This is a genomic window from Mycobacterium sp. E1214 (genome assembly GCF_001666755.1).
Classification (GTDB): Bacteria; Actinomycetota; Actinomycetes; order Mycobacteriales; family Mycobacteriaceae; genus Mycobacterium.
The window spans coordinates 57,672-110,474 of sequence record NZ_LZJC01000039.1 but is presented as its reverse complement, the minus strand read 5'-3'; the positions used below and the strand labels follow the sequence as shown (position 1 = coordinate 110,474).

Genomic DNA, 52,803 nt, shown 5'->3' with positions numbered 1-52,803 from the left:
TGGCCTGGTCGGTGGTGGCGTCCGGGGTCGTGGTGTTCGGCGGCGCCGGGAACGGCTCGAGCGCCGAGGCCAACGCCGAGGCGCCCGCGTAGCCATACATCGCCGCCGCGTCCTGAGCCCACATCTCGGCGTACTGCGCCTCGGTGGCCGCGATCGCCGCGGAATTCTGCCCGAAGAAGTTCGTCGCGATCAGCGTCGCCAGGAGGACCCGGTTCGCCGCAATCACCGGCGGCGGCACCGTCATCGCGAACGCCGCCTCATAGGCCGCCGCCGCCGCCCGACCCTGACTCGCGGTGTCCTCGGCCATCGCCGCCATCACCGACAACCACGACACGTACGGCGTCACCGCCTTGAGCATCGACGCCGACGCCGGCCCCACCCACGGACCGCTGCTCAACTCCGTCACCACCGACGAATAAGCACTCGCCGCGGTGCCCACCTCCGCGGCAATCTCGTCCCACGCGGCGGCCGCAGCCATCATCGGCCCCGAACCCGGACCCGCATACATGAGACCGGAATTGATTTCGGGCGGTCTCGCTCCGAAGTCAAACACCGTGTCCTCCTCAGTCAACCGAGACCACTGGCAATCTCGGCGGTCGCATAGGAATCAGTTGTGGCCGTGGTCACGGCTTTGTAAACGACGCCACCCTGCGGCTGTTGAGTCAGGGGGGATGGCGGCCCGGATCATCGCGTCCCGCAACCTCATCGGCCGGTCGCACAGACGCCCGCCGCTCGAGCCCTCGTATCCGCAAATGCGCTGTGCTACCGCGCTTTTCGGACATCCGGTCAGGAACGACATGCACCCTCTGCCTCGGCTGGAACCCCCGTTGTCAGCAACCGAGCGACAGCTCGCCTTCTCGGTAAACTGTCGCTCGGCACTGAGATTAGTTCGTTATGAGGCGAACACCGACCAGCGATGCCAACTGTTCATTCCAGGCCAGCGACTGTTCACTCCCAGTCAGCCAAAGTTCATCCGCGGCAAGGCATTGTTTACCCGCAGTTTGCTTGCGACTCGTTACCCGCGCGCGTCAGTCCTCGTCGAGGACCAATGCCATCTCGGGGCAGGATGCCACGCCCTCGCGGGTCAGCTCCTCGTCACCGGGCCGCACATCGTGGTCTTCCAGGAGGGAGTAGCCCGACTCGTCGATCGGGAACAGGTCTGGGTCGACGGCGTAGCACTGCGCGTGCCCGACACACTTCGACTTCTCCAGACGAACCCTCACGAGGTGCCTCCCTGGGCGGCCCGGCGCCGTAGCCGCCGTGGCAGTTGACGGATCGATACCCAGATTAGTGGGTCGGTAAAGTGTAGAAGATGGTCGCCGACCGGCACCGACGGCCGAAAACCATCGACTAGCTCGGGTCACCGAGCGCGTGTTCCCTTGCCGTGCATGCGATATTGAAGGCCGTGGTGGCCCGACGTTCACGCGCCGTCCCGGGGGGACAGCTCACACAACCGAAGAGAAGACGACCGGAGATATGAGCGCATGAGCGACCAGCCAGGGGCGTTCCACCTGCCGCGGCTTGATTTCGAGAAATTGCCGCTGGCCGAGGACCGGGGTGTGGGCTGGAAGGCGCTGCGTGACGCGGGGCCGGTCGTGTTCATGAACGGCCACTACTACATCACGCGGCGCGAGGACGTGCTGAGCGCGCTGCGTAACCCGAAGGTGTTTTCGTCGACCGTGCTGCAGCCGCCCGGGCACCCATTGCCCGTGCTGCCGTTGGCCTTTGACCCACCGCAACACACCCGCTACCGCAGGGCGCTGCAACCGTTCTTCAGCCCGCACGCCCTGAGCAAGTCGCGCCCGGTGCTGGAGCGGCATGCGGCGGAGATGATCGGGGCGTTCGCCGACCGCGGCGAATGCGAAGTGATGGCGGACTTCGCGCGGCTGTACCCGTTCCAGGTGTTCATGGACCTCTACGGCCTGCCGATGGAGGACCGCGACCGCCTGATCGCCGCCAAGGACGCCGTCATCTCCGACAAGCCCTTCCTGAGCCAGGCCGACATGGAGCAGGGTCGCATGCTCCTGGAGTACCTGGCCACGGTGATTCAGGAGCGCCGGCAAAACCCTGGGTCGGACATGCTGTCGCAGGTCATGGCCAGCGACGGCGAGCTCAGCGACCTGGAACTGCTGGGCATGAGTCACCTGTTGATCCTGGCCGGCCTCGACACCGTGACGGCGGCCATCGGGTTCTCCCTGTATGAATTGGCCCGCCGGCCCGGGCTGCGGCGCGAGTTGCGCGACAACCCAAGGCAGATCCGGGTTTTCATCGAGGAGATCGTTCGCCTGGAACCCTCGGCGCCGGTGGCCCCGCGCATCACGACGCAGTACGTCAACGTCGGCGGAATGACGCTGCCGCCGGGCACCCACGTGCGGCTGTGCATGGCCGCCGTCAACCGGGACGACAGCGACTCGATGTCCACTAACGAGCTGGTGATGGACGGAAAGGTGCACCGGCACTGGGGATTCGGCGGTGGACCGCACCGCTGCCTGGGATCTCACTTGGCGCGCATCGAGCTGACGGTGATCGTGGCCGAATGGCTGCGGCAGCTGCCGGACTTCGAACTGCCCGACGACTACACGCCCGAGATCAAGTTCCCGTCCAAGAGTTTCGCGCTGAAAAGCCTACCGCTGCACTGGAACTGAGCGAGGCTCAGCCCAGTGCAGCGGTAGGGACGCTATTTGCGGATTTCGGTGGCCGCGACCTGGACGAAGATGCCGGTGTCCTCGGCCATCAGCAGGCCTCGGCCGCGGGGCAGCGGACCGCCCTTCATCTTGCCGCGGATGAAGCCCTCGTCGGGGTCGGCGTCCATGACCAGCAGCGGCGCGTTCGCCTGGGCCAGGGCCCGCAGCATCGGGTCGCTGCCCGCCGACGACCAACCACCGAACGTCCGCGTGACGATGACGTGCAGCCCGACGTCCGCGGCCCTGGTGACCCATGGCGCGGCCTTGTGCAGCGGCGAATCGAAACCGGCCGGCAGCTGCTGGATGTCGTCGACGATCACGAAGATCTCCGGGCCGCTCCACCAGTTGCGCGACAGCAGCTCCGTCGCGGACAAGCCGGGCGGGGGTTCGCGGCCGGCCAGCACCGCGGCCAGCTCCCCCATCATCGCCTGCACGCCGTCGAGGTTGTAGGCGAACTTCTCGACGTAGTCCGAGCCCAGCGTGGTCAGCAGCTGGCGACGGGGGTCCACCAACCACACCTGCGCCGACGGCTGTCCTACCGGGGGCGGCGGCGCGCTGCTGGCGCCTGGCGCGTACAGCCGGCCGATCTCCGACATGATCGTCGCCAGCGTGGTGGTGCGCCCACATTCGCGGCGGCCCGTCACCATCAGGTGCGCGTTCTCCGCGAAGTTGAGGTACACGGGCGACAGGTCCAATTCCGAGATGGCCCAGACGATCCCACCGGCACCGACCCCTTGGCGGGCGTCGCCGGCGGCGAGCTCGCGGAGCTGGTCCACGCTGAACGTCGCCGGGAGACGACGCACCGGCGGGGCCTGCCCGCTGGCGAGCCGGCTGACGGCCTCGCCGACGCTGCTCGACTCGAAGTTGTTGTCGGGCGTGCTGCCCAGCGCCGGGCGGGCGATCAGGGTGTGCAGACCGGCCTGCGGGTCGGAGTCCAGGCGCACGTAGTTGACGGCGACCATGCCGCGGCCCGGCTTGACCGGAACCTCCTTGGCGAAGCGGGAACGCACCAGCTTCGCGTCCTCCACCGCGGCCAGCCGCAGCTCCACCCGGGAGCCGAAGCCGCTGCGCACCGGCGGCCGCAGCTCGGATTCGCGGTCGGCGGTGACGATGACGTGCACGCCGAACGACGGGCCCTGGTTGATGATCACGTTCACCTGGTCGATGAGGACCTCGTTCTCCTCGGCCAGGGCGCGGTAGTTGTCGACCACCAGGTAGACGTCGCCGAACCCGTCGTTGGGCACGGGGCCGGGCTCGCCGCCGAACTTGCGGCGCCGGAACACCTCCATCGAGGCGATCCCGTACTCGAGGAACGTGCTCTTGCGCTGGCGCACCAGCGCCAACAGCTCGGCCACTGTGCGGCGCACCCCGTACGGGTCGGTCGGGCCGGCCACCTCACCGACGTGCGGAAGGCGGGCGACGGTCGTCAGCGCGGTGCTGCTGTACGCCAAGCAGTAGAACTGCACCTGCTGGGGGGTGTGGGTCAGCGCCGCCGAACAGATCAGCGTCTGCAGGGCCGTCGTCTTGCCCGACCCACCGGCGCCCAGGATCAGGACGTTGGCGCCCGGCCCGGAGGTGTCCACGGTCCACGGCGGCTGGTCGTGCTTGAACGGGCGGTCGATGATTCCGATGGGGAACACCAGGTTCTGCGCCTTGCCGTAATCCTCCTGCCACGAGTGGCCGAGGAAGCGGTTGACCAGATCGTCGATGGCGACGGGCGTGTTCAGCGGCGGCTGCCAGAGCCGGTACGGCTCGAAGTCGATCTTGCGCAGCTGGTCGATGATCACGGTGCCGACCTTCGGCGTCCGGACCCCTTCGGCGTCGTCCTCCTCGGCCGCCTCGATCGGCAGCGCGTCACCGTTGGTCGGGATGGCCGGCGGGATGTCGGGACCCCCGACGCTCACCTCGAGCGGCGTGAACGAGTTGGTGAACAGCTGCGGGCGCACGTAGTCGATGGTGTGCACCAGCGTCGGCGCCACCTCGCCGTCGTCGGTGATGCCGCGCGGGAAGTAGTCCCGCCACAGGAACTCGGCCTGGAACCGGACGATGTCCTCGAGGCTCCGGCGGAAGTACCCCAGGCCCGCCTTGGCGGGCAGGTTCACGGCGTTGGGCACGCCGGCCGCCTGCGCGGCGCCCGCGGTCCGCGCCTTGAGGACCAGCCGGTAACCCATGTTCTCCATGAGCTTCTCGGCGCGGCTCTCGATGGTCTGCGACGCCATCATCAGGTGGATCCAGTAGGCGCGGCCCTGCCGGCCGATCGAGTCGAGGACGTCGACCGCCGTCGGCATGATGCGGAACCACTCGTAGAACTCGTCGATGACGACCACCAGCATCGGCAACGGCGGCATGTCCTGCCCGCGCGCCCGCATGCGGGACCGCACCGAGTTGTACTCCTTGGCGTCGTCGACGCCGGCGCTGTCGCAGATCGCCTTGCGGCGCGCGATCTCGCCCCACAGGGCGTCCAGGAAGCGCTCCATCAGGGCCTGGTCCTCTTCCAGGTCGGTGATGATGCGCGAGACGTGCGGCACCCCGGCGAACGGCTTGACCGCCGACCCACCCTTGAGGTCGGCCAGCACGAACTGCAGGTCCTGCGGCGGGTGGCTGAGCATCAGCGATTCGATCACCGTCCGCACCAGGGTTGACTTACCCGAACCGGTGGTTCCGGACATGACGCCGTGCGGGCCGTCGCCGCCCTCGTCCAGCGACTTCATGTCGAGGAACAGCAGCTCGCCGTTGTCCGAGCGCACCCCGAACGGCGCCCGCAGCCGCGAGCGGCCCATCGCGTCGGTGCGGGCGCCCCAGAGCGCCTCGAAGTCGATGTTGCCCGGGTCGTCGATGCCGTAGTAGGCCATGATGTCGCGGGCGCCGATGTGCGCGACCCGCTGGCCGATCTCCTCGTAGGCCTCGGCGAGGCGCCACCGCGCCAGCTTCTGCGCGAACTCCTCGGCCTCGACCGCGCTGATGTGGTCGGTGAGCGCGAAGAACCACGGCTTCTCGTCGATGACCATCCAGGTGTCGCGGTCGCGGGGCAGCGCCTCGATGACGCCCGACTTGTCGAAGCGCAGCGTCCGCTCGGGGATGTTGGTCCAGATCGACGAGCCGGTCAGGTCGAAGAACGTGACCCCGTCGACGCCCTCGGAGCTGATCACGTACTCCCACTGCGGGTCGACGGCGTCGGCGATGATGACGGTGTGCGGGGTCGGGGTCTGCGCCGACGAGCTGGCGTGCCGCGGCGTGAAGGAACCGCGGCCGGCGAACAGTTCGGCCTGCTCCGCGGCGAACTCGCGCACGGCGCTGTACACCATGCGGGCGTTGCCGGCGGCGTCCTGGCGCCGCGGGTCGCCGAAGTGCGGCAACCACTTCACCCAGTCCCACTCGTCGAGGTCCGAGCTCACCACGATCATCCGCACGTGGTCGGGCCCGTGGGAGAAGGCCAGTTGGCAGACGATGGACCGCATCAGGCCCAGCACCTGCTCGCGCTCCCCGGCGAGCGCGTACCACGGCTCGACCAGCAGCGAGATCATCTTCGGCAGGTTGTAGACGACGCTCTGGTAGCGACCGAACTCCTGCAGCGCCTTACCGGTCACCGGCTCCAGCTCGATGTCGGTGGGCATGTTCTGGGGCTCACCCCAGGTCACCTCGGGGCGGGTCATGCCGACGCCCACGCGCACGACGCCGAAGTTGAGGTCCTTGCCGTCGGGCTTGCGCTCCCACATCCGCGACGACCCCACCGCCGCGGACAGCGTGGTCGGCGCCGGGTGGAACCACCGGTAGTTGGCGTCCATGCTGTCGGCCGACTCGTGCGCCGTCTCGCGCAGCATGTCCAGCATCAGCATGAACTGGGCCCGCATCGAGTCCAGCTTGGGGCGGCTCATCTGCTGCTGCCCGCCGAACCGGCCGCCGAACATCATCATCGCGACGCCGCCGATCATGAAGATCGGGAAGATGGCGCCGGCGCCGCCGAACACGTGCGAGCCGCTGGCGAACGTCATGCCGACCATGCCGATCAGCAGGCCGACCACCAGGACGCCGACCACCACCAGCCACCAGGGCTTGCCCTCCGGCGGCGGGATGCTCAGCGGTGTCGGGAGGACAATGTTTTCCGGCTTGATGACCGGGGGCTTCTCCGGCGTGGGCCGGGCGAATCCACGTTTCACTTAGGTACCGCCAACTCTGCAGGGGACATATCCATCGGAAGGGTGTCGTGCTCCACCAGCGCATCGGCGCGCGACAAGGTCGGTCCTTGCGGGAGCAGCCGCAGCGCCACCCAGGGCGCCAGGCCGGGTTTGCTCTTCAAGCCGAGCGCCTCGCGCACGTCGCGGGTGTCGTCGACGCCGAAGCGGGCGCCGGCGTCGGTGAGCCACCACAGGGACTCGGTCGTCTTGGCGCCGGGGTCGTTGCCGGTGACGGCCACGAAGTTGGCGTAGTCGGGACCGAAGAACACCTGGTCGGCCTCGCGGCCGGTGGTGTCGGCCTTGACCAGCGACACCACCTTGTTCATGTCCTTCGCGGCGACCGGGATGGTCGCGCCGGAGATCACCTGGACGCGGGCCCGGTTCTCCCCGGAGGTTTTCTGCCACCACCAGCAGGTCGCCGGGTTCTCGCGGATGTCCATCACGTTCAGCGGCGCGTCCGGGTAGGACGACAGGTCCAGCTTGTTGACCACCGGCATCTTGGCCAAGGCGGACGGTTCCACCGTCACCGGCTTGGTGTTGCCGGGGCCGGCGTTCTGCAGGATCTGGGCGACCAGCGGGGGCAGTGTCTGCACACCGTCGGCCAGCACCAGCGAATACTGTTGCGGACCGCTGATCTGCGGGGTGACGATCACGGTGCCGATCGGGCCCGGCGCGTTCGGGAACGACGCGCCGCTGCCCGCGTTCTGGATCTGCGGCACGGTGAGCTCCGGGCCCACCGGCAGCGCGTCGAACAGGGCGCGGCTCATCGGCTTGGCCTGGCCGACCTGCTCGGGGGTCAGGCCGAGGGGCAGCAGCACGGACCGGTTGGTCGCGTCGATGCGCGAGCGGCGTCCCTCGCGGATCACCCACGCGTCCCCGCCGTAATTCAGCACCACCGCGTCGGAGCCGTTGAGCACCTTGCGGTGGTTGCTCAGGTCGGGGTTTCCGTCGATGACGGTGACCGTCGCCGCGGACGGCGTCCCGGCGCCGGCGGTGGCCCCGGCAACCGTGTCGCACACCAGCCACGAGGACGTCCCCGGGCTGGTGGGGTGGAAGCTCGACGGCGCCCCGGGAATCCCCACCAGCGGGCCGCGCGGCAGGGTGGCGATCTGGTTGGACTTGACCAGGTGCGGGTTGTCCGCGCGGCCGGTGATCAGGCGGGCGGAGGCCAGGTTCAGCGCGGGGTACAGCCGGTCACCCACCCGTACGTACAGCGCACCGGAATCCCGGTCGGCGATGATCGGCGAGTCGCCGACCTGGCCGGCCGGGCTGAGGAACGAGTACAGCAGTGCGCCCAGGCAGATCACCAGGGCGGCGGACACCGACGCCACGACCGCCAGGTTCTGCCGACGGCCGGGCTCGACCTCCATGCGCACGCGCCACCGGGTCAGGGCCATCGCGGTACGGCGAGCGAGGAACTGGTAGCCGGTCACCTGGGTGCGCGTCGACAAACCCAGGCCGTAGCCCGACCCGCGCTGCCCGCGACTTTCTTCCGCCACTTAATTCACCATCCGGTCTGCTGATGCGCCTGGATATCTCCATTGCGCGAGATTTCTCCGACAACCGTAAGGCACCGGTAGAGACCTCGCCACGCGGCGACGGAGCGCATTCACTTCTCGTTTGCTTGACGTCAATCCGGCTGCCCGCGCCGCACACGTGGGCGCGAGGCCGCGTGGCGGGCCGAGATCACTCCCGGCCCTTGCCCGTGAGAATGTTTCCTCCCCTTCAGGCATCGTAATGGCGGATCGCCGTCCCGTCCTGTCAAGCGCTCGCATTCGGGAACCCACTCATAGAGAAGTAAGGCGCGGAAGGCGCCGTGCGCGCGTCCGGGTCGCCGATCGGCCGACCCGGGCACCAAGATGTCTGCCATGGATGTCTCCGATGGCCGTCTCCCGTGACGGAGCTCGCGCCCTCACTGGTCGAGTTGGCCGGCAGGTACGGCGTAGCGGCGGAGTATGAGGACTGGACCGGCACCCACCGGCCGGTGCCCGCGGCCACGCTGATCGCCGTGTTGGCGGCGCTGGGCGTGGCGGCCGGCAGCGAACAGGAGCGCAACGCCGCCTTGACCGCGCAACTGCGGGCCTACTGGGGCCGCCCGCTGCCGCCGACCATCGTCGGGCGCACCGGGGAACGGGTCCGGTTCTGGGTGCACGTCACCCACGGCGACGCCGCCGAGGTGTGGCTGGAGCTCGAGGACGGCACCCGCCGCGGCGACGTACAACAGGTCGACAACTTCACGCCGCCGTTCGACCTGGACGGTCGCTGGGTCGGCGAAGCCAGTTTCGTGCTGCCCCACGACCTGCCGCTGGGGTATCACCGGGTGCAGCTGCGTTCGGGCGGGACGCAGAGCAGCGCCGCGCTGATCGTCACGCCCGGCTGGCTCGGGCTGCCCGAACGGATGGGCGCCCGACGGGCGTGGGGGCTGGCCACTCAGCTGTACAGCGTGCGCTCCCGGCAGTCGTGGGGCGTCGGAGACCTGACCGATCTGACCGATCTCGCGGTCTGGTCCGCCGCACGCCACGGCGCGGACTATCTGCTGGTGAACCCGCTGCACGCCGCGGCGCCCACCAAACCCATGGAGCCCTCGCCGTACCTGCCGACGTCGCGGCGCTTCGTCAACCCGATTTATCTTCACGTCGAGGCGATCCCGGAGCTGGCGGACCTACCCAAGCGCAGCCGGGTGCGCCGGTTGCGCGACGACGTCCAGCGGCGCGCCGGCCGCGTCGACACCATTGACCGCGACGGCTGCTGGGCCGCCAAGCGGGTCGCGCTGAAGCTGCTGCACGCGGTGCCGCGCTCGGCGGGCCGCGAGCTGGCCTACGCGGCGTTCCGGGACCGGGAGGGTGCCGCGCTCGACGACTTCGCTGCCTACTGCGCACTGGCCGAGAAGTACGGCGCCGACTGGCACGCCTGGCCCGAGTCGCTGCGGCATCCCGAAGCGCCAGGCGTCGCGAAGTTCGTCGCCAAGCATGCGACCGACGTGGATTTTCACCGGTGGCTGCAGTGGCAACTGGACGAGCAACTCGCGGCCGCGCAGTCGCAGGCGATTCGCGCCGGGATGGCGCTCGGCGTCATGCACGACCTCGCCGTCGGCGTGCACCCCGACGGCGCCGACGCCTGGGCGCTGCAGGACGTGCTGGCGCTGGGCGTCACCGCGGGCGCGCCCCCCGACGAGTTCAACCAGCTGGGCCAGGACTGGTCGCAGCCGCCGTGGCGGCCCGACCGGCTGGAGGCGCAGGAATACCGGCCGTTCCGCGCGTTGATCCGCGCGGCGCTGCGCCACGCCGGCGGCGTGCGGATCGACCACATCATCGGCCTGTTCCGGCTGTGGTGGATCCCGGGCGGCGCGCCGCCCACGCAGGGCACCTACGTCCGCTACGACCACGAGGCGATGATCGGCATCGTCGCCCTGGAGGCCCACCGGGCCGACGCGGTCGTGGTCGGCGAGGACCTCGGCACCGTCGAGCCGTGGGTCCGCGACTACCTGCTGCTGCGCGGATTGCTGGGCACCTCGATTCTGTGGTTCGAGCTGGACCGCGACGACCCGACTGCCGGCGGGACCCCGCTGCGCGCCGAGCGCTGGCGCGAGTACTGCCTGTCCTCGGTGACCACCCACGACCTGCCGCCGACCGCGGGTTACCTGGCGGGCGAGCACGTGCGGCTGCGCGATGCCCTCGGGTTGCTCACCCGCCCGGTCGCCGAGGAGATGGCGGCCGATCGCGCGGAGCTGGCGGCCTGGCTGGCCGAACTGCGCCGCGTGGGGGCGCTGGCGGACGGGGTGAGCGACCCCGAGTCGGTCATCCTGGCGCTCTACCGCTACCTGGGCCGGACCCCCTCGCGGCTGCTGGGGGTGGCGCTGACCGACGCCGTCGGCGACTGCCGCACCCAGAACCAGCCCGGCACCGTCGACGAGTACCCCAACTGGCGGGTCCCGCTCACCGGTCCGGACGGCAGGCCGCTGCTCCTGGAGGAGGTGTTCTCCGATCCCCGGGCCGCGGCGCTGGCGGAGGCGGTGCGCGAGGCGATCACGCCGGCGCCGGCCGGGGCCCCGCCGGCCGGCCTGTAGCTTTCAGGCCATGAAGGTCTCGGTCGTGGCCCCGGTCGCCGACGGCGTCACCGCCGATCCCGAGTGGATGGTGGCCTTCGCCCAGCACCTCGAAGGGTGCGGGTTCGAGTCGATCGTCGCCGTCGAGCACACCGTGCTGGTCACCCGCTACGAGAGCGTGTACCCGTACGACAGTTCCGGACGCGTGGGGCTGGCACCCGACTGCCCCATCCCGGATCCGCTCGACCTGCTGGCGTTTCTGGCCGCCCACACCCGCACGCTCGGGCTGGCCACCGGAGTGCTGGTGCTGCCCAATCACCACCCGGTGCCGCTGGCCAAGCGGGTCGCTACCGTCGACGCGCTCTCGGGCGGGCGGTTGCGCCTGTGCGTCGGTGTCGGTTGGCTCAAGGAGGAGCTGGCCGCCTGTGGCGTGGACTTCGCCAGCCGGGGCCGGCGCGCCGACGAACAGCTGGCGGTGCTACGGGCGCTGTGGGCCGACCGGCCGCAAGGTGTCTCGTTTCGCGGCGAGTTCTTCAGGTTCGACGACGTCACGTGCTCTCCGAAACCGGTTGCCCGCGAGCGGCTCCCGATCCACATCGGTGGGCACAGCCCGGCGGCCGCGCGCCGCGCGGGGCGCCTCGGCGACGGGTTCCAGCCCCTCGGGGTCGCCGGCGCGGAGCTCGCGTCGCTGATCGCGCTGATGCGCGACGAGGCGGCCGCGGCCGGACGCGACCCCGAGGCGCTGGAGGTGTCGCTGGGGCACCTGGTCACCAAGATCGACGCCGAGCGGGCGGCCGCGCTGTTCGACCAGGGCGCCGACCGCCTGGTCCTGGCGATGCCGCCGGCCGCCGAGATCGAGCGGGCCAAGGACATGGTGTCGGCGTGTGCCCAGCGGTTGTCGCTGGGATCGTCGTGACTCCGCCCGCCCTGCCATGACGCTGGCCGCCGAGGACCGGGTGGCGCTGCACGACCTCGTGCACCGCTACGCGGCCAATGTCGACGATCGCCAATTCGAGTCCGTGGCCGCCCTTTTCACGGCGACGGCCGAGCTGACGGTGCCGGACCCGCCGGCGCATCTGACGCCGATCAGGTCGCATCGCGGCCGCGACGCGATCACCGCGGCCGTGTCGGCGGTGGCGGCGGTCACCCGCACCGAGCACGCGATCGTCGGGGAGGTGTACGACGCCGCCGCTCGTCCGGGCGCCGCGCGGGGCCGCGTGGCGTGCGTCGCGCATCACTGGAGTCAGCGCGGCGACGAAATCACCGACGTGGTGTGGCACCTGCGCTACGACGACCGGTACGAGCGCACCGACGGCGGTTGGCGAATCGCGAGGCGCGCGTTGACCATTCACGCCATCGAGACCCGGCCGGCGCGCCGGCTGCTGCCACCCGGTTAGCGCGGAGCCGGCCCGCGTCCACTGTGCGAAGTCGTTTGTTCGGGCGAGCGGACGGGTAGGCCCTCAGAGACGCACGAAACAGAAGTGACAGCAGAGGAGAAGCCGATGAGGCCACATCCTGTCGACAGGGGCCGGAACGCCGGGCGGTCGACCGACGAGTCGACGCACGACGCGCAGCGCAGCGCCGGGTTGACGCCCGGCTTGATCGTCGTGGCAGGCGCGCTACTGGCGTTCGTGGTGTGCGTAGCGACCTTCGCCCTGGGCCAACCCGGCGCGGGCGTGGCCGCCGCCATCGTCGCGATGCTGGCCTTCGGGGCCGGCTTGTCGTGGCTTTCCATGGACCGCCGCCGCGACCGCGACGCCGAGCGGGCGTGGCTACCCGCCCATCCCGCCCGCTGACTACTGCGGCGCGGACTGCAGCGTCGCGAGATTGTTCACCGACTTCTGCACGTCCGAGCGCAACACCTTGGCCACCAGACCGCCGATCGGCCCGCTGAGGAGGCCTCCCCGGAGGTCGGCCGTCAGGTGAAAGGTGGTGCCAGGCTTGTTGTCGGTGACGTCCATCGCCACCCCCAGCTTGATCCCCCCGCGGCCCCGGCCCTGCAGCTCAATCGCTTTCGGCTCGTCGTAGCGGGTCACCGTCCAGTGGATGACGTTGCGGAATCCCTTGACCTTGACGCACGACGAGACGGCGGTGCCCTCCTCGATCGTGGACGGTACGGGCCCGCGCCAGCCGGCGAATATCGTCATCCACTCGTCGAATCGGCCCAGGTCGGAGGCCAACTTCCACGCCGCCTCCGGCGTCACCTCCGACGACACCGAAACATCTACTCGTGCCAAAGTCGTGCCCGCCCCTTCTCCACCAGTGCTGCTCGAACGAACCGTGGGGATACCCGGACGAAGCCGCGGCTATGCGTGTGACGCCGGTGACCCGCGACGCTCAGGGCCACGCTTCCTGCAGTTGCTGGGCCACGTCGATGATCTGCGCGGCCTGCGACTGCGGCGCGTCGATCTCGGCGGCGACGTACTGGGCGATGAACCGGCGGATCTCGCCGTCGACGCCCGCGAGGATCCGTAGCACCTCGCCGCGGAAGGATTTCGACGACACGTTGACGGTGATGTCGGAGGGGCGCGGCTTCGCCACGTCGACGATGAGCAGCAGCGGTTCGGCGGCTCGGGCGGTGGCGCGCAGGGCGATGTCCCCGGAGACGACGAAGCGCTGCTTGTCGAGCCTGAGGTCCAGCAACAGGTCGATCGACAACGGGATGTGGATGAGGAAGGTGATGGTGTCACCCAGCCGCCGGGTGACCTGCGGTTCCTGGATCTTGACGTTCGCGCTGACCTTGGCGATGCCGCCCGGCCCCTGCGCGATCGGTTCCATGGCGAATTCGTTGCCGGCGATGTCGGCAAAGGCGGCCGCGACACGCTCCGGAGTGACGGCGACCTCGAAAAAGCGGCGCCCGAACTCCTCGTAGCTGACATAGTCGTGATTCGTCATAGGCTTACACCGTCTCACGTCGCCTGTCGGATCGGTCGCTGATCTGCCCGCGTCGCAGGAAATGACCGCGTGATGTGCCCGGCGCCGGCGCCGCTGTGAACCACGCCACAAGCGTGGGTCTTCGATTCGATGTACCCGGCCCCGTTTTGGGAGGCTTGCCGGTGGAGGTGTCGAGATCTGATGAGCGCCCAGGAAACTACTGTGCGGCGCCGGGCCGCAACCCCGGCGGCGGTGCTGGGCTGGCTCGGCGGCGGGCCTGAGGCCGAGCCGGGTGGTCACCGGGAGCGCTCCGCGCACGCCGTCGCGGGTGCCGTCGTCCTGCTCGGTGCGGTGTGGGCAGGCGTGGTGGCCGGGCTGGTGGGAGCCACCGCCCTGGCCGGGACGGCCGGGTGGTCGGTCCCGGCTATCGCCGTGCTCGCCGGGCTGCTGGTGGGAGCGGTCGCCCGCGGCACCCTGGTCGGGGGCCACCGGAGCCGGACGACCACCGCGCCCCGCGCGGCCGCGGCCGCGGCGCTCGGCGTCGTCGTGGGCGAATTCGCCTTGCTCGCGCTGCTTTCCGGCGCCATCGATCGCCGGATCGACGAACGGGCCGCGCGCGAGGGCGACGCCACGCCCGCGGTCATGCAGGCCGCGGCGGCGCTGCAACGCGATCGGGATGCCCGCCGCGCGCTCGACGCGGACGTCGACGCGGCACGTGAGCGCCAAGACCAGGCGCTGGTGACCGCCCGTTGCGAATACCACCCGTCGCCGTCGTGCCCGCAGACCCGGATCACCGGGATCCCCGGAGCGGGCCCCGAGACGCGCACCGCCAACGACTTGTTGGCCGACGCCCAGCGGCAACTCGACGCCGCGCTCACCGCGCGGGACGCCCGCGCACCGCAGCTGGACGCCGAGCTCGCTCGCGCGCAGCGAGAGCTGGACGAAGCGCGTCGGCGGGCCGTCGCGAAGCCGGGACTCGGCGCGCGCTGGCTCGCCCTGAACGACGTGACGCTGGCCGGCCCGGGTCCGTTGACCTTACGCGTCGCCGTCGACGCAAGCTGCGTCCTGCTCTACGCCTTGCCGATGATCGTGGCCTCGTGGCGGGGCGAGACCACCCGGGAACGCCGCGCGACCGCCCTGCTGCGGCGCGACCGCGCCGAACTCGAGGCCGATACCGCGATCGCGATCAAGCGGGCCGAGGTTCGCCGCGAAGCCGAAATACTGTGGGCCGAGCATCAACTCACCCAGGCCCGGCTCGCCATCGAGGCCCAGCTCGAAATCGACCGCGAACACCAGCGGCGCCGGGTGGCCGATGCGCTGGAGCCGCGGGCGTCGGCGCAGCGGATCGTCGAGCCCACCGACGACGACGTCTACCTGCCGATCGCCGCCGCAGCGGAGGCCGCGAGCCGGGCGGTCGCCCCGCCGCCGGCGGAACCGGCTCCGGTCACCATGGATGCGCCCCTGCCGGCGCCGCAGCACCTACCGGCGGTGCCGTCACCGGCGAACGAGGTCGAGCAGCACACGCCACGCGTGACACCGCTGATCCCGTCGATCCCCGACGTGACCAAGGTGGCGGCGCGGTGGCTGCGCCCGCTGGTCCCGCCGCTGGTGACGCGGGTCGTCGACAGCACGACGCACCCGTGGCGCACCGCCCGGCACGTGGTCGAGGACGTCCTCGAGGAGACCGAGGAGATCACGTTCGCGCTCAGACGGACCCGCAAGGTCCGGGTCAGTTCCGACCTGACGTCCTCCGACGCCGCTCACCCGCCGGCCGGCGAGGCGCCCGCCGACGCACCACCGACCACGCCTACCCGGGTCGCGAGCGCACGCGCAGGTGGGCCCTCGCTGCGTGGCCGGGCAGGCGGCAATGCCGCCCTGGAATCGGACGACCGTCGTGCCGTGTCGCGGCGACCGGGACCGCCGGAGATCGAACCGCCCGGCGACCCAAGGGCGCCAAGGTCATTGCCGCCCGCGGACTAGCGGCATTTCCTACCGGAAAGGGCATTCCCTACCGGAAAAGGCTGATGGCGTAGCCGGTGTTCGGCCGAGAGGCCGCCCGCTGCCGGCGCCGGCACAGGACTCCCCTGGCGCGGGTCGGCCACTGCACGACCAGCCCGAACACCCGGGCGGGCGGCCGGGGCGGCGCGGCGCAGGACGCGAGCGGAGGGAAGTTGGTGACGGCCGGGTTACCCCTCGAAAGCTCGGCCGTCCCAACGTCTCGGTGGCCGCTCAGCAAGTCAGAGCGACCGGCTCGAACAGCGGCCCCCACTCGTGCCGCGCCGCGGACTGCGCATCGACGAAACTGGGGGTCTTCTCGCCGTCACCGGCGAGGTGCACCAGCGCCCACGCCATCGCGAACACCGGCACCTTGTGCCGAACCGCCGCGCTGTGCAATTCCTCCATGGCGGCGTCCGACGGGCACCGCCGCAGGCCGATCAGGATTCCCCGCGCCGTGTCGAGGATGCGCCCCGAGTGTGGGCCACATGAGGTCTGGGCTGGCACCCACGTCGTCGTCATGATTTGTCGTACCTCCTGGGGCGTCTCGTCGACCGTCACTCGCGCAACGGCAGAGGAGTTTGTGCACTGCGCATCGTCGCGGCTGCAATCCTCAAAAGCGCCCCGTGCCATGATTTGTCGAGCGGCGGCGTTGTGCCAGCCCACCGCCGGATTCGATATGTGCCTGTGATCGTTTCGGAATCACCGACGGCGCGAACTGTTTCGGCGCGGGAGTTTGCCACACGCCTTCGGACACGCCGCTTTTCGCGCTTCGGTGCAAGCCCGCCTAAGACGTATCCCCGCGATCGCGGAAGGGAACGCCTTGCGCCCGAGCGCTGGCGCTCCCCCGCCCTCGCGACCACGCCGCCAACGCGGCGCAAGGACGCGGGCCGGGGCTCGCACCGCGGCCGTTCACCCGACCGATCAGCATGCGTCCGCAGCCGCAAGCGTGGTTAACGAAAGCCGCTGCGCCACAGACTGTTCCGGCCGACGCTACGCGCGGCCCATTGTGACGACCGCGGCGCATACCATGCAGGTCCGCACCACAGTTACCGTCCGGCGCAGGAAATTCCCCGATTCGCGCACGTTTTGGCCGGCGCGCGCGGCATCCGGCTCCTCACCTTGACAGCCCCTCGGCCGTGGGTAAGTTGGTCGCATAGTTGTCAATACAACCCTTCAGCGAGTCATGAGCTTAGAACAAGGAACGGGGCCGCCGCCTTTGCCGGCGGCGGGCACCTACGACGTCGAGTGCAGCGACACCCGGCGCGCACCAACCGATCCCGCCGGATATTGGGCCGATCACGTGTGCGCCAATCACGGCTCCCTGCATTTCCGATTCTCGAACCCGCCCGCCTTCGCGGCCCGCACGGTGGTGCAGCAGAGCGCCGACTACCGCGTCGTCGACTTCTGGTCCGACGGGCTGCACTACTCCAAGACCGCGGCCCACGTGCGCGCCGACGGCGACCTGGGCAACATCTTCTTCATCGGCAGGCGCGGTGTGCTCGACTTCGAGCAGGACGGCGAACGCGTCCGCGTTCAGCCCGGCCAGGGAGTCCTGATCAGCAAATCCCGGGCCCTGCACATGCATCACCGGTGGTGGGCGCGCGGCTGGACCTTCGACGTGGCCGACGCGCGCGCGCCCGAGAGCATGCGGCGCGGTCCGGTGGTCCTGAATCTGGACCAGGGGCTCGGCGCCGTGGTCCGCACGATGATCTCGACCGTGAGCGCGCAGCACCGGAGCATGGATCACTACGCGTTCGCGCGCTCATGCACCACCATCAGCGAGCTGTTATATGCGTTCATGCTCGACCGCGGCGCCGTCCCGGACACTCTGACCTCCGTCGAGCGGGCGGTGCGCGATTACGTCGCCGGCCACGGTTGCGAGTCCGATGTGACGCCGACCAGCATCGCGCGGTCGCTGGGTTGGTCGGTCCGGCAGATCCAGGTGGCGTTGCAGCGGGCGGGCACCACCACCAGCGAGCTGATCCGCACGACGCGCGTCACCCGCGCCGCCGAACTGCTCGGTCAGTCGGATCCGAACAGCACCATCACCGACATCGCGTTTGCGAGCGGTTTCCGTTCGATGACGACGTTTGAGGTCGCCTTCAAACGCCACTACGGGGTGACGCCGCGGGAGGCCCGAGCGCTCGCGCGCGAGGGCGTCGACTTCCGCGGGCCGGCCTAGAGGATCGCCCTGCGCTCCTTCGCCTTTGCGATGTCGTCCCAGTCGACACCAAGCTCCAGCAAGATCTCCTCGGTGTGCTGCCCGTGCTCCGGCGCCCGCGCGGGAGCCGGCGGGGTTTCGTCGAACTGAACCGGCGCGGCGACCAGCCGGTACGGCTCGCCGCGGTCGTCGACGTTGGTCACCACGTGGCCATTGGGCTCGACCTGCGGGTCGTTGAGCGTCTCCCGCGGCGTCGCCAGGGCACCCCAGACGCCCGGCTCGTCGGCGAGCACCCGCTGCCAGTGCGCGAGTTCGTGGCGGGCGAACGCCGTCGACAGCAATTCCGTCGCAGCCGCCGCGTTGGCGATCAGGTTGCTGGACGGCACAAACATCGGTGGCGAGCTCCGCCAGGCCCATGCGTGCGCAGAACCCCGCCCAGACCTAGTCGGGCCGCTAGAACACCAGTTGGATCCACCGGCCGTCGCTGGTCCGGTACCGGTTGACGAGCGGGTTGATGGCCAAACCGGGTGGGGCGCCCGGAATGCCGTCGATGTCAAAGAAGTCCGCGGCGCAGGCACCCTTCACCAGTCCATTCCTTGCTATTTTAGATATTCTAGCTAGTCTTGGACACAGCGAGACCCCGGCCAGCGCAAACTTTGCATGGAAGAGATGCGATGGAGCCGACCGTTATTCCGATCGCGCGGCCCGCCGCGGCGGCCGCGTGCGGCACCGCGACGCGGGACGCCCAGCACCCGCCGCCGTGCCGCGACGCCGCCTCCGGGGAAGGGAATACCCTTGTCCCACAGCCACCCTCATCCACTGGCGAAGGCAGTCGGCGATGGGCAGGGTAGCCGGCAAGGTCGCCGTGATCAGCGGAGCCGCGCGAGGCCAGGGCCGTTCACACGCGCGGACGCTGGCCGCCGAGGGTGCGGACATCATCGCGGTGGATATCTGCGCGGACATCGAGACCAACGAGTATCCCCTGGCGCGGCCGGACGACCTCGAGGAGACTGCGCGGCTCGTCGAGAAGGAGGGGCAGCGCGCGGTCACGGCGGTCGCCGACGTGCGCGACCGGGTCGCCCTGGCGGCGGCCATTGACGCGGGGGTGGCCGAACTGGGCCACCTGGACGTCGTGGTCGCGAACGCCGGCATCTGCCCGTTGACCGCGGGCCTGCCGCCGCAGGCCTTCGCCGACGCCGTGGACGTGGACCTGCTCGGCGTGCTCAACCTCGTGCACGCCAGCCTGAAGCACCTGCAGGCCGGCGCGTCGATCGTCGTGATCGGATCCAACGCGGCGTTCATGTCCTCGATGAACACCGGCGGCATCGACGGCGGCCCCGGCGGCGCCGGCTACGCATTCGCGAAACTGGCTGCGGCACATTATGTGAACGATTTCGCGCTGGCCCTCGCGCGGTTCTCCATCCGGATGAATGCGGTGCACCCGACCAACGTGAACACCGACATGCTGCACAGCCCACCGATGTACCGCGCCTTCCGGCCGGACCTGACGGACCCGACCCGCGAGGACGCCGAGCCGATCTTTCCCCTCGTGCAGGCGATGCCCGTGCCGTACGTCGAACCCGAAGACATCAGCGAGGCGGTGCTGTTCCTGGCCTCGGACGCCGCCCGCTACATCACCGGGCAGCAGCTCCGCGTCGACGCCGGCGGCTTCCTCAAGGTCAAGCCTTGGTCGGGGGGCTGATGACCGCCGATCCAAAGAGTAGGAACGACAATCCCCTTCGGGGTGCTCGATGACCGACCAGCGCTCCCCGGAAATCCAGCGCCGCCTGTATGTGTTGCTGGCGCTGATGAAGGCCGCCGACGACCGGGCGCGGTTCGTGCCCAACCCGGCGGCGCCCAACCTCGAGGCTCAGGTGTATCCGTCGCCGGGGCGCATCGCGGCGGCGGCGCAGCGCACGCTGCAGGGAGCGAACGTCCATGGCTGACTTCGTCATTCGCATACCCCGGGTGTCGGTGGCCGTTTCCGAAGCCGAGCTGACGGGACTGCTGGTCGGCGGTGGCGAGCACGTCGAAGCAGGCACCCCGATCTACGTCATCGCGACCGAGAAGGTCGAACAGGAGATCGTGGCCGGAGCGTCGGGGACCGTGCGCTGGACCGGACGGGTCGGAACCACCTACGACATCGGCACCGAAATCGGCGTCCTCACTCACACCCCGGGCCACACCGGCTAAGCGAAAGGCAGCGCGCATGGATCTGACGGAGACCCGCGAGAGGATCATCTTCGAGAAACAGGGCCCCATCGCCCGGATCACGCTCAACTGGCCGGAGAAGGCCAACGCCCAAGACCAGAAGCTCGCCGAAGAGGTCGATGCCGCCCTGCTGGACGCCGACCGCGACTACGACGTCAAGGTGCTGATCCTCAAGGCCAACGGCAAGGGCTTCTGCTCGGGGCACGCGATCGGCAACAACGCGGTGGACTACCCGGCGTTCGTCGAAGGCGCGAAGGTGATGGGTCACCCGTGGAAACCGCAGAGCGACCTGTTCGTCAAGCCCACCCTGAATCTGTGGGAGTTCTCCAAGCCGACCATCGCGCAGGTGCACGGCTACTGCGTCGGCGGCGGCACCCACATGGGCCTGACCACCGACATCGTCATCGCCGCCGAGGACGCCTACTTCTCCTATCCACCGCTGCAGGGGTTCGGGATGCCCTCCGGCGAATGCTCCATCGAGCCTTGGGTTTTCATGAACTGGCGGCGCGCCGCGTACTACCTGTTCCTGGCCGAGGTCATCGATGCCCGCAAGGCGCTGGAAGTCGGCCTGGTCAACGAGGTGGTCCCGCGCGATCAGCTCGACGACCGCGTCGAGGCCATCGCCCGGCACATCGCCCAGGCGCCGATGACCACGCTGCTGGCGACCAAGGCGAACCTCAAACGGGCCTGGGAACTGATGGGCATGCGGGTGCACTGGCAGAGCTCCAACGACCTGGTGGCGCTGGCCTCGATCAGCCGGGACGTGCAGGAGCTGATCCAAACCGTGTTCAAGGACAAGGTGTTGCCGGCCGAGCAGGCGCGGCGGCAGGCCGCGGCCGCGGCATCGTCCGACGGCGCCGCGACGCCCTGAGGCGTGACCTGCGGGTGAACATCGTCGACCACGCCACGAGCGCCGCGCAGTCGCGAACGCGACTGGCAGGGACGCGCTTGGCGAATCGTGCGAGGCGACAAAGGAACTGACGACATGGCTGTAGACACGAGCGCGCGGAGCACCGACGTGAACGGCGCGCGCCGCGACGTGCCCTGGGCGGTGCAGATTGCGGACCGGATCCCCAAGCAGCGCTATTACGACCCGGAGTTCTATCGGCTGGAGGCCGAGCTGTTGTGGCCGCGGGTGTGGCAGATGGCATGCCGGCTCGAGGAGATCCCGGGCCCGGGTGACTTCGTCGAGTACGAAATACTCGACGACTCCGTCGTCGTCGTGCGCGTCGACGCCGACACCGTTCGGGCTTACCACAACGCGTGCCGGCACCGCGGGGTGAAGTTGGTGCAGGGCAGCGGAACTCGCCGAACGCTCGTATGCCCGTTCCACGGCTGGTGCTGGGGCCTCGACGGGCGCAACACCTTCGTGGCGCGGCCCGACGCGTTCTCCGCCGGCAACATGGACGCCGCGCAGTTGCGGCTGGTCGAGGTTCGCTGCGAGACCTGGGGCGGGTGCGTGTGGATCAACCTGGACGACGGGGCGCCGCCACTGCGCGAGGCGCTGGAGCCGTTCGCGTCGACCTATGACGCGTGGCAGGTGGAGTCGCTGCGCGTCGAGTGGTGGCGGTCCTGCCGGCTTCCGGTCAACTGGAAGCTGGCGGCCGCGGCGTTCATGGAGGGTTACCACGTCCCGCAGACCCATCCGCAGTTGCTGCCGTCGGCACAGAGCGCCGCGCGACCCAGCACGGCCACCACGGTGCATCCCGTCGTCGCCGCCAGCCTGTATTTCATGCGCACGCTGGGCAACGGCATGGGCGGCATGACCCATGAGAACGACATCCGTATCGCCGAAGGCCTGCAGCACCTCAAGCTGCCGTCCGATCCCGCCGCCGCGATGGCCGCGTGGCGCAGCGCCCTCAACGACGCCATCGTCACCTGGCATCGGGCGCGCGGCAGCGCCATGCCCGACCTCAACGACCTGGCGGGCCGCGGGACCACCGAGGCGATCGGCTTCTGCTTCCCGCACTACTTCATCCTGCCGACTTACAGCAGCGCCTCGTCGTACCGCATCCGGCCGTTGGGGCCGGAGGACACGCTCTTCGAAATCTGGTCGTTGACCCGTTTTCCCGCGGACGCCTCCCCCGGCAGACCCCAGGCCCCGCAACCCATGGTGCCCGACGATCCGTGCTGGCCAGCCATCCCCGCCCAGGACTTCGCCAACCTCCCGCGCCAGCAAAAGGGCTTGCGCTCACGCGGTTTCGACTACATGCGGCTCTCCGATCGGATCGAGGGCCTGATCTCGAACTTCGAGCGCGTCATCGACGGATTTTTGGCCGGCCTGCCGCACGCCACGCTGATCCCGGGAATCCAGAAGACCAACACCACCATCGACGTGCCGATCGCCGACCTGGGCTTCGCGGGGCCGCAATGAACGCCTGGGACCACTCGGTCGACTTCGTGATCGCGGGCAGCGGCGGCGGCGGCATGGTCGCCGGGTTGGCGGCCCTCGACAGTGGCCTGGAACCGCTGATCCTCGAGAAGCAGGCGCTCGTCGGTGGCTCGACGGGCCTGTCCGGGGGCATCTACTGGTTGCCCAACAACCCGCTGATGCGCGCCGACGGCGTCGCCGACTCCCACGAAGACGGCCTCGCGTACCTGGCCGACGTGGTCGGCGATGCCCGCGCGGCGTCGTCCCTCGAGCGCCGCGAGATGTTCCTCACCGCCGGCTATGAGATGACGACTTTTCTGCTGCGCAAGGGCATCCGGCTGGCGCGCTGCGCGGGATGGAGCGACTACTACCCGAACCGCAAAGGCGGCAACGCGTCCGGCCGCGCCATCGAGGGGATGCCCTTCGATGCCGCCGCTTTGGGCGAGTGGAGCGACAGGGTGCAGCCACCGTTGGCTGACAACTACGGATTCGTCGTCCTGACCAACGAGCTGCGGTCGGTTCAGTATTACAACCGGTCACCGCGGGCGTTCGCCGTCGCCGCCAGGGTGTTTCTGCGCACGGCCGCGGCGCGGGCGCGGCGCCGCCGCATCCTGACCAACGGTTCGTCGCTGATCGCTCAGCTGCTCAAGGCGCTGAGCCAGCTCGGCGACGGCCACCCCCCGCTGTGGACCGACGCCGCGGTGCAGGACCTCGTCGTCGACGGCGGCCGCGTCACGGGTGTCCGCCTGCGCCGGAACGGGAAATCGCTGGCCGTCGAGGCGCGCCGGGGCGTCCTGCTGGCCGCCGGTGGCTTCGGGCACAACCGCGAGATGCGCCGGCGATACAGCGGTGACCAGCCCAACGAAGGCCACTGGTCGATCGCTAACGCCGGTGACACCGGTGAGGTGCTGCAAGCCGCGATGCGGCTTGGCGCCCAGACCGATCTGCTCGACGAAGCGTGGTGGCTGCCTTCGGTATTCATCGCCAACGGCGGGGCGGTCGCCGCGTCGCTCGGCTCGGGGCGGCAACGGCCCGGCGCCATCTACGTCGACACCACCGGCCGCCGGTTCTGCAACGAGTCGAACTCCTACGTCGAGGTCGGCAAGGCGATGTACGCTCACAAGGCGGTGCCCTGCTGGATGATTTTCGACGACGGCTACGTGCGCCGGTACGTCACCAGCACCAGTCCCCTACGGCCGCTTCAGCGTTCGCGGCGGCTGCTCCCAGAGCTCATCGACAGCGGCGCGGTGTGCCGGGGCGACACCATCGCCGAGCTTGCCCACCAGATCGACGTGCCGACAGCCGAATTGACGCGCACCATCGTGCGGTTCAACCGCTTCGCCGCCAAGGGCCTGGACCCGGACTTCGGGCGGGGCCAGTCGGCGTACAACGACTGCCTGGGCGATCCGGGCTATCGACCCAATGCCGCCCTCGGGCCGCTGGACCGCGCGCCCTACTACGCGACGAAGGTGCTGCCCGCGGACGTCGGCACGTGCGGCGGTGTCGTCACGAACGAGCACGCCCAGGTCCTCGACGAGCAGGATCGGGTGATCGAGGGCTTGTACGCCACCGGGAACACGACCGCCACGGTGATGGGCCGGACGTATCCGGGTGCCGGCGCCAGCATCGCGAATTCCATGGTGTTCGGGTACGTCGCCGCCCGACATGCCGCGGGCCGCAGGATCGCGGGCGAGATGAGCCGCTAGGCACCGGCGTCGGCGTCACCGCGGCCGACGAAATCGCGGGGCTTCAGACCCGACTGCGTGAACTCGGCGCGGCGCGCCTGCACATCGGAGGATGACGACCTTGACCTCGCGATCGCGGTCGGCCTCGCGCAGGCAGTCGTCGACCTCGGTGACCAGCACCGCGTCCTTGGTGTTGGCCTTCTCGGGACGATTGAGGATGATCCTGGCGATTGGCGGCTCGCGCTCGTAGATGACCGCCTCCAGCTCGCGCCGCTCCATGCCGGTGACATTACCCAGAAACCGGCCGCTACTGGGCTTTTTCGGTATTTCCGCCCCGGGCGGCAAAGGCGAGGGGCGACCAAGCTCACAGTGCGGCCGTCGCGGCGATGCCCGCAATGCGGCGCAACTGCGGTAGGCTTGGGCCAGCGTTCGTCTCCACCCGAGACATCGCCACCGTCGTGGAACCGTTATTCATCGCACTGCCGCCACTTGCGTTTTCGCGCCAGCCGGCGCGTTCTGATGATCCGTGCACCCCGCACTAGCTTGTCTCGCGGCGATCGATTTTGCCCTCCGGCAATCTCGCCATCCGTGCCGATGGCCGCGCGACCGTAGTCGCGGCTTGGCACCACGATGCCTGAAAGGCACCGCACTTGACCACCCAAACAACCTTCGCCGACCTTGGCGTGCCCGCACCCATCGTCAACGCCCTTACGGCGCAAGGCATTACACATCCCTTCCCCATCCAGGCGGAGACGTTAGGCGACACGATCGCCGGCCGCGACGTGCTCGGTCGCGGAAAGACGGGCAGCGGAAAGACTCTCGCGTTCTCCATCCCGCTGGTCGCCCGGCTGGCGGGGACGGCGGCACGGCCGTCGCGGCCGTCAGGCCTGGTCCTCGCACCGACCCGCGAACTGGCGACCCAGATCACCGCGACGCTGGCGCCCCTGGCGGCCGCCTGCGGCCTGCGGGTCACCACGATCTTCGGCGGTGTCACGCAAACGCGTCAGGTCACCGCGCTCAAAGCCGGCGTCGACATCGTGGTGGCCTGCCCTGGCCGGCTCGAGGACTTGATGAAGCAGCGGCTGGTCAGCCTCGACGCGGTGCAGATCACCGTGATCGACGAGGCCGACCACATGGCCGACCTCGGCTTCCTGCCGGGCGTCACCCGAATCCTCGCCGCCACCCCCAACGGCGGTCAGCGCCTGCTGTTTTCGGCGACGCTGGACAACGGGGTCGACAAACTCGTCAAGCGGTTCTTGCGGAACGAGGTGCTGCACTCCGTCGACGAGGCCAACACCCCGGTCGCCGACATGACCCACCACGTCTTCCACGTCGCCAACGCGGAGGCCAAAAAAGAGGTGGTCCACCGGCTCGCCTCGGGGACGGGCCGTCGAATCCTGTTCCTGCGCACCAAGCATCAGGCGCGGAAGCTGGCCAAGCAGCTCACCGCCGCGGGAGTGCCGTCGGTCGACCTGCACGGCAACCTTTCCCAGCCCGCCCGCGAACGCAACCTCGCGCGGTTCGCCTCCGGCGACGCGCGGGTCCTGGTGGCGACGGACATCGCCGCTCGCGGCGTGCACGTCGACGAGGTCGCGCTCGTGGTGCACATCGACCCGCCCGCCGAGCACAAGTCCTATCTGCACCGCTCCGGGCGCACGGCGCGCGCGGGCAGCGCCGGTGATGTCGTCACGGTGGTGCTGCCCGACGAACGGGAGCACGCGCGGCTGTTGATGCGCAAGGCCGGCATCAGGGTGACGCCCCAGCAGGTGACCGCCGCGTCGGAGGCCGTGCACGCCCTCGTCGGCGAGGTGGCGCCCTATCAGGCCCCGGTGGCCGTGGACACCCCACGCGAGCAGCCGCAGCCGCGAAACCCCAACGGCCAGCGGCGACGCCGTGGCGGTGTCCGGTCGCCGCGCCGCGATCACGCGCCCGCCGAGCCGCGGGTGGCCACCGGCGGGGGCGCGCGCAGACCACGCGCGGAGCACCGTCGCCGTTCGTCGCGCCCGCAGGGCAGCAGCGCCTAGGCGCTGGGTCCCCGGCCGCGTGCCAGCAGCCACGCCCGGCCGTCGGCCTCGCCAGCGGCCAACGCCTCCAGATCGCCGTAGACGTCGGCCAATTCGCCGCGCGCCGCGCGATATGGACCCGGGGCCGCCCCGACCTCGCTGAGCACGGTGATCGCCAGCAGGCCGCCTGGCGCCAGTCGCTCGACGATCGCGCGGCCGAGGCGTCGGTCCCAGAACATGTGACACACAACCACGTCGGCCGGCGGCCCCGCGGGGAGGCCGCCGTCGAGGTCGGTGACTTCGAAGCGGCACCGGCCGCCTACGCCGGCGCGCCGGGCCAGATCGCGCGCCTGACCGATCGCGACCGCGGAGATGTCCACGCCGAGGACTGTCAGGCCGCGCAGCGCCAGCCACACCGAGGCCGCACCCTGTCCGCAGGCGAGTTCCAAGGCCGCGCCCGAGGTGGGGAAACGCTGCGCGTGGCGCCGCCAGACCGCGGGCGCGGCGATCTGCCGCGCCGCGGGCGCCGCCATGGTCGCGTATCGCTCGTCCCAGCGACGGCGGTCCGCTTCGGCCATGACCGTCACTCTAGGGCCGGCACGCCAGTGCCGGGTTTTCTGGACGGGCGTCCGCAAAACCGGTTGGCCGCCGTCCCGCGGGCCGGCGCTTCGGTGACCTTTCGGCGACCCGCGCCGCCCTACACTGGACGAGTGTCTGAAGACGCGCTCCCCCCGCCCGACCGCGGCGAGACCGGCGGCGCCGCCCGCCGATCAGATCGACGCCCCGGGCAAACCGTCCGCAAGGTGCTCGACGCCGGCCTGGCCGAGCTGCGCGACTCGTCGTACGCGAACCTGACCATGCGCGCGGTGGCGAACCGGGCCGGGGTGTCACCCGCCAGCGCCTACACCTATTTCCCCTCCAAGAGCGCGCTGGTGGCCGCGGTGTACCTGCGCTTCCTGCGGGACCTGCCGCTGCACACCAACGTCAACGACACGACCAAGACGCGGGTCAGCGCGACGCTGCGCGACATGGCCTTGGCGGTCGATGACGAGCCGGAGCTCACCGCCGCCTGCGGCGCGGCGTTGATGGCCGACGATCCCGCGGTCCAACCGTTGCGCGAGCAGATCGGCGAGGAGGTCGCCCGGCGCATCGGGGCCGCCTTGGGGCCGGGCTGGCCACGCGCGGTGAAATCCACCCTGCAGATGACGGTCGCCGGCGCGTTGATGACCGCCAGGTTCGTCGGGTTCGACGACATCGCCGGTCGGATCGACGAGGCCGTCAACCTGATCCTGGGCGCTTCGGTGGCCTGAAAAGCCCTGCCGCCCTAGCAGTTACGTCGCAGTGACCATCGCCCGGGTGCGGGTGTCCGCGGGAAGAAACCGGCCGAACCTCTGCTTGCCGAGCACCGGCGACGGCTCGCCGGCGGCGAACGCGCGCTGGCCCGCGACCAGCACCGCGGTCACCGTGTCGTCGTTGCGGTTGACCATCCGCGACAGCCCACCGTAGGGCTCGACCGGGTTCTCGGCGTAGGCGTCCAGCGAGTCGTCCAGCTTGTCGGGGTTGATCACGACGAGGTCGGCGCGGTCCCCCTCGCGCAGGGTGCCGGCATCGATCCCGTACCACGCCCCGAGCTCACCGGTGAGCCGGTGCACGGCGCGCTCGACCGTCATGAAGGGGGCGCCACGCCGCTGCGCCTCGTACACGTGGCGCAGCAGCCGCAACCCGGAGTTGTAGAACGCCATGTTCCGCAGGTGCGCGCCGGCGTCGGAGAAACCCATTTGGACGCAGTCGCTCTGCGCCAGCTTCTTGAGGACCTCGGGGCGGTGGTTGGAGATCGTGGTGTGCCACCGCAGCTTCTCGCCGTGCTCCACCACCAGATCCAGGAACGCGTCGACGGGGTGCAGCCCGCCGCGGTCGAGTCCCACCTGCCCGAATGACTTTCCGACCACCGACGCGTCGGGGCACGCCACGATCTCGGCGTCGAAGAAGTCACGATGCCAGACGCGGGGCCCGAACCTGCTGTCGTAGTCCTTGCGGAATGCCCGGCGATATTCCTCGTCGCGCATCAGGCGGTTGCGCTCGACCTCGCTTTGCAGGTGCAAAGCGGCCGCGCCGGAGCCGAATTCCTCGAAGATGACCAGCGAGATGCCGTCGGCGTACACCTCGAACGGCACCGGCAGGTGTTGCCAGCGGAAGTCGCCACCGAGGGCGTTGACGCCGCGCGCCAGCCGGTCCATCAGGTGGATGACGAACGGAATGGCCTTGATGTCGGCCGCCGACAGCAGGCTGGTCCGCAGCCGTGGGCGGCCGATCCCCAGGGACGCCGCCAGTTGCGAGACTATGGACAGCGGGTTCTTGATGTCGGGCCCCGACTGCAGAATTTTGTTGCGCCGCCGCAGGATTGAATTCAGACGGCGCAGCTCGCGCGGGCCGGCATAGGTCGACGGCAGGGTCCGCGACCGGCACACCTCGCCGTCGAGTTTGTCGAACAGCAGTTGCTGCGAGGACATTCCGACGAAGCCCTCGTCGAGCGCCTCGTTGAGCATCGCCTCCATGCGCGCCAGTTCCGCCGCGGACGCCTTGACGTCCTTGCGGGTCGCCCGGTCCAGGCCCATCGTCGCCGCGCGCATGTCGGAGTGGCCGATGAAGGCCGCCACGTTGGGCCCCAGGTTCAGACGCTCGAGTTCGGCCACGTACTCCTTTGGCGTCGTCCACGACCGGGCGGCGTCGAGGTGCTCGATCACGTAGCGTCGGGGGATCGCCTCGACGCGCCCGAAGATGTCCCCCGCGTCGACGTTGTCCAGGTAGACGGTCGACAGCGAACACGAACCCAGCAGGACCGTGGTCACGCCATGCCGTAGCGACTCGGAAAGCTCGGGAGCACAAAGGATTTCGACGTCGTAATGGGTGTGGATGTCGATGATCCCGGGGATGACCCACTGGCCGGTGGCGTCGATGACGTCGGCGCCGGCGTTGTCGAGCGGCTGGTCGCTGACCGTGGCGACCAGGCCGTCGCGCAGACCGATGTTGCGCACGGCCGAGGCCGAGCCCGTGCCGTCGAACCAGCGCCCGTTGCTGATCACGGTGTCGTACCGCATGTTCGGCCTTTCTGACGTCAGGACGCCCGGCGGCCGACTCAAGAGCATTCGCCGCACCGCGATTCGGTGTGATGATACACACACCGTCGGCTGTCCGACCGGGCCGCGGGCCGCTGACCAGCGGCGACTGCCGCACGCGCGCCGGGCGCGGCCGCCCTGGCCGGCTGCGCGCCGCGGTCCTGGCTCGACGCGCGGTCCTCGCCTGCCTGTGGCAAGATCGCGCTGTGAAGGCGTCTCCCCTGGCCGGCCTGGCTTGCGCTGCGCTGGCACCCTTTTGGGGCCAATTCATCGGCTCCGCCCCGGCTGCGTCCGCCGACCCCTGTCCCGATGTCGAGGTGGTGTTCGCCAGGGGCACCGCAGAACCTCCCGGCGTGGGCCGCATCGGCCAGAGTTTCGTCGACACGCTGCGTTCGCACGTCGGCGGCAAAACGGTGGGTGAGTACCCGGTGAACTACCCGGCGTCGACCGACTTCCCCACCGCCGTCGACGGCATCAGCGACGCGAGTTCCCACGTCGAGCAGATGGCGGCCAGCTGTCCGCGGACGAAGATGGTGCTGGGCGGGTATTCGCAGGGCGCTGCCGTGGTGGGATTCGTCACCGAAAGCGCCGTGCCGGACGGCGTGCAGCTGGTGCAGGCGTTGCAGCCGATGCCCTCCGAGGTCGCCAACCACGTCGCCGCGGTGACGCTGTTCGGCAAGCCGTCCACCCGGTTCATGGGCATCATCAACCAGCCGCCGGTGGACATCGGGCCGCTGTACGCGCCGAAGACGCTCGAGCTATGCGTGCCGGGCGACCCGATCTGCTCCGACGGCAGCAACCCGCTCGGGCACCGGCAGTACGTGGAGGCCGGCATGGTGGACCAGGCGGCCGACTTCGCCGCCGGTCGCCTGACGCGCGGCAGCTGACCCGGCCGGTCTCAGGTCAGCGGCCCTGCCGAGGTCTCGAGGACTTCCAGGGCCGCTTCGATGTTGGGGACGATCGTCGGGCCGTAGCCGGCGACCAGCTGCCCGAGCGCCCTGGCCACATGGCCACCCACGCTGCCGGCGGGCAACACCTCCTCGGCCAGGACGATGCCGTGCACGACGTGGGCGGCGCGCAACCTTTCGTCGCCGGTGACCTCGTAGCGCCACTCCCCGATCTGCACCTGCTGCGGCTGCGAGCGGAAGATGCCCCGCCGCGCCGGCGCCAGGAGGACGCCGGGCACGCCGCAGAACGCGCGCAGCACCACCCCGACGCCGCCGGGGCCGCCCAGCGCGGCCCCAATGGCCTGGCTGACGCGCTGATGATCGAAGCCCGTCATCAGTCGCTCATCGGCAACACGAGCGAGGGCGTCAGGTTCTGAGCCTCGCCGACGCGCCGCACGGCCGTGCCCGCGACGTAGAACTCGACCGTGTGCAGCCCCCACGCATAGTTCGAGATGGCGAAGTGCACGCCGACGACGCCGGTGCCGCCGTCGCGCTCGGCCTCGCTCTGCATGCGCGACATCGCCAGCTCCCGGGCCTGATAGTTGCCCTGCGTCCACTGCGGCATCTCGGCGTTGCGGCCCATCTGGCTCAACGTGCGCAGGAAGCCCTGCACCGCCACGTGGAACACGCAGTTACCCATCACGAAGGCCACGGGCGCGTACCCGGACCGCAGCAGCGTCGTCAGGTCCTGGCCGGAGAGGTGGCTGCTGAACGCCTGCCCGTTGGGCCGCCGATACGCGCCCGGTTTCGCCGTGTACCGGACCGCGGTGCCGACGGCGATGAACTCGAGGTGTTCGCCCTCGCCCTGGTGCCGCCAATCCAGCCGGACGCCCACCACCCCGTCGGCGCCCAGCGCGTCGGCCTCGGCCTGCATTCGCGACATCGCGTTCCACCGGGCCCGATACGTCGCCTCGGTGAGCACCGGTAGTTCCGACTGCTGCCTGATGCCCGAGAACTGGTAGCCGACGTGGTACACCGACACGCCCATGACCAGCTCGATCGGCTCGAATCCTGCGCCGTGCAGCAGCGCGAACTCGTTGATCGACAGGTCGGAGGTGAACACCTTGCCGGCGTGGGACAGCCGTTCGCTGGCGACAGGGTCGAGCGGGTTCGATGGCGTTGTCACGAGACCTCCTGAGTTTCCCGGATAGCGTAGGCCGCGGCCGGGCAGCGCACACCGGTAACGAGCGGCTTCGGCACGCGCCTCCGGTTCAGTTGGCGCGGGGCGCGGCGCTCACCATCGTGTGCACGTCGTCGATCGACCACGGCCCGGCGCTGTGGTGATCGCGATAGGCCAGCACGCGGGGGCTGGGCCGATCGAACCTGCCGACGAATCCGCCTGCGGCGACCAGGATTTGGCCCGTCACATCGCGGGCCAGGTCGCTGGCCAGGTAGGCGTACACCGGCGCGACGAACTCCGGCGGCGCGCTGTCCAGCGAGGCCCTCATGGTCAGCTCGTCGAGCAGCCCCCTGCGGTGCAGGTCCGCGATGTGGTCTTCGTACTCCGCGCCGGTGGACAGCCGCGTCCTGGCGCCGGGGCACACCACGTTGGCCCGCACCCCGGCGCCCTTGAGTTCCGCCGCGATGGCCAGAGTCAACGCGTTGACGGCGCCTTTGCCGGCGGGATAGCCGGTGCCGCCGTAGTCGCCCAGGAACGCGACGGAGCTGGTGTTGACGATGGCGCCCGAACCCTGGGCGGCCAGCACGGGAGCGGCGGCCCGGCAGGTGTGGAACACCGTGCGCAGGTGCGCGCCGATCAGCTCGTCGAATTCGGCCGCCGAAATGGTGAGGATGGAGGAGCCGACGGGTTCGGCGGTGCCCGCGCAATTGATCAGCGCGTCGAGCCGTCCGAACGCGCCGACACACTCGTCGACCAGCGCCCGGGCGACGGCCTCGTCGTCGGCGGGTCCCGCCAGCGCGACGGCGCGGCCACCCGCCGCGGTGATGGCGCCGACGGTGTCCCGCACCGCACCGTCGTCGCGCCCGTTGACGACGACGCCGGCGCCGAGGCTGCCCACCAGCTCCGCCACGGCGCGTCCGATTCCGCGACTGCCGCCCGACACCACCACGCCGCGACCCGCCAGCCGCCCGATTCCGGTCGCCACCATGAGCCCGAACGGTACTGCGGCGGGCCTATCGCGCCCGCACCGGACCTCTTCTGCTCGTACATCGAAGGAATTACCAACCCGCCGCGCGACAAGCCGCGGCCTACTCAGTGGCCCGATCGTTCGCTGTGGGGCCGCTCATCCGCTAAGTTTCCCGGTCAAGGGCGTAAATCGCGCGGTGCCCCGTTCTCGAACGTTGCTGACGCCGCCGCCCAACCGGCTGTCCATGGCCCATGGCAACTGTTAAGTAAATATCAATACCTTCCGAGCGCAGAAGGGATCGCGCTCGGTGGCGCGGGCGCGTATAGTCTGCAATGAAGTCCGTTCTGGACGTGTCGCCGTTTAGCTAAAAGCGGTCAGTCAGCCGCTCGGCTACTCAGCTTGGTAGGGCTCCGGCGAAATCTCGGATCTTTGCCTCTGGTAGTTGCTGCGCGCTGAATCTCGGGACCGATCCGGCGGAACAGGTGCAGTGATGACGCAGACGCGCGTAGCCGCGTCTCATTGTGCACGACTCAAAGGAGTTGAGTCAGCATGCAAAACCGTTTGTTCTCAGGCGATTTCACGGCCGACCGCGTCAATGAGAGGCGCGCGGGCCGATGACCGAATTGATGGCCCAACCGGCCCCCACAGCCCCCGAGACCCCCGAGGTCCGGACCCGACCCGCCCGATCCCAAAACAGCCGCGCCGACGACTCCTACGACGACGTTGTCGAGATGTTCATGGCATTGCAGCAGCTTCCCGGGGAGTCCCACGAGTATCGGCGGCAGCGCGAACGCATCGTGGCACGCTGCCTACCGTTGGCCGACCACGTGGCCAGCCACTTCGCCCGCCGCGGCGAAGGTCTCGACGACCTGATCCAGGTGGCACGGCTCGGCCTGATGAATGCGATCAATCGTTTCGATCCGGCCAAGGGACCCAGCTTCATCGGCTTCGCGGTGCCCACCATGATGGGCGAAGTTCGACGGTATTTCCGCGACTACAGCTGGGGCATGCGCGTCCCGCGACGGTTGCGTGAGCTGCACGTGCAGATCAGCCGCACGACGGCGGATCTCTCGCAGCAGCTGGGGCGCGCCCCCACGGCAGCCGAGCTGTCACAGGTGCTCGAAGTGCCGCACGAGGAGATCGTGGAATGCCTCGTGGCGCGCGACGCCTACCGGCTCGATTCGCTGGACGCGCCCATCGGCGCCGACAGTTCGGGCACGCCCCGCCTGGTGGCCGACTCGGTCGGCGGCATCGACCCGCAGATCGATCACATCACCAACCGCGAGGCGCTGCGGGCCCTGATCGGTTCCCTGCCGCGGCGCGAGCGCGAGGTGCTGCGGATGCGGTTCTTCGAATCCATGACGCAGAGCCAGATCGCGGAGCGCATCGGGGTGTCGCAAATGCAGGTCTCGCGCATCCTGGCCAGTACGTTGCGCTGCCTGCGCGACCAATTGGAGTAGTCGCTCGAGTCCGATCCGGACGCTCCCTCGACCTGCCGACGTGGCGCGGCCGGGTACTGTGCGTTGCGAAGCGCGGATCCGGCCCCGTCGCGCCGACGGCGTCGAGGGACGACCGAGAAGGGAGCTCGAGGCGATGAGGATGTCACGGACGGTGACCGCCGGCGTGGTGGCGACGACGGCGCTGGCGGTGTCGTTGACGGGCTGCTCGAAGCAGTCGTCTTCGACGTCGACGTCGCCCTCGAAGTCGGGAACTGCCACCTCATCGGCCGCGGGCGCGGCGCCGACCTCGGCCGCGCCCGGCGGCGCGGCGGGACAGCCCGGGGACTACACCAAGTTGCTCATCCAGGCGGGCGACATCAGCGCGCCCGTGCCCTTCACCGCCGCCCCGCCGACCAACAACCCCAACGGTCAACCGGGCGTCGCCACCACATTCAAGGACGACGACGGCAGCCACGCCATCAAGGACACCATCCTGGTGTTCACCGACCCGGCGGCCGCGACGGACGCGTTGAACGCCGCGAAGGGCCAGCAGGGCGCAGCGGTGAAGGACCCCTCGTCGCAACCCGCCACCGTCGGAACCGGCGGCACGTCGCTGATGGGTAACTCCCCGGACCACTCGAAGGGCGTGGTGATTCTGCTCTTCACCGAGGGCAAGGCGCTTGTCACCCTCGAATTCGACGGGCCGCCCGACACGTTGGCGCCTCCGGACTTCGTCAACGACGTCGGCCAGAAGCAGGATGCCGTCGTCAAGAAGGGGCTTGGCGGCTAGCGGTACGCTGCGGGCGGCGGGAGACCCCATGGACGTCATCAACGGCATGCCGGCTCACGCCCTGCTGCTGCACTTCGCCCTGGTTCTGGTGCCATTGACGGCGGCGCTGGAGATCGTGTGCGGTGTATGGCCGGCGGCCCGGCGAGGCCAAACGCTGTGGCTCACGGCGCTGTTCGCCGTCGCGACCTTGGTGCTGACGTTGCTGACCGTCAACGCGGGCCAGTGGTTGTATGACCGCAGCCCGCAGCACAGTCCCATCGTGCGCGAACACGCGTCGTTGGGCAGCACGATGAACTACGTCGCCGCCGCGCTGCTGGCGGTCGCGGTGGCGCTGGCGGCGCTGCGCGTGGTCGAACGACGATCGGACAAGCGCCGGGTTGCCGCCCGCCTCGTGGTGGCGATCCTCGCCCTCGCCGTGGGGATCGCGTCGATGGTGCAGATCTACCGTGTCGGCGACGCGGGCGCGCGCGCGGTGTGGGGCGACAACCAGTCGGGTTGAGCGCAGTCGGGTTGAGCGCCAGAATCAGCCGGTCGGCGTGAGCGAGAACACGCGGAATCGCCGTGCCCCCGCCATGTCCTGGGTGAGCTGGTAATTGGGCCACTGCCCAACCACCTTCGCCCACGCTTGGTCGCGCTCCTCGCCGGAGAGCAGGCGCGCCGTCGCGACGAACCGGTGGCCGTGCTTGCGCAGCGTGATGCGTTGCGCCGCTTTGATATTCGCCGACCACGACGGGTGCCGCTCGCGGCCCCAGTTGGATCCCACCAGCAGCAGCCGGTCGCCGTCCGGGACGTACTGCACCGTCGCGGTGCGAGCCAGCCCGGTCTTGCGCCCGGACACGGTGATTCGCACGTTGGGCAGGCCGACGACGTCCAGGGCGCCGAAACGCCCGCCCGTGACGAATCGAAGGAAGGACTCGAGCGCTTCGGTGAGCCGCGCGCCTCTGAGCAACAGCCAGCGGTACACGGTCGGGTTGCGAGCCACCCGCTGCAGCGGATTCATGGGCACGACTGTATTGCGCGTGGTGGTGGCCGCGGGCGTCAGGCCGACGAAATCCTGGCGAAATTGCGCCCGCCGCGCACGATTTCGTGGCGATCGCGGGAGCGCGCCCGCGCGTTGGGCGGCCGAGCGCGGCCATCGGCACACCGGTCACCTTAATTAAATAAATTGCTTGATTTAACCCAAGCGACGGTGTTCACTGAGGCGGTGACCGCCCCGCGGATGGCTCGTACCGATCGATCGCTCGGCACGCGGGAGACGATCCTGTCCGCCGCCGAGGTGCTGTTCGCCGAGCGGGGCATGTACGCCGTGTCGAACCGGCAGATCAGTGAAGCGGCCGGGCAGGGCAACAACGCCGCGGCGTGCTACCACTTCGGAACCCGCACCGATCTGCTGCGGGCCATCGAGAGCAAACACCGCGAACCGATCGAGAAGCTGCGCGCGCAGATGCTGGCCACCGTCGTCGACTCGACCGACCTGCGCGACTGGGTCGGGACGCTGGTTCGCCCGCTGACCGATCACCTCGCGGCGCTGGGGACCCCCAGCTGGTATGCGCGCTTCGCCGCCCAAGCCATGGCGGATCCGGCATACCGGCAAGTGGTGACCAGGGACGCGCTGGCGTCACCGTTGTTGGTGCAGACGATCGACGGCATTAACCGCTGCCTGCCCGAGCTGCCCCGGCGGGTGCGCTCGGAGCGGATGGTGATGGTGCGAAACCTGTTGATGCACACGTGTGCCGAACACGAGGGCGCGCTGGCCGAGCACGGGCCGCGATCCCGCTCCGCGTGGCCGGTTGCCGGTGAAGGCCTCATCGACGCCATCGTCGGGCTGTGGCGCGCGCCGGTGCACGTGGGCCCGGCGGGCGCCCCGCCATCCACCACCACAGCGGGCGATCAACGAGGAGCGCGATGACCGACATCTCCACCAGCACGACGATTCCCGAGTTCCCGATGACGCGCGCGCCCGGCTGCCCCTTCGCGCCGCCTCCGGGAGCGTTGCGGCTCAACGCCGATCGACAGCTGAGCCGGGTGCGCATCTGGGATGGCAGCACGCCCTGGCTGATTTACGGTTACGAGGCGATCCGCTCCTTGTTCACCGACTCGCGCACCAGCGTCGACGACCGGTTGCCCGGTTACCCGCACTGGAACGAAGGGATGCTGGCGACCGTGCACGCCCGGCCGCGCTCGGTGTTCACGTCGGACGCCGAGGAGCACACCCGGTTCCGCCGAATGTTGTCAAAGCCATTCACGTTCAAGCGCGTCGAGGCGCTACGGCCGGCGGTGCAGCACATCACCGACGACCACATCGACGCGGTGCTGGCCGGGCCGAAGCCGGGTGACCTGGTCAGCGGCTTGGCGTTGCCCGTACCGTCGCTGGTAATCAGCCAGTTGCTCGGCGTGCCGTACGAGGATGCCGACTTCTTCCAGGCTCAGGCCCACCGCGGCATGGGCCGCTACGCCACCGCGGAGGACACCGCGCAGGGCGCCGCCTCGCTGGCCAAGTACCTCGCCAACCTGGTGCGGGCCAAGCGAGACGACCCCTCCGAGGACTTGGTGTCCGACCTCGCCGAGCGGGTCAACGCCGAGGAGATCAGCGTGCGCGAGGCCGCCCAACTGGCCACCGGCGTGCTCATCGCCGGCCACGAGACGACCGCGAACATGATCAGCCTCAGCATCGCCGCGCTGCTCGAGCACCCGGATCAGCTGGCGCTGCTGCGCGACACCGATGATCCCAAGGCCATCGCCGTCGCGGTCGAGGAATTGATGCGCTACCTGAGCATCATTCAGACCGGGCAGCGGCGCATCGCCGTCGAGGACATCGAGGTGGGGGGTGAGACGATCCGCGCCGGCGAGGGCATCATCCTCGACGTTGCCCCGGCCAACTGGGACGTCCGGCAGTTCACCGACCCGGACCGGCTGGACCTGACCCGCGAACAGGGACCGCACGTCGGCTTCGGCTACGGCCGCCACCAGTGCGTGGGCCAGCAATTGGCGCGCATGGAGTTGCAGATCGTGCTGCCCACGCTGCTGCGCCGCGTCCCGACGCTGCGGCTGGCGGTGCCGCTGGTCGACCTCCCGTTCAAGCACGACGCGCTGGCCTACGGCCTGTACGAGCTACCCGTGACATGGTGAGGGCCGACGGCTGCCCGTCGCTTACTCGGCAAAAGCCAAACCACTTGCGCCACACCAGCTTCAGGGGCATCAGCGCGGCATTTCTTGTCGGTGGCCTCCGCTAGCTTCGAGGTGTGAGTCTAGACCGTGAAGCCTTATCGGCGGCGCTCGACACCATCGACGCCGCGATGGTGCAGTTGGTCGACCACGACTCGGACGCCTTGGCCACCCGCGAATACCTGGCGTTGTTGCGGCGCTGCGAGAAAATCCGCCGCCGGCTGCCGGCCATCGAACACCCGCTGATCAACAGCCTGGCCCGCCAAGGCACGCCGGAGGAGCTCGGCGGCACCCTGTCGTACGCGCTCGCCGAGGCGGCGTTGATCAGCCGCGCCGAAGCCTCGCGGCGCATTCGGGAGGCCGCCGACCTGGGCCCGCGGCGCGGCCTGACCGGTGAACCGTTGCCGCCGGCGTTGGCCGCGACGGCCACTCGGCAGCGCGACGGCTCGCTCGGGCCCGCGCAGGTGGCGGTAATCCGCAACTTCTGTCACCGGCTGCCCGGCTGGATCGACGCGCCCACGCGTGACGAGGTCGAACGCAAGCTCGCCACCGAGGGCACCCGATTTCGGCCCGAGCAGTTGGCCGAATTGGCTACCGTCCTGACCGATTGCCTCAACCCCGACGGCAGCTTCACCGATGAGGACCGGGCACGCCGCCGCGGTGTGAACCTGGGCAAGCAGGGGCGCGATGGCATGTCGGAGTTGCGCGGCTGGCTGACCCCGGAGGCGCGCGCCACGCTCGAGGCCGTGCTGGCGAAGCTGGCGACCCCCGGAATGTGCAATCCGGACGACGAGGCGCCGTGCGTCAGTGGCTCTCCCAGCGAACAGGCAGTCGAGCGGGATGCCCGCAACGTCGGCCAGCGTCAGCACGACGCCGTAAACGCGGCGCTGCGAGCGCTGCTCGCGTCCGGTGAGCTCGGCCGCCACAATGGGCTGCCGACATCGATCGTGGTCAGCACGACGCTGAGCGAATTGGAGGCGGCGGCCGGCCGCGGCCTCACCGGCGGCGGGACCATCCTTCCGATGAGCGACGTGATCCGGTTGGCGCGGCACGCGCGGCACTACTTGGCGATCTTCGACAAGGGCAAGGCCCTGGCGCTGTATCACACCAAGCGACTCGCCTCCCCTGCGCAGCGAATCGTGCTGTACGCGAAGGATCGCGGCTGCTCGGCTCCGGGCTGCACCGCGCCCGGTTACTACTGCGAGGTCCACCACGTCACCGACTGGGCCACATGTCACACCACCGACGTCGACGACCCGACCTTCGCCTGCGGACCCCAGCACCGCCTGTTGCGCCCGGGTGGTTGGACCACCCGCAAGAACGCCAACGGCGACACCGAATGGATTCCGCCGCCGCACTTGGACTATGGGCAGCGGCGTATCAACACGTTCCATCACCCGGAGAGGTTGCTCCAAGATGCGGGCAGGGACGAAGACGAGCCTTAGCCGACGAGCCCTAACGCCAGGCGCGTTCTGCCAGAGCGGCGTCGAGCAGATCGCCCACGTCGTAGCGCTCCCACGCACACAACAGGTTTGACAGCATCTGCAGCGGCGCGCGCACGCCCTCGTGCGCCCTGATCCGAGGATCGGTGCGCGAGCGCGGCATCGGGTCGAAGCGGTTGCGCAGCAGTGCGGGCACGTCCAGCAACCAGGCGGTGCCCATCGCGGCTGCGTAGAGCAGCGTGTGACGGCGCAGGCGGCCCGGGTCGAGGCCGGGTCCGCCGCATCGGTGAACCTCCGCGACGAACAGGCCCAGCAGGTCGTCGAGATGCGTTGTCCACAAATCGGTTTCCGCAGCGGACATGGCCCCCCATATCGCCATGCCCATGTTCATCTGGCCGACGCAGCCCCAGTCCAACAGCCCGCAGCGCAACTGGCCGCCCGCGTCGCGCCAGAACCAGGCGTTGTCCACGTTGGCATTCCAATGGCACAGCGCGACGTAGTCGTCGTCGGCGGCGAGGCCGTGCAGCAGCGCGTCGGCGTGGCGCACGACGCGCGGCACCTCCTCGCGCAGCCTGGCGATGAAGTTCGGTGCGCCGACCTCACTCGGCAGCAGCCCGGGGTGGTCCTGGGCCAGTTCGGCGACCTGGTCCACCCGCCGCCGCACCGTGTCCGCGGGCATCGGTGCCCGCTGCCCCACCGTCGCCGCCCGCACATCGACGGGAAAGTGCGCCAACAGGTCGGCGGGCAAGCCCCCGGCGCGATGCGCGCCGGCCAGCCTCGCCAGCGCCGTCAGCAGCGCCCGGTAGTGCCCGAGGGCGTCGGGCATCTCGTAATCGAGGCACTTGTGATACTGGCGTTCGATACCGTTCGTGCCGAACGGGATTCGCTCGGTGATGAGGATGCCGGTGCCGGTGCCGCGGTGATAGTCCGCGAATTGCGCGGTGGGCACCGCAATGGGAAATCCCGGCGTGCGGGTCAACACGGCGAACCGGACCTCCGGTTGCATCTGGGATTTCCCCACGTCCCGCAGGGGGCTGTCCAGGTCGCGGGAGAACTTGACGAATAGCTCGGTGGACAATGATGTTGTGTGGCCACAATATTCGACGTCCAACGCGACCTTGCGGCCCGTGCTGCCGCCGGGGAATTCCTCGAACCCGACGATGCGCGAGACGGCGTCGGCGTCCCCGAGCACCCCGAAGGCCCGGAAGGCGTCGGTGAGGAACGCCGCGCCACCGTCGCGCAGCGTCACGGGATCGGCGGGTATCGGCAGGCCGAACTGGTCGCCGACCACCCAGTGATCCGGCATTACCAGGTCTGCTCGGCGGCCCGCACGAGCATGTGGTTGACCGCGACCCGGCGGTCGCGCGTCACCATGAACAGCACCGCGTCCGCGATGTCGTCCGGACGCAGCTTGACCATCCCGGCGGTCTGCTTGGCGATCGCCTCGCGCGACGATTCCGCCAGATGATCGAAGATCTCGGTGTCGACGGTTCCGGGACCCACCACGCCGACGCGGACCCGCTTGCCCAACACCTCCTGGCGGAGGCCCTCGCTGAACGCGTTGACGCCGAACTTGGTGAGCGAATAGACCGCCGTGTTCGGGCGGGCGGCCCAGCCGGCGGTGGAACTGATGGTGACCACGTCAGCGACCCCGCGGGGTGAGTCCGCGGCGGCGTCGATCAGGTGGGGCAGCGCGGCTCGGGTCGCGTAAAGGACACCTTGCACGTTCACCGCGATCATGGTGTCCCAGTCCTGCAGCGGCGCCTCCGCCGCGGGGCCGGATCGCATGGTGCCCGCGTTGTTGACCAGCGTGTCCAGGCGGCCCCATTCGGCGACGGTGCGCTGCACCGCGGCGGCCATCTGGTCGGCGTCGGTAACGTCGGCCGGTAATACCAGCGCCGTCCCGCCGGAAGACTCGATCTCGGAACGGAGTTCAGAGAGCCGGTCGCTCCGTCGTGCCACCAGCGCGACCGCAGCCCCCTGCTCGGCCAGCGCCCGCGCCGTCGCCGCGCCGATGCCGCTGCTGGCGCCGGTGACCAGCGCCACGGTGTTCGCCAGAGTTTGCCTCACGTGTTGCCCTCCCCTGCGGCCACCCGGGGCGGTGCCGACTCACCCACTATGCCGTGTAGAAGCCCGTGTAGAACGTAGTCCGTGTGCTCGCCGATGTCGGGGGCGCCGCGCGAGATGCGCGCCGGGTCGCGCGTCATCCGCCAGGACGGCCCCAGGACCGGACGCTGACCCTCCCGGTGGTCGCTGACGAACCGATACAGTTCGCGGTCCCAAAGCCGTTGATCCGCAATGACATCGAGCGCGGTGGCACTCTTTTCGGCCGGCACGCCCACCGCGCGCAGTTGTGCGGCGAGCCGGTCGGCGTCCTGGGCGGCGGTCAGTCGCGCCAGTTCGGCGTCGAGCGCGTCGGCAGCGCGCCGCCGGTCGGCCCTCGTGGCAAAACGCGGATCGCCGGCCAGCGCCGCGGCGCCAAGTACCGCGCAGAGCCGCCGCCACTCGGCGTCGTCGGCCACGGCGATGGTGATCCAGCAACCGTCGGTGCAGGGGTAGCAGCCGTGCGGGGCCATGTCCGGGTGGCTGTTGCCGCCCGGCTCCATGCGGTTGCCGGTCAGATCCTGTTCCAGCAGGCTGTCGCCGATCATCGAGGACAGGGTCTCCACGGCCGAGACGTCGACGAGTTGCCCCGCCCCCGTGCGCTCCCGATGCAGTAACGCGACCAGCGCGGCGTACGCGGCGGCGGCGCCCACGGTGGAGTCCCCGTAGCGCATGCTCGCGCCGAGCGGCGGGCCGCCGCGGTACCCGACCAGCGACGCCAACCCCGAAAGGGCGGAAAAGCAGGGCGCGTAACCGGTTTGGTGGCCCAGTGGCCCGTCGTTGCCCCACATCTTGATCGACACCGAGATGATGTCCGGTTTGAGCCGGGCCAGCTCCCGGTATCCGAGCCCCTGGCGCTCCATCGCGCCGGGCCGCAGATTGTTGATCACGATGTCGCTGCGGGCGATCAGGCCGTGCAACGCCGCCATGCCCTCGGGGGATTTGATGTCGAGGTCGACGCTGAGTATCTCGGGGTTGATGCTCAGGAAGAACGGCGCGTGGTTGACGTCGGTGCCGCCGTAGGCGCGCATCTCCTCGGGCATGGTCGCTGTCTCGACCTTGATCACCTCGGCGCCCAGCAGCGCCAGCAGCTTGCCCGCGTAGGGGCCCGCCCACACCTTGGTGAGCTCGACGACCCGCACGCCCTGCAGCGGGCCGCCACGCGCCTCGAGCGCGGGCTTGAGTTGCGGCGAGTGCACCGAGGGGGCCGCGTGCGGCACGGCCAGCCGCTGCAGCACGGTCGCGGTGTGCTGACCGAGAGTCGGCGCCGCCGAGTGCAGGCGCGCCGGGGAGGCGCTGAGGGCGTACGGGACGGTGGGGTACGCCGCCTCGCCGAGCACCGGGTGGCACACGGCGCGGAAGAATCCCCGGTGCCGGTACTGGGGAGACCGGCGCAGGTCGGCGGCGCCGTTGACGGCAACCAGCGGCACGCCCAGCCGCTGGGCCCGTTCGGCGGCGGAGTCTTTGCGCTGCACGGCCACCCAGCGCGCGAACCCCCGCCGGAAGGCCGCGACCTTGCGCGGCGTGACCGCGAATTCCAGCCAGTCATCGTCGAATTCGTCCAACCACGCGGGGTGGTCCAGCAACGCCTTGACGCCGAGCCAGTGCGCGCGGCTGGTCATGTAAAGGTAGACGAATCCGTCGGTACACGCGAAGAAGGACGCGGGCCCCGCCTGGTCGTAGTCGTCGCGGGTGCCCGCGGCCGGGACCTCGCCCGTGACGAACCGGCCCAGGATACAGTCCGCACGCGAGGCCAGCACGGCCTGCTGCGAGACGTCGATCTGCTCGCCGTGACCGCGGTGCATGCGTCCGAACAACGCCGCCGTGATGCACAGCGCGGCGTCCAGGCCGCCCTCGTAGTCGGCAAGGAAGCGACCCGGCCCCTGTAGCGGCGGTAGCTCCGGGTCGGCGTGGCTGGGCGTGTGATAGCCCCAGCCGCTGGCGTGAAAGACGTTGATGCTGCGTGCGTTTCGGTACTCCTCGGGCGCGTCGACCCCGAACGGGGTGATCGTGCAGAAGACCACGTCCGGGTGCGCGCCGGCCAGCGACGACGCTTGATCGTCGATGACCGCGTCCGCCGTCCCGATGAGCTGTTGACGGCGCGGGTCGCCGGCATCGAATTCGACGGACTGCTTGTTGGTGTTGAGGTAGGCGAACACGACGCTCGCGTCGGGCCCGCGGCCCTCGCCGACGATGGGAGCGAGCGCCCGGGTGGGGCTGCCACACCCGGGCGCCTCGATTTTGATGACCTCGGCGCCGAAGTCGGCCAGCAGCTTTCCGCAGTACTCCCCCGCGACCGAGCCCGCCAGCTCGACGACCCGGAAGCCCGTCAGCGCCGACATGCGCGCTCTCCTGACGCGGTCAGGGCTTCGCGCGCCCCGAGCGGCTCAGGCGCCACTCCGGCGGGAAGTTCAGGTCGTTGTCCTTCACCACATTGTTGAGGCCCTTTTCGAAGGTGCCGCCGGTGAGGTCGACCTCCTCGGCGTCGTTTTGAATCATCGGCAGCATGCCCTCGACCATGCCGGTCAGCAGGCTGCCGAAGTACTCGCCCTTGTGCTGCTTATAGAGCTCCAGGAAGGTCTTCTGCACCGCGACCGTGTCGGTCGGGCGGGACTTCGAGCACGCCAGCGCGTACTTGTGCGTCTCGGCCTCCAGCTGGTCGCGCGGCACGACGCTGTTGACGAAGCCGCAGTCGTACATTTCCTTCGCGCTGAACGGTCGTCCGGTGAACAGCATTTCGGAGAACTTGCGCAGGCCCATCGTCTCGGCCCACCACCACAGCCGCGGTCCCCAGCCCACGTAGCGGAAGGCCGGGTGCCCGAACAGCGCGTCGTCGCTCGCCACCACCAGGTCGGCGTCGCCGGCCTGATAGAAGTGCCACCCGTAACAGTAACCCTTGGCCTCGATGATGCTGATCTTGCGCAGCTCCTGCAGCGGGCGGTTGCCGGCGCGCGCCTTGGCGTAGAAGTCGGTGACGGTGGACAGGTACCGGTAGGAGCCGCCGGGCGGGTACTTGACGTCGTCGTCGTTGATCGCGAGCTCGTGGTGCAGCGGCAGGCCGGGGTTTTCCAGCATCGGCCGCTGCTCGGGCAGGTCACCCCCGCTGCCGAAATCCTGCCCCTCGCCGCGGATCACGACCACCTTGACTTCGTCGTCCACGTTGCACTTGTGGATCAGGTCGGCGTAGTTCTGCCGCATGCCCAGGCTGGCGGCGTTCTGGGCGTCGGGACGGTCGAACGTGATGTAGGCGATCCGGTTCTTCTTGTCCTTCTCGAACCTGATGTATTGCTCGGCTTCCTTCTTCAACTTCTCGTAGTCGAATTCAGGCATGAGCTTTCTCCACTTCGTTGTGATGAGTTGAGTTATTTGAGCAAGCTGCCCGCGTCGACGGGAAGCGAAACGCCTGTGACATAGCGTGATTCGTCGGAGGCGAGAAACAGTACGGCATTGCTGATGTCGATGGGTTCGACCCACGGCACCGGCAGCGTGTGCATCATCTGGGAGAAGGGCGCGAAGTCGTCGGGCCCGGGGTTGGCAAGGTCGGGGCGGAACAGCCGAAACGTGTTGTCGTTCATGACCATCGTGGTGCTGACCTGCGTGGGCAGCACGGAGTTGACCCGAATCATGTGCTGACCGAGCTCGACGGCGAAGGCCCGCATGAGCCCGATGACGCCGTGCTTGGCGGCCACGTAGTGGCCGGTGTTCTGGTAGGCCTTGCGGCCGCCGACCGAGCTGGTGAGCACGATCGAACCACCGCGTCCGCCCGACAGGATGTGCGGAACGCCGGCCTTCACGGTGTGCCACACACCGGTCAGGTTGATGTCGATCATGTCCTGCCAGACGTTCTCGCGAATCTTGTGCAACCTGCGGCCGTCGGTGCCCACGCCCGCATTGGCGACGATGATGTCGAGCCGGCCGAGCTGTTCGACCCCGTCCTCCACCGCGGCCTGCAACGCGTCGTAATCGCGCACGTCGACCTGCGCGGTGACGATGCGCCGGTCCAATCCCTTGACGAGGTCGGCGGTTTCGGCGAGGTCCTCCGGTGTCGAATGCGGGTAGGCCAGGTTCTCGATGGGTCCGCACACGTCGATCGCGATGATGTCGGCGCCTTCTTGGGCCAAGCGCACCGCGTGGCTGCGGCCCTGGCCCCGGGCGGCGCCGGTGATGAAGGCGACCTTGCCGGCGACGCGGCCGTCGACCCCACCGGTCATCAGGGCACCAACGTGGGCAGGGTCTCCCAGCCCCGCACCGACGAGGTCGGGCTCAGGGTGGCGTTGGCCAGGTCGAGTTCCCACTCCGGGAAGCGTTTGAGTATTTCCTCCAGCGCGACGCGGCCTTCCAACCGCGCCAGCGCCGAACCGAGACAGAAGTGGGCGCCGACGCTGAAGGTCAAGTGTGGCCGGGCGGCACGATGGATGTTGAAATCGCCTGCATCGGGACCGAATTGGCGCTCGTCGCGGCATGCCGCCCCGAGCAGCATCAGCATCACGCTGCCTTGTGGCACCGTTTGGTCGTAGATGGTGACGTCGCGGGTGACGTAACGGGCCATGTGCGGCGCCGGCGGTTCGAAACGGAGCAGCTCCTCGATCGCCTGGGGGATCAGCGCGGGGTTCGCCACGAGGTCGCGGCGCTGGTCTGGGTGCTCGGCGAGAACCTTTCCGGCCCAGCCGATCAAGCGGGTCGTGGTTTCGTTGCCCGCCCCGGCCACCACGTTGAGGTAGACGAGAATCTCTTCGCGCCGCAACCGCCGGGTGGTGCTCGTCTCGTCGACGAATTCGACGTTGAGCAGCTCGGTCATGATGTCATCGGACGGGTTGTCGGCGCGCCAGTCGATGTAGGCCTCGAACTGTTCACCCACCGACAGGCCGTGCTCGGCGGCGCTCATCGGCCGACCCGGCTCGGTTCGCAGTTGAGCGTTGCCGCGATCCCGGATGTACTCCTGGTCGGCTTCGGGTATCCCCAGCAGCGCGCTGATGACCTTCATCGGCATGATGGCCCCGAGATCGGTGACGAAGTCGAACCGCCCCGAACCCACCAGCGGATCCAGCGATTGCGCGCAGAAGTCGCGGATCATCGGTTCCAGCGCGGCGATCTTGCGGGGGGTGAACATCCGCGACAACAGTTTGCGGTGCACGTCGTGGATCGGCGGGTCTTCGAAGATCAGCATGCCCGACGGGATCTCGAGGTTGGCCTTGATCAGTTCCATGATCACGCCCCGGGCGGAGCTGTAGGTCTGGTGGTCGATGATCCCCTTGTTGACGTCGGCATAACGGCTCAGCGCATAGAAGTCGTATTCGTCGTTGTAGTACAGCGGCGCCTCGTCGCGAAGGCGCTTGAACATCGGATACGGGTCCGCAATGAGTTCGACGTCGTAGGGATCGAACCGGACGTGGCTGTCGGTGCTCGTTGTCACGAAATATCTCCTCGCGCTGCCGTTTCCGGGCGCCCGCGCTACCTACACCAGGGCTGACGCTGCCAGTGTTGCAGCGCTGGATTCGGTTCGGGCAATTTGTACACTCCGCTTAATTGCGGCGCCCCGCCAATGCGCACCGGCTTCGCAGAAAAGCGGTCGAGAACATGGAGTAACTCTATTCTCGTAGAGAACCATACAGCGGACTGCCATGGCAAGACCCGAAGCACCGCGTGTCGGAACCACGGTCAGCCGCGACGCGCCGCCCGCGGGCCGGGCCCCGTCGTGGGGCCGGCGGCCCGGGTCAGCCGCCCCTTGTCACGGCTCTTGAGAACCCCGGTCGCGATGGCCGCCAGGGTTGCGTCGAGTTGTTCGGGGCTGTCGATGACGCGGTCGCCGTGCGCGAAGCGTTGCAGCAGCCCGTTGATGAAGGTCAGCGTGACGTTGCTGAGGTCTTCGACCACCGCCGGGTCCAGCTGCGCGCCGTGCGGCATCAGGTGCACCAGGATTTCCTGGTGCAGTTTGGTAAAGGCATCCGTGGCTTGCTGCAGGATCGCGGCCAGCGCCGGGTCGCGGGTGGCCTGCATGGTCAGCTCGTAGCGCGCCCGGGTCCGCAGCAGTTGCGGGCCGTTGCCGGCCTGGATCACCACCTGAGACAGCCGCGAGGGCGCGGGATCGCCGGCGGCCGGATCGGGACTGTCGGCCACCGCCTGCAGCTCCGCAAGGTCGAGTTCGGCGAGCCGTTCGGCGACCGCCCGCAGCAACGCCGATCGGGTACGGAAGTAGAAAGACGTCGTCCCGTCGGGCACGCCGGCGCTGCGGTCGACCTTCAGATGGCTCAGCCCTTTGGCCCCGTCGTCGGCCAATAACTGAATCGCCGCATCGCATAGGTCGCGTCGGCGCTCCGCGGGGTTAGGCTTTCGTCGCTTGTCCACGTTGAATCTCAGACCGAGACACTACTCTATATTCGTAGTGTCGGCAAAGGGCTGCCGCTCGATGAATCCGCACGCCGAACAGAACAGATGACTTCCTCGGAAATGCCGGCAGCGGCGCGGCGAAAGCTTTTTCGCGTGAATACCGACTCCAGGTACCGGCGACCCGCGACGGAAGTTCACGGCGCGCGGGCCCCACGCCGGGGATTTGCCTGCGCCGGCCTGGTCGTCGCGGCGGTCTGCGGTTGCGCGCCCGCGCATCAGCCCCCGCACCCGTCCACGTCCACGTCGCCCAGCCCGCCGACGACGACCCACGCCACGACGGCCGCGACCGCCCCCGCACCGCCGCCGGCGCACATCGCGCCGCTGCCGGTCCGACCCGTCATCAAGTCGCAGCCGACGATCGGCGGCAAATGCCCCGCGACGAACCCGGCCGCCCCGGTGGGGCCCACGGCCGCCCTGACCACCTGCGATCTCGACAAGACCACCGTCTACACGCTCGGCCCCGAAACCTTGCAGCTCGGGCTGATCCACGTCGACCCGCCGAAGTCGCTGACCTCCGACTTCTATGAGGTCACGCTGATCCTGGACGCGCCGTCGGCCACCGCGTGGGCCGCCTTCACCGCGGAGCACCTGAAGGACCACGTCGCCTTCATCCGCGACAACCTCGTGGTGGAGGCTCCGATCATCGAGGAGCCGGTCTCCTCGGGGCGGATAGCGCTGACCACCCAGACGGCGCGGGACGCGGACCGGCTGGCGCAGCTTGCCGGCCGCACCGCATGAGATTCCCTGGGCCGCAACCGGTCAGCGGGGCGGCCGGCGGGCGAAGGCCGGCGCATGCTCGGGGCGGACGCCGACCCCGACGAAGTACGCGGGGACCGCGGACAGCCACGGCAGCCGTCGCAGCGCGGTGAACAGGACGGCCGGGGGCACCGGGGCGGATCCGCGGAACAACCGCCTGAGCAGGGCGGCCTGCAGCACCCGCTGCACCGCCTGCGTCACCGCGGCCGGGAAGGCCCGGCGGCGGCGGACGGCCGCCAGATCGCGGTTGGTGACCCGCCCGCGCAGCAGCGGCTCGGCGAGGATCGTGGCCGCGGCGACGGCGTCCTGGATGGCCAGGTTGATGCCGACACCGCCCAGCGGTGACATGGCGTGGGCGGCGTCGCCGATGCACAGCAGGCCGTCGGTGTGCCAGCGGCGCAACCGATTCACGCGGACGTCGAGGTGTTTGACGTCGTCCATGGACTGCAGCGCGGCCACCGAGGCCGGCATGTCGGGCAGCAACGCGGCGAGGTCCCGGCGGAACGCCTCGAGGCCCCGCGCGCGCAGCTCCGCATCGGTGCCCTTCGGCCCGATGTAGGCGACCTGGTTGTAGTCCTCGCGGGGTATCACTCCCAACGCCTTGCCCGGGCCGAGGCGCGGCAGAAAGGAGTGCTCGGTGGTGCCCTCCCTCGGTAGCTTGAACCACCAGACGTCGAACCCGACCGGGTACTCGCGGGCGCGCAGGCAGGCCTCGCGGCGCACGACCGACCACCGGCCGTCGCACCCCACCGTCAGGTCGGCCCGCAACTCGCCGGGTCCGTCGTCGCCCACATAACGCACGCCGGTCACCCGGTCGCCTTCGCGCAGCAGGCCGGTCACCTCGGTCCGCATCCGTAAGCTGAAAGACGGCTCAGCTCGGGCGGTTTCGGCGAGCAGATTGAGTAGATCCCATTGGGGCACCATCGCGATGTACCGGTGCGGTAGGTGGAGACGCTCGAAGTCCAGATAGGTCACCGAACGCCCACCCGATTCGAAGGTGCCCCTACGCAACGGGCTGTAGGGCAGTGCGGCGAACCGCTCCCCCAGGCCCAGTTCGTCGAGGAGCCGCAGCGTCGTCGGATGCACGGTGTCACCGCGGAAGTCCCGCAGGAAGTCGCCGTGCTTTTCCAGCAGGGTGACAGCGACGCCCGCCCGGGCCAGCAGCAACCCGAGGACCATTCCGGCCGGGCCGCCGCCGACGACCGCGCAGGTGGTTGTCTCGCTCATCAGGCTCCCAGCTTAAGCGGTGGACCGGCCGTTAACGTTCGGCCTCGAACACCGACACCGGCTCCAGCAGCACGCCGGTGTCTTCGACGTACCGGTCCCACAGCTCCAACAGCTCGGCCAGCTTGTCGGGCCGAGCCTCGGCCAGGTCGTGCACCTCGCCACGGTCGGCCGACAGGTCGTAGAGCTGCCACGCGCCGGTCCCGTGCGGCACGGGCAGGTACAGCGCCTTCCAGTCACCCTGTCGAATGGCGCGGCGCCCGAACAACTCCCAGCCGGTGCCGGTGTCGGCGTCGTGCACCGTGTCGACGCTCCCCGACAGATAGTCCACCAGCGATCGACCGCGCATCGGCGCCACCTCGCGCCCCCGGTAGGACGTGCCGGGGTGCGCGGCGCCGGCCAGTTGCAGGATCGTCGGGGCGATGTCCATGACGGTGCTGAACGCGGTGCCGATCTCTTGCTGCCGGGCGAAACCCGGCCAGGTGACGAAGCCGGTCACCCGGATTCCGCCTTCGGTGGTGAAGGCCTTGTGCAACCGCGACGGCGCCGTGGCGGCTTGGGCCCACCGCGGCCCGTACCAGATGAACGAGGAGGGCTTGCCGAGGTTGTCGAGGCTGTTGTCGCAATGCTTTTCGATCTGAGCGGCGATCTGCGCCCCGCGCAGTGGCATCGCCTCGACGATAGCGCCTTCGGCACCGTTGTCCGACAGGAAGATGACCACGGTGTTGTCGAGCTCGCCGGTCCGTTCCAGGTAGTCGACGACGCGGCCGACGTTGTAGTCCATCCGGTCGACCATGCCGGCGTAGACCTCCATGCTGCGGGCCGACACCGCGCGCTGCTCGTCGGTCATGTCGGCCCATTCCGGGGCGCCGTCCGCGACCACCGGATGCGGCTCGACGTCGGGCGGGCACAGGCCCAGTCGCTTGAGCGCGGCCAACCGTTCGTCGCGCAGCGCGTCCGGGCCCTCGTCGTAGCGGCCCCGGTATTTCGCGATCGACTCCTCCGGCGCCTGCAGTGGCCAGTGCGGCGCCTGGAAGGGCAGGTAGGCGAAGAAGGGGCGGTCGTCGTCGGGGGACCGCTCGTCGAAATACCGCAACAGGGTGTCGGCGTAGGAGTCCGACGAGTAGAAGTCGTCACCGACGGTGACGAAGTGATCGTCCTCGGTGTACAGAGTCGGCACCGGCGAGAAGCCCCGCGCCGCCGAGCCGCCGTAGTGACTGGCGCCGGCGGGCAGCAACGCGAACGAACGCTCGAAACCCCTTGCCCACGGCGAGGTTTCGAGGGTGTGGCCCAGATGCCATTTGCCCGACATCAGCGTCAGGTAGCCGGCGTCGCGCAACAGTTCCGGCAACGCGACGACTCGGTCGTTGAGATAACCCTCGTAGCCCGGCGCGCCGCGGAACGCCGGCCCGGCGACCTCGAGCATCGTGCCGATGCCGGCGATGTGGTGGTCGGTCCCCGTCAATAGCATGGCCCGGGTGGGCGAGCAAGCCGGTGCGGAATGGAAGTCGGTGAACCGCACCCCCGCGTAGGCCAGCCGGTCCAGATTGGGCGTCTGGATCTCGGCGCCGAACGCGCCCAGGTCGGAATACCCGAGGTCATCGGCGACGATCACGAGGAAGTTGGGTCGTTTCACGGTCAAGCATCCTGCCAGGTCCGGGTGCCGGGTGGAATGCTGGCGCGGCGGCGCGCCGTTATGGTCAAGGCGGCGCCGCCCGCGCCGCCTCCAGCGTCGAGAGGACGACCAGATGTTGGCACAGTTCGGGATGTCCATGCCGCTGATCGCCGCCCCGATGTCGGGCGGCCCAACCACGCCCGCGATGGTGTCCGCCGCCCATCGCGCGGGCGGCCTGGGCCTGCTCGCCGCCGGGTACAAGACCGTGGAGGCGGTCGAGACGGAACTCAAAGCCGTTCGCGCCGAGGGCATCCCGTACGGAATCAACGTGTTCGCGCCGAACCCGCTGCCGATCGACCCTGGTGCGTACCGGGACTACGCCGCGATCATTCAACGCGAGGCCGAGCAGTTCGGCTTGACGCTGCCCGCCGACCCGGTCGAGGACAACGACTTCTTCGACGAGAAGATCGCGCTGTTGCTCGACGACCCGGTGCCGCTGGTGTCGTTCACCTTCGGCATTCCGCCGGGCACGGTGATCGCCTCGCTGCGCCGGGCCGGCAGCGTGGTGGCCCAAACCGTCACCACGGCCGAGGAGGCTGCGCTGGCGCACGAAGCCGGCGCCGACATGCTCGTCGTGCAGGCCGCGACCGCGGGCGGGCACTCGGGGACGCTGTCGCCGCGGACACCGCTCACGCCGGTGCCGATCGCCGAGCTCGTACGGCGCGTGACCGCGGCCGTGCCGTTGCCCGTCCAGGCCGCGGGCGGCCTGGCGACGCCGCAGGCGGTGGCCGAGGTGATCGACGCCGGCGCCAGCGCCGCCGTCGTCGGCACGGTGCTGCTGCGCGCCGACGAGAGCGGCGCCTCCGCAACGCACCAGGCGGCGCTCACCGACCCGGCCCGCACCGAAACGGTGCTGACGCGGGCGTTCACCGGCCGTCCCGCCCGCGGGCTGCGCAACGCGTTCATTGATGCCCACGAGGCGCAGGCCCCGTTCGGGTACCCCGCGCTGCATCACCTGACCAGCCCGCTGCGCAAGGCCGCGGCCGCCGCGGGGCAGCCCGACCTGGTGCACCTGTGGGCGGGCACCGCGTACCGGCACGCCACCGCAGAACCGGCCGCCGACATTTTGCGTAGGTTGGCGTCCGCACTCTGACGGCTCTAGAAGCGAAAACGGTTGAGCACGTCGTAGTGGCGGGCCGTCGCCCACATCGAACGGTAGATCAATCGCACGGGCGCTGACGGGATGCGTTGCCAGCCGGCCAGCGCCGGCGACCGCTGCACCAGGCGTAGCCGCGGGTCCCACGCCTCGATCGCCCGCGCGTCGGCGAGGCCCCATTTGACGATGCCCCGGGTGAAGAGCCTCGACAGTCGCGGGGCCCACGGCGAGAGGGTGTCGAACAGCATTTCCCCGCCCCCGAACCGATCGGCCAGGCGACACAGCAGCCGGCGCACCTGATCCTCGCCGAGGTACATCAACAGGCCCTCGGCGACCACGAGGGTGGGCCGTCCGGTCGGCACCGCGTCC

46 protein-coding genes and 3 pseudogenes (1 of these 49 cut by a window edge) are annotated in these 52,803 nt (G+C 69.6%); 24 read left to right on the top strand and 25 right to left on the bottom strand.

Annotation, left to right across the window (positions count from 1 at the left end; translation table 11 throughout):
* The coding region (locus tag A5700_RS05060; RefSeq protein ID WP_156671081.1) for a PPE family protein at nt 1-553 on the bottom strand (553 nt) is incomplete at its 3' end.
* A 475-nt stretch (nt 554-1,028) separates the two neighbouring features.
* Nucleotides 1,029-1,223 (bottom strand): ferredoxin, encoded by a 195-nt coding sequence (locus tag A5700_RS05055; protein WP_068075418.1) that lies wholly within the window; start codon nt 1,221-1,223, stop codon nt 1,029-1,031.
* Between the two features lie 261 nt (nt 1,224-1,484).
* Between A5700_RS05055 and A5700_RS05050 the strand changes: the two genes are divergently transcribed.
* Nucleotides 1,485-2,645: a cytochrome P450 gene (locus tag A5700_RS05050; RefSeq protein ID WP_068075421.1), complete on the top strand. Its 1,161-nt coding sequence runs from the start codon at nt 1,485-1,487 to the stop codon at nt 2,643-2,645.
* Between the two features lie 32 nt (nt 2,646-2,677).
* Here A5700_RS05050 and eccCa read toward each other — a convergent pair whose 3' ends face one another.
* Complete coding sequence (gene eccCa, locus A5700_RS05045) at nt 2,678-6,841, bottom strand: type VII secretion protein EccCa (RefSeq protein WP_068075423.1); 4,164 nt, start codon at nt 6,839-6,841, stop codon at nt 2,678-2,680.
* Complete coding sequence (gene eccB / locus A5700_RS05040; RefSeq protein ID WP_068075425.1) at nt 6,838-8,358, bottom strand: type VII secretion protein EccB; 1,521 nt, start codon at nt 8,356-8,358, stop codon at nt 6,838-6,840. The genes eccCa and eccB overlap by 4 nt, the downstream gene beginning before the upstream one ends.
* A 395-nt stretch (nt 8,359-8,753) precedes the next feature.
* Between eccB and malQ the strand changes: the two genes are divergently transcribed.
* From malQ to A5700_RS05020, 4 genes are all read left to right on the top strand, one after another.
* Nucleotides 8,754-10,925, top strand: a complete 2,172-nt coding sequence (gene malQ / locus A5700_RS05035) for a 4-alpha-glucanotransferase (protein ID WP_068075427.1) — start codon at nt 8,754-8,756, stop codon at nt 10,923-10,925.
* Between the two features lie 10 nt (nt 10,926-10,935).
* On the top strand, nt 10,936-11,820 hold the full coding sequence (locus tag A5700_RS05030; RefSeq protein WP_068204491.1) for an LLM class F420-dependent oxidoreductase: 885 nt from the start codon (nt 10,936-10,938) through the stop codon (nt 11,818-11,820).
* 16 nt (nt 11,821-11,836) lie between these two features.
* Nucleotides 11,837-12,301, top strand: coding sequence for a nuclear transport factor 2 family protein (locus A5700_RS05025; protein ID WP_068075433.1), 465 nt, complete (start codon nt 11,837-11,839; stop codon nt 12,299-12,301).
* A gap of 105 nt (nt 12,302-12,406) precedes the next feature.
* Nucleotides 12,407-12,700 carry a hypothetical protein gene (locus A5700_RS05020; protein ID WP_068075435.1) on the top strand — a complete coding sequence of 98 codons (294 nt, stop codon included), beginning with the start codon at nt 12,407-12,409 and terminating at the stop codon, nt 12,698-12,700.
* Here the strand turns inward: A5700_RS05020 and A5700_RS05015 are convergent, their stop codons facing one another.
* Both A5700_RS05015 and A5700_RS05010 read right to left on the bottom strand, forming a co-directional pair.
* Nucleotides 12,701-13,141 carry an SRPBCC family protein gene (locus A5700_RS05015; RefSeq protein ID WP_082959598.1) on the bottom strand — a complete coding sequence of 147 codons (441 nt, stop codon included), beginning with the start codon at nt 13,139-13,141 and terminating at the stop codon, nt 12,701-12,703.
* 100 nt (nt 13,142-13,241) lie between these two features.
* Nucleotides 13,242-13,799, bottom strand: a complete 558-nt coding sequence (locus A5700_RS05010) for a hypothetical protein (protein ID WP_068075438.1) — start codon at nt 13,797-13,799, stop codon at nt 13,242-13,244.
* 180 nt (nt 13,800-13,979) lie between these two features.
* On the opposite strand from A5700_RS05010, the gene A5700_RS05005 reads away from it, so the two are divergent.
* On the top strand, nt 13,980-15,758 hold the full coding sequence (locus tag A5700_RS05005) for a DUF4407 domain-containing protein (RefSeq protein ID WP_068204490.1): 1,779 nt from the start codon (nt 13,980-13,982) through the stop codon (nt 15,756-15,758).
* Nucleotides 15,759-16,007: 249 nt separating this feature from the next.
* Here A5700_RS05005 and A5700_RS05000 read toward each other — a convergent pair whose 3' ends face one another.
* The gene (locus A5700_RS05000; protein ID WP_068075445.1) at nt 16,008-16,295 is read right to left on the bottom strand and encodes an ANTAR domain-containing protein; all 288 of its coding nucleotides are present in this window, start codon (nt 16,293-16,295) and stop codon (nt 16,008-16,010) included.
* A gap of 664 nt (nt 16,296-16,959) precedes the next feature.
* Between A5700_RS05000 and A5700_RS04995 the strand changes: the two genes are divergently transcribed.
* Nucleotides 16,960-17,958, top strand: coding sequence for an AraC family transcriptional regulator (locus A5700_RS04995; RefSeq protein ID WP_082960681.1), 999 nt, complete (start codon nt 16,960-16,962; stop codon nt 17,956-17,958).
* On the opposite strand, the pseudogene A5700_RS04990 reads toward A5700_RS04995, so the two are convergent.
* Nucleotides 17,955-18,507 (bottom strand): annotated as a pseudogene (locus A5700_RS04990) (CoA transferase); the annotation flags it as partial. The gene A5700_RS04995 and the pseudogene A5700_RS04990 overlap by 4 nt on opposite strands.
* A gap of 268 nt (nt 18,508-18,775) precedes the next feature.
* Between A5700_RS04990 and A5700_RS04985 the strand changes: the two are divergent.
* The 6 genes and pseudogenes from A5700_RS04985 to A5700_RS04960 all read left to right on the top strand — a co-directional run bounded on the left by A5700_RS04985 (nt 18,776) and on the right by A5700_RS04960 (nt 24,225).
* Nucleotides 18,776-19,639: a mycofactocin-coupled SDR family oxidoreductase gene (locus tag A5700_RS04985; protein ID WP_068075451.1), complete on the top strand. Its 864-nt coding sequence runs from the start codon at nt 18,776-18,778 to the stop codon at nt 19,637-19,639.
* 127 nt (nt 19,640-19,766) lie between these two features.
* Nucleotides 19,767-19,883, top strand: a pseudogene (locus A5700_RS25935) (alpha-ketoacid dehydrogenase subunit beta); the annotation flags it as partial.
* A complete protein-coding gene (locus tag A5700_RS04975) occupies nt 19,876-20,130 on the top strand; it encodes a lipoyl domain-containing protein (protein WP_068075458.1) in 255 nt (84 codons plus the stop codon). The pseudogene A5700_RS25935 and the gene A5700_RS04975, both read left to right, overlap by 8 nt.
* A 16-nt stretch (nt 20,131-20,146) precedes the next feature.
* The gene (locus tag A5700_RS04970) at nt 20,147-21,019 is read left to right on the top strand and encodes an enoyl-CoA hydratase-related protein (protein ID WP_068075460.1); all 873 of its coding nucleotides are present in this window, start codon (nt 20,147-20,149) and stop codon (nt 21,017-21,019) included.
* Between the two features lie 114 nt (nt 21,020-21,133).
* The gene (locus tag A5700_RS04965; protein WP_068075461.1) at nt 21,134-22,522 is read left to right on the top strand and encodes an aromatic ring-hydroxylating dioxygenase subunit alpha; all 1,389 of its coding nucleotides are present in this window, start codon (nt 21,134-21,136) and stop codon (nt 22,520-22,522) included.
* Nucleotides 22,519-24,225 carry an FAD-binding protein gene (locus tag A5700_RS04960; protein ID WP_068075462.1) on the top strand — a complete coding sequence of 569 codons (1,707 nt, stop codon included), beginning with the start codon at nt 22,519-22,521 and terminating at the stop codon, nt 24,223-24,225. Before A5700_RS04965 ends, A5700_RS04960 begins: the two co-directional genes overlap by 4 nt.
* 75 nt (nt 24,226-24,300) lie before the next feature.
* Here the strand turns inward: A5700_RS04960 and A5700_RS04955 are convergent.
* Nucleotides 24,301-24,483: pseudogene (locus A5700_RS04955) on the bottom strand (enoyl-CoA hydratase-related protein); the annotation flags it as partial.
* A 371-nt stretch (nt 24,484-24,854) separates the two neighbouring features.
* On the opposite strand from A5700_RS04955, the gene A5700_RS04950 reads away from it, so the two are divergent.
* Entirely contained in the window at nt 24,855-26,228 is a 1,374-nt protein-coding gene (locus A5700_RS04950) for a DEAD/DEAH box helicase (RefSeq protein ID WP_068075468.1), read from the top strand.
* Here the strand turns inward: A5700_RS04950 and A5700_RS04945 are convergent.
* Nucleotides 26,225-26,785 (bottom strand): bifunctional 2-polyprenyl-6-hydroxyphenol methylase/3-demethylubiquinol 3-O-methyltransferase UbiG, encoded by a 561-nt coding sequence (locus A5700_RS04945; RefSeq protein ID WP_068075471.1) that lies wholly within the window; start codon nt 26,783-26,785, stop codon nt 26,225-26,227. The two genes, A5700_RS04950 and A5700_RS04945, sit on opposite strands and share 4 nt — an antisense overlap.
* A 132-nt stretch (nt 26,786-26,917) precedes the next feature.
* Here A5700_RS04945 and A5700_RS04940 point away from each other — a divergent pair, with 132 nt between their 5' ends.
* Nucleotides 26,918-27,517, top strand: coding sequence for a TetR/AcrR family transcriptional regulator (locus A5700_RS04940; RefSeq protein WP_068075474.1), 600 nt, complete (start codon nt 26,918-26,920; stop codon nt 27,515-27,517).
* Between the two features lie 21 nt (nt 27,518-27,538).
* Here the strand turns inward: A5700_RS04940 and A5700_RS04935 are convergent, their stop codons facing one another.
* Complete coding sequence (locus A5700_RS04935; protein WP_068075478.1) at nt 27,539-29,305, bottom strand: amidohydrolase family protein; 1,767 nt, start codon at nt 29,303-29,305, stop codon at nt 27,539-27,541.
* 248 nt (nt 29,306-29,553) lie between these two features.
* Here A5700_RS04935 and A5700_RS04930 point away from each other — a divergent pair, with 248 nt between their 5' ends.
* Nucleotides 29,554-30,210 carry a cutinase family protein gene (locus A5700_RS04930; RefSeq protein ID WP_369828227.1) on the top strand — a complete coding sequence of 219 codons (657 nt, stop codon included), beginning with the start codon at nt 29,554-29,556 and terminating at the stop codon, nt 30,208-30,210.
* Between the two features lie 11 nt (nt 30,211-30,221).
* On the opposite strand, the gene A5700_RS04925 is transcribed toward A5700_RS04930, so the two are convergent.
* The 3 genes from A5700_RS04925 to A5700_RS04915 form a co-directional block, all read right to left on the bottom strand.
* Complete coding sequence (locus A5700_RS04925) at nt 30,222-30,605, bottom strand: DUF5073 family protein (protein WP_068075481.1); 384 nt, start codon at nt 30,603-30,605, stop codon at nt 30,222-30,224.
* Nucleotides 30,605-31,396, bottom strand: coding sequence for a heavy metal-binding domain-containing protein (locus tag A5700_RS04920; protein ID WP_068075484.1), 792 nt, complete (start codon nt 31,394-31,396; stop codon nt 30,605-30,607). Before A5700_RS04920 ends, A5700_RS04925 begins: the two co-directional genes overlap by 1 nt.
* A gap of 85 nt (nt 31,397-31,481) precedes the next feature.
* Nucleotides 31,482-32,378 (bottom strand): SDR family NAD(P)-dependent oxidoreductase, encoded by an 897-nt coding sequence (locus tag A5700_RS04915; RefSeq protein WP_068075487.1) that lies wholly within the window; start codon nt 32,376-32,378, stop codon nt 31,482-31,484.
* A 605-nt stretch (nt 32,379-32,983) separates the two neighbouring features.
* Here A5700_RS04915 and A5700_RS04910 point away from each other — a divergent pair.
* The 3 genes from A5700_RS04910 to A5700_RS04900 all read left to right on the top strand — a co-directional run bounded on the left by A5700_RS04910 (nt 32,984) and on the right by A5700_RS04900 (nt 35,085).
* Nucleotides 32,984-33,817, top strand: a complete 834-nt coding sequence (locus A5700_RS04910) for a SigB/SigF/SigG family RNA polymerase sigma factor (protein WP_068075510.1) — start codon at nt 32,984-32,986, stop codon at nt 33,815-33,817.
* Between the two features lie 133 nt (nt 33,818-33,950).
* On the top strand, nt 33,951-34,586 hold the full coding sequence (locus A5700_RS04905) for a hypothetical protein (protein ID WP_068075489.1): 636 nt from the start codon (nt 33,951-33,953) through the stop codon (nt 34,584-34,586).
* Between the two features lie 28 nt (nt 34,587-34,614).
* Nucleotides 34,615-35,085, top strand: a complete 471-nt coding sequence (locus A5700_RS04900) for a DUF2231 domain-containing protein (RefSeq protein WP_068075491.1) — start codon at nt 34,615-34,617, stop codon at nt 35,083-35,085.
* Nucleotides 35,086-35,109: 24 nt separating this feature from the next.
* Here A5700_RS04900 and A5700_RS04895 read toward each other — a convergent pair whose 3' ends face one another.
* Nucleotides 35,110-35,586, bottom strand: coding sequence for a nitroreductase family deazaflavin-dependent oxidoreductase (locus A5700_RS04895; protein ID WP_068075494.1), 477 nt, complete (start codon nt 35,584-35,586; stop codon nt 35,110-35,112).
* 189 nt (nt 35,587-35,775) lie between these two features.
* Here A5700_RS04895 and A5700_RS04890 point away from each other — a divergent pair, with 189 nt between their 5' ends.
* The 3 genes from A5700_RS04890 to A5700_RS04880 all read left to right on the top strand — a co-directional run bounded on the left by A5700_RS04890 (nt 35,776) and on the right by A5700_RS04880 (nt 39,196).
* Complete coding sequence (locus A5700_RS04890; protein WP_068075498.1) at nt 35,776-36,495, top strand: TetR family transcriptional regulator; 720 nt, start codon at nt 35,776-35,778, stop codon at nt 36,493-36,495.
* Complete coding sequence (locus A5700_RS04885; RefSeq protein ID WP_068204488.1) at nt 36,492-37,715, top strand: cytochrome P450; 1,224 nt, start codon at nt 36,492-36,494, stop codon at nt 37,713-37,715. The genes A5700_RS04890 and A5700_RS04885 overlap by 4 nt, the downstream gene beginning before the upstream one ends.
* Nucleotides 37,716-37,882: 167 nt before the next feature.
* A complete protein-coding gene (locus A5700_RS04880; RefSeq protein WP_082960449.1) occupies nt 37,883-39,196 on the top strand; it encodes an HNH endonuclease signature motif containing protein in 1,314 nt (437 codons plus the stop codon).
* A 10-nt stretch (nt 39,197-39,206) separates the two neighbouring features.
* On the opposite strand, the gene A5700_RS04875 is transcribed toward A5700_RS04880, so the two are convergent.
* The 7 genes from A5700_RS04875 to A5700_RS04845 form a co-directional block, all read right to left on the bottom strand.
* Nucleotides 39,207-40,499 carry a hypothetical protein gene (locus A5700_RS04875; protein ID WP_068069304.1) on the bottom strand — a complete coding sequence of 431 codons (1,293 nt, stop codon included), beginning with the start codon at nt 40,497-40,499 and terminating at the stop codon, nt 39,207-39,209.
* Complete coding sequence (locus tag A5700_RS04870) at nt 40,499-41,263, bottom strand: SDR family NAD(P)-dependent oxidoreductase (RefSeq protein ID WP_068069301.1); 765 nt, start codon at nt 41,261-41,263, stop codon at nt 40,499-40,501. Before A5700_RS04870 ends, A5700_RS04875 begins: the two co-directional genes overlap by 1 nt.
* The gene (locus tag A5700_RS04865; protein ID WP_068069296.1) at nt 41,260-43,638 is read right to left on the bottom strand and encodes a CoA transferase; all 2,379 of its coding nucleotides are present in this window, start codon (nt 43,636-43,638) and stop codon (nt 41,260-41,262) included. The genes A5700_RS04870 and A5700_RS04865 overlap by 4 nt, the downstream gene beginning before the upstream one ends.
* Before the next feature lie 19 nt (nt 43,639-43,657).
* A complete protein-coding gene (locus tag A5700_RS04860; RefSeq protein WP_068069293.1) occupies nt 43,658-44,626 on the bottom strand; it encodes an enoyl-CoA hydratase/isomerase family protein in 969 nt (322 codons plus the stop codon).
* Nucleotides 44,627-44,658: 32 nt separating this feature from the next.
* Nucleotides 44,659-45,507, bottom strand: a complete 849-nt coding sequence (locus A5700_RS04855; protein WP_068069290.1) for a mycofactocin-coupled SDR family oxidoreductase — start codon at nt 45,505-45,507, stop codon at nt 44,659-44,661.
* On the bottom strand, nt 45,507-46,709 hold the full coding sequence (locus A5700_RS04850; protein ID WP_068069288.1) for a cytochrome P450: 1,203 nt from the start codon (nt 46,707-46,709) through the stop codon (nt 45,507-45,509). Before A5700_RS04850 ends, A5700_RS04855 begins: the two co-directional genes overlap by 1 nt.
* Before the next feature lie 245 nt (nt 46,710-46,954).
* Nucleotides 46,955-47,641 (bottom strand): TetR/AcrR family transcriptional regulator, encoded by a 687-nt coding sequence (locus tag A5700_RS04845; protein WP_068069286.1) that lies wholly within the window; start codon nt 47,639-47,641, stop codon nt 46,955-46,957.
* 219 nt (nt 47,642-47,860) lie between these two features.
* On the opposite strand from A5700_RS04845, the gene A5700_RS04840 reads away from it, so the two are divergent.
* Nucleotides 47,861-48,421, top strand: coding sequence for a preprotein translocase subunit SecD (locus A5700_RS04840; RefSeq protein ID WP_068069325.1), 561 nt, complete (start codon nt 47,861-47,863; stop codon nt 48,419-48,421).
* A gap of 21 nt (nt 48,422-48,442) precedes the next feature.
* Here A5700_RS04840 and A5700_RS04835 read toward each other — a convergent pair whose 3' ends face one another.
* Together A5700_RS04835 and A5700_RS04830 are read right to left on the bottom strand one after the other, a co-directional pair.
* Nucleotides 48,443-49,666 carry an FAD-dependent oxidoreductase gene (locus tag A5700_RS04835; protein ID WP_068069283.1) on the bottom strand — a complete coding sequence of 408 codons (1,224 nt, stop codon included), beginning with the start codon at nt 49,664-49,666 and terminating at the stop codon, nt 48,443-48,445.
* A gap of 31 nt (nt 49,667-49,697) precedes the next feature.
* On the bottom strand, nt 49,698-51,299 hold the full coding sequence (locus tag A5700_RS04830; protein WP_068069280.1) for an arylsulfatase: 1,602 nt from the start codon (nt 51,297-51,299) through the stop codon (nt 49,698-49,700).
* A gap of 112 nt (nt 51,300-51,411) precedes the next feature.
* On the opposite strand from A5700_RS04830, the gene A5700_RS04825 reads away from it, so the two are divergent.
* Entirely contained in the window at nt 51,412-52,431 is a 1,020-nt protein-coding gene (locus tag A5700_RS04825) for a nitronate monooxygenase (RefSeq protein WP_068069277.1), read from the top strand.
* Between the two features lie 5 nt (nt 52,432-52,436).
* On the opposite strand, the gene A5700_RS04820 is transcribed toward A5700_RS04825, so the two are convergent.
* On the bottom strand, nt 52,437-52,803 hold the end of the coding sequence (locus tag A5700_RS04820; protein ID WP_197502807.1) for a class I SAM-dependent methyltransferase. Its footprint extends 446 nt past the window's final position; only the last 367 of its 813 coding nucleotides appear in the window; its start codon lies off the right edge, out of view — the gene reads right to left on this strand; its stop codon occupies nt 52,437-52,439.

Coding starts and splice junctions, on each gene's coding strand:
- A5700_RS05030 (WP_068204491.1), top strand. CDS start 10,936: ATGAAGGTCTCGGTCGTGGCCCCGGTCGCCGACGGCGTCACCGCCGAT.
- A5700_RS04995 (WP_082960681.1), top strand. CDS start 16,960: ATGAGCTTAGAACAAGGAACGGGGCCGCCGCCTTTGCCGGCGGCGGGC.
- A5700_RS04970 (WP_068075460.1), top strand. CDS start 20,147: ATGGATCTGACGGAGACCCGCGAGAGGATCATCTTCGAGAAACAGGGC.
- A5700_RS04825 (WP_068069277.1), top strand. CDS start 51,412: ATGTTGGCACAGTTCGGGATGTCCATGCCGCTGATCGCCGCCCCGATG.
- A5700_RS04965 (WP_068075461.1), top strand. CDS start 21,134: ATGGCTGTAGACACGAGCGCGCGGAGCACCGACGTGAACGGCGCGCGC.
- A5700_RS04875 (WP_068069304.1), bottom strand. CDS start 40,499: ATGCCGGATCACTGGGTGGTCGGCGACCAGTTCGGCCTGCCGATACCC.
- A5700_RS05050 (WP_068075421.1), top strand. CDS start 1,485: ATGAGCGACCAGCCAGGGGCGTTCCACCTGCCGCGGCTTGATTTCGAG.
- A5700_RS04835 (WP_068069283.1), bottom strand. CDS start 49,666: ATGAGCGAGACAACCACCTGCGCGGTCGTCGGCGGCGGCCCGGCCGGA.
- A5700_RS05005 (WP_068204490.1), top strand. CDS start 13,980: ATGAGCGCCCAGGAAACTACTGTGCGGCGCCGGGCCGCAACCCCGGCG.
- A5700_RS04865 (WP_068069296.1), bottom strand. CDS start 43,638: ATGTCGGCGCTGACGGGCTTCCGGGTCGTCGAGCTGGCGGGCTCGGTC.
- A5700_RS04855 (WP_068069290.1), bottom strand. CDS start 45,507: ATGACCGGTGGGGTCGACGGCCGCGTCGCCGGCAAGGTCGCCTTCATC.
- A5700_RS04985 (WP_068075451.1), top strand. CDS start 18,776: ATGGGCAGGGTAGCCGGCAAGGTCGCCGTGATCAGCGGAGCCGCGCGA.
- A5700_RS04880 (WP_082960449.1), top strand. CDS start 37,883: ATGGTGCAGTTGGTCGACCACGACTCGGACGCCTTGGCCACCCGCGAA.
- A5700_RS05000 (WP_068075445.1), bottom strand. CDS start 16,295: ATGACGACGACGTGGGTGCCAGCCCAGACCTCATGTGGCCCACACTCG.
- A5700_RS04860 (WP_068069293.1), bottom strand. CDS start 44,626: ATGCCTGAATTCGACTACGAGAAGTTGAAGAAGGAAGCCGAGCAATAC.
- A5700_RS04915 (WP_068075487.1), bottom strand. CDS start 32,378: ATGGTGGCGACCGGAATCGGGCGGCTGGCGGGTCGCGGCGTGGTGGTG.
- A5700_RS04905 (WP_068075489.1), top strand. CDS start 33,951: ATGAGGATGTCACGGACGGTGACCGCCGGCGTGGTGGCGACGACGGCG.
- A5700_RS04960 (WP_068075462.1), top strand. CDS start 22,519: ATGAACGCCTGGGACCACTCGGTCGACTTCGTGATCGCGGGCAGCGGC.
- A5700_RS04935 (WP_068075478.1), bottom strand. CDS start 29,305: ATGCGGTACGACACCGTGATCAGCAACGGGCGCTGGTTCGACGGCACG.
- A5700_RS04910 (WP_068075510.1), top strand. CDS start 32,984: ATGGCCCAACCGGCCCCCACAGCCCCCGAGACCCCCGAGGTCCGGACC.
- A5700_RS05020 (WP_068075435.1), top strand. CDS start 12,407: ATGAGGCCACATCCTGTCGACAGGGGCCGGAACGCCGGGCGGTCGACC.
- A5700_RS04900 (WP_068075491.1), top strand. CDS start 34,615: ATGGACGTCATCAACGGCATGCCGGCTCACGCCCTGCTGCTGCACTTC.
- A5700_RS04925 (WP_068075481.1), bottom strand. CDS start 30,605: ATGACGGGCTTCGATCATCAGCGCGTCAGCCAGGCCATTGGGGCCGCG.
- A5700_RS04945 (WP_068075471.1), bottom strand. CDS start 26,785: ATGGCCGAAGCGGACCGCCGTCGCTGGGACGAGCGATACGCGACCATG.
- A5700_RS05010 (WP_068075438.1), bottom strand. CDS start 13,799: ATGACGAATCACGACTATGTCAGCTACGAGGAGTTCGGGCGCCGCTTT.
- A5700_RS04975 (WP_068075458.1), top strand. CDS start 19,876: ATGGCTGACTTCGTCATTCGCATACCCCGGGTGTCGGTGGCCGTTTCC.
- A5700_RS04885 (WP_068204488.1), top strand. CDS start 36,492: ATGACCGACATCTCCACCAGCACGACGATTCCCGAGTTCCCGATGACG.
- A5700_RS04895 (WP_068075494.1), bottom strand. CDS start 35,586: ATGAATCCGCTGCAGCGGGTGGCTCGCAACCCGACCGTGTACCGCTGG.
- A5700_RS05025 (WP_068075433.1), top strand. CDS start 11,837: ATGACGCTGGCCGCCGAGGACCGGGTGGCGCTGCACGACCTCGTGCAC.